Source organism: Candidatus Defluviilinea gracilis (assembly GCF_057138825.1).
Genome location: NZ_DBNHEF010000049.1, coordinates 1 through 57,671 on the forward strand (window position 1 = coordinate 1; position 57,671 = coordinate 57,671).

General features: G+C 54.2%; 54 protein-coding genes and 1 tRNA gene. 30 read left to right on the forward strand and 25 right to left on the reverse strand.

The window, feature by feature from the left end; all coding sequences use genetic code 11:
- Nucleotides 1-153: 153 nt before the first annotated feature.
- The 19 genes from AC16KF_RS06690 (at nucleotide 154) to AC16KF_RS06780 (ending at nucleotide 23,601) form a co-directional block, all read left to right on the forward strand.
- Nucleotides 154-1,482, forward strand: a complete 1,329-nt coding sequence (locus tag AC16KF_RS06690; RefSeq protein ID WP_484036528.1) for an NAD(P)/FAD-dependent oxidoreductase — start codon at nucleotides 154-156, stop codon at nucleotides 1,480-1,482.
- Nucleotides 1,479-2,063 (forward strand): sulfotransferase domain-containing protein, encoded by a 585-nt coding sequence (locus AC16KF_RS06695; RefSeq protein WP_484036529.1) that lies wholly within the window; start codon nucleotides 1,479-1,481, stop codon nucleotides 2,061-2,063. The genes AC16KF_RS06690 and AC16KF_RS06695 overlap by 4 nt, the downstream gene beginning before the upstream one ends.
- A gap of 18 nt (nucleotides 2,064-2,081) precedes the next feature.
- Nucleotides 2,082-2,342 (forward strand): hypothetical protein, encoded by a 261-nt coding sequence (locus AC16KF_RS06700; RefSeq protein WP_484036530.1) that lies wholly within the window; start codon nucleotides 2,082-2,084, stop codon nucleotides 2,340-2,342.
- An 11-nt stretch (nucleotides 2,343-2,353) separates the two neighbouring features.
- Nucleotides 2,354-4,192: an alkaline phosphatase family protein gene (locus AC16KF_RS06705; protein WP_484036531.1), complete on the forward strand. Its 1,839-nt coding sequence runs from the start codon at nucleotides 2,354-2,356 to the stop codon at nucleotides 4,190-4,192.
- Entirely contained in the window at nucleotides 4,189-4,803 is a 615-nt protein-coding gene (locus tag AC16KF_RS06710; protein WP_484036532.1) for a hypothetical protein, read from the forward strand. Before AC16KF_RS06705 ends, AC16KF_RS06710 begins: the two co-directional genes overlap by 4 nt.
- Before the next feature lie 108 nt (nucleotides 4,804-4,911).
- A complete protein-coding gene (locus AC16KF_RS06715; protein WP_484036533.1) occupies nucleotides 4,912-6,762 on the forward strand; it encodes a sulfatase in 1,851 nt (616 codons plus the stop codon).
- 78 nt (nucleotides 6,763-6,840) lie between these two features.
- Nucleotides 6,841-8,652 carry a sulfatase gene (locus AC16KF_RS06720; protein ID WP_484036534.1) on the forward strand — a complete coding sequence of 604 codons (1,812 nt, stop codon included), beginning with the start codon at nucleotides 6,841-6,843 and terminating at the stop codon, nucleotides 8,650-8,652.
- A gap of 95 nt (nucleotides 8,653-8,747) precedes the next feature.
- Nucleotides 8,748-10,760 (forward strand): twin-arginine translocation signal domain-containing protein, encoded by a 2,013-nt coding sequence (locus AC16KF_RS06725; protein WP_484036535.1) that lies wholly within the window; start codon nucleotides 8,748-8,750, stop codon nucleotides 10,758-10,760.
- Between the two features lie 58 nt (nucleotides 10,761-10,818).
- Nucleotides 10,819-12,348 carry an ArnT family glycosyltransferase gene (locus AC16KF_RS06730; RefSeq protein ID WP_484036536.1) on the forward strand — a complete coding sequence of 510 codons (1,530 nt, stop codon included), beginning with the start codon at nucleotides 10,819-10,821 and terminating at the stop codon, nucleotides 12,346-12,348.
- 3 nt (nucleotides 12,349-12,351) lie between these two features.
- On the forward strand, nucleotides 12,352-13,896 hold the full coding sequence (locus AC16KF_RS06735) for a hypothetical protein (RefSeq protein WP_484036537.1): 1,545 nt from the start codon (nucleotides 12,352-12,354) through the stop codon (nucleotides 13,894-13,896).
- Between the two features lie 41 nt (nucleotides 13,897-13,937).
- Entirely contained in the window at nucleotides 13,938-15,446 is a 1,509-nt protein-coding gene (locus tag AC16KF_RS06740; protein WP_484036538.1) for an ArnT family glycosyltransferase, read from the forward strand.
- A gap of 11 nt (nucleotides 15,447-15,457) precedes the next feature.
- Nucleotides 15,458-16,231 carry a glycosyltransferase family 2 protein gene (locus AC16KF_RS06745; RefSeq protein WP_484036539.1) on the forward strand — a complete coding sequence of 258 codons (774 nt, stop codon included), beginning with the start codon at nucleotides 15,458-15,460 and terminating at the stop codon, nucleotides 16,229-16,231.
- The gene (locus AC16KF_RS06750; protein ID WP_484036540.1) at nucleotides 16,228-17,445 is read left to right on the forward strand and encodes a glycosyltransferase; all 1,218 of its coding nucleotides are present in this window, start codon (nucleotides 16,228-16,230) and stop codon (nucleotides 17,443-17,445) included. The genes AC16KF_RS06745 and AC16KF_RS06750 overlap by 4 nt, the downstream gene beginning before the upstream one ends.
- Before the next feature lie 130 nt (nucleotides 17,446-17,575).
- The gene (locus AC16KF_RS06755) at nucleotides 17,576-19,312 is read left to right on the forward strand and encodes a polysaccharide biosynthesis tyrosine autokinase (RefSeq protein ID WP_484036541.1); all 1,737 of its coding nucleotides are present in this window, start codon (nucleotides 17,576-17,578) and stop codon (nucleotides 19,310-19,312) included.
- Nucleotides 19,313-19,455: 143 nt separating this feature from the next.
- Complete coding sequence (locus tag AC16KF_RS06760) at nucleotides 19,456-20,061, forward strand: RNA polymerase sigma factor (RefSeq protein WP_484036542.1); 606 nt, start codon at nucleotides 19,456-19,458, stop codon at nucleotides 20,059-20,061.
- A complete protein-coding gene (locus AC16KF_RS06765) occupies nucleotides 20,042-20,572 on the forward strand; it encodes an anti-sigma factor (protein WP_484036543.1) in 531 nt (176 codons plus the stop codon). The genes AC16KF_RS06760 and AC16KF_RS06765 overlap by 20 nt, the downstream gene beginning before the upstream one ends.
- A 3-nt stretch (nucleotides 20,573-20,575) precedes the next feature.
- Complete coding sequence (locus AC16KF_RS06770; RefSeq protein ID WP_484036544.1) at nucleotides 20,576-21,553, forward strand: bactofilin family protein; 978 nt, start codon at nucleotides 20,576-20,578, stop codon at nucleotides 21,551-21,553.
- A 159-nt stretch (nucleotides 21,554-21,712) separates the two neighbouring features.
- Nucleotides 21,713-22,828, forward strand: coding sequence for a C45 family autoproteolytic acyltransferase/hydrolase (locus tag AC16KF_RS06775; protein ID WP_484036545.1), 1,116 nt, complete (start codon nucleotides 21,713-21,715; stop codon nucleotides 22,826-22,828).
- A gap of 506 nt (nucleotides 22,829-23,334) precedes the next feature.
- Nucleotides 23,335-23,601, forward strand: coding sequence for an RHS repeat-associated core domain-containing protein (locus tag AC16KF_RS06780; protein WP_484036546.1), 267 nt, complete (start codon nucleotides 23,335-23,337; stop codon nucleotides 23,599-23,601).
- 10 nt (nucleotides 23,602-23,611) lie between these two features.
- Here the strand turns inward: AC16KF_RS06780 and AC16KF_RS06785 are convergent.
- The 7 genes from AC16KF_RS06785 to AC16KF_RS06815 form a co-directional block, all read right to left on the reverse strand.
- Nucleotides 23,612-23,684, reverse strand: a tRNA-Glu gene (locus AC16KF_RS06785).
- 361 nt (nucleotides 23,685-24,045) lie between these two features.
- The gene (locus tag AC16KF_RS06790; RefSeq protein WP_484036547.1) at nucleotides 24,046-24,588 is read right to left on the reverse strand and encodes a hypothetical protein; all 543 of its coding nucleotides are present in this window, start codon (nucleotides 24,586-24,588) and stop codon (nucleotides 24,046-24,048) included.
- A 10-nt stretch (nucleotides 24,589-24,598) separates the two neighbouring features.
- On the reverse strand, nucleotides 24,599-24,907 hold the full coding sequence (locus AC16KF_RS06795; RefSeq protein WP_484036548.1) for a YgiT-type zinc finger protein: 309 nt from the start codon (nucleotides 24,905-24,907) through the stop codon (nucleotides 24,599-24,601).
- A 10-nt stretch (nucleotides 24,908-24,917) separates the two neighbouring features.
- On the reverse strand, nucleotides 24,918-25,517 hold the full coding sequence (gene lepB, locus AC16KF_RS06800; protein ID WP_484036549.1) for a signal peptidase I: 600 nt from the start codon (nucleotides 25,515-25,517) through the stop codon (nucleotides 24,918-24,920).
- Between the two features lie 85 nt (nucleotides 25,518-25,602).
- Entirely contained in the window at nucleotides 25,603-26,679 is a 1,077-nt protein-coding gene (locus tag AC16KF_RS06805) for a hypothetical protein (protein WP_484036550.1), read from the reverse strand.
- A complete protein-coding gene (locus tag AC16KF_RS06810) occupies nucleotides 26,676-27,707 on the reverse strand; it encodes a hypothetical protein (protein WP_484036551.1) in 1,032 nt (343 codons plus the stop codon). Before AC16KF_RS06810 ends, AC16KF_RS06805 begins: the two co-directional genes overlap by 4 nt.
- A gap of 3 nt (nucleotides 27,708-27,710) precedes the next feature.
- Complete coding sequence (locus AC16KF_RS06815) at nucleotides 27,711-28,727, reverse strand: hypothetical protein (protein WP_484036552.1); 1,017 nt, start codon at nucleotides 28,725-28,727, stop codon at nucleotides 27,711-27,713.
- 329 nt (nucleotides 28,728-29,056) lie between these two features.
- Between AC16KF_RS06815 and AC16KF_RS06820 the strand changes: the two genes are divergently transcribed.
- Nucleotides 29,057-29,821 carry a ceramidase domain-containing protein gene (locus AC16KF_RS06820; RefSeq protein WP_484036553.1) on the forward strand — a complete coding sequence of 255 codons (765 nt, stop codon included), beginning with the start codon at nucleotides 29,057-29,059 and terminating at the stop codon, nucleotides 29,819-29,821.
- 121 nt (nucleotides 29,822-29,942) lie between these two features.
- On the opposite strand, the gene AC16KF_RS06825 is transcribed toward AC16KF_RS06820, so the two are convergent.
- The 5 genes from AC16KF_RS06825 to AC16KF_RS06845 all read right to left on the reverse strand — a co-directional run bounded on the left by AC16KF_RS06825 (nucleotide 29,943) and on the right by AC16KF_RS06845 (nucleotide 35,812).
- The gene (locus tag AC16KF_RS06825) at nucleotides 29,943-30,677 is read right to left on the reverse strand and encodes a class I SAM-dependent methyltransferase (RefSeq protein ID WP_484036554.1); all 735 of its coding nucleotides are present in this window, start codon (nucleotides 30,675-30,677) and stop codon (nucleotides 29,943-29,945) included.
- On the reverse strand, nucleotides 30,678-31,820 hold the full coding sequence (locus tag AC16KF_RS06830) for a radical SAM/SPASM domain-containing protein (RefSeq protein ID WP_484036555.1): 1,143 nt from the start codon (nucleotides 31,818-31,820) through the stop codon (nucleotides 30,678-30,680).
- A 232-nt stretch (nucleotides 31,821-32,052) separates the two neighbouring features.
- The gene (locus AC16KF_RS06835; RefSeq protein WP_484036556.1) at nucleotides 32,053-33,438 is read right to left on the reverse strand and encodes a radical SAM protein; all 1,386 of its coding nucleotides are present in this window, start codon (nucleotides 33,436-33,438) and stop codon (nucleotides 32,053-32,055) included.
- A gap of 11 nt (nucleotides 33,439-33,449) precedes the next feature.
- Nucleotides 33,450-35,132 carry a hypothetical protein gene (locus tag AC16KF_RS06840; protein WP_484036557.1) on the reverse strand — a complete coding sequence of 561 codons (1,683 nt, stop codon included), beginning with the start codon at nucleotides 35,130-35,132 and terminating at the stop codon, nucleotides 33,450-33,452.
- Between the two features lie 278 nt (nucleotides 35,133-35,410).
- A complete protein-coding gene (locus tag AC16KF_RS06845; protein WP_484036558.1) occupies nucleotides 35,411-35,812 on the reverse strand; it encodes a hypothetical protein in 402 nt (133 codons plus the stop codon).
- A gap of 164 nt (nucleotides 35,813-35,976) precedes the next feature.
- Between AC16KF_RS06845 and AC16KF_RS06850 the strand changes: the two genes are divergently transcribed.
- From AC16KF_RS06850 to rimO, 7 genes are all read left to right on the forward strand, one after another.
- Nucleotides 35,977-37,629 (forward strand): acyl-CoA mutase large subunit family protein, encoded by a 1,653-nt coding sequence (locus tag AC16KF_RS06850; protein ID WP_484036559.1) that lies wholly within the window; start codon nucleotides 35,977-35,979, stop codon nucleotides 37,627-37,629.
- A gap of 49 nt (nucleotides 37,630-37,678) precedes the next feature.
- Nucleotides 37,679-37,897 (forward strand): type II toxin-antitoxin system Phd/YefM family antitoxin, encoded by a 219-nt coding sequence (locus AC16KF_RS06855; protein ID WP_484036560.1) that lies wholly within the window; start codon nucleotides 37,679-37,681, stop codon nucleotides 37,895-37,897.
- Nucleotides 37,894-38,280: a type II toxin-antitoxin system VapC family toxin gene (locus tag AC16KF_RS06860; RefSeq protein ID WP_484036561.1), complete on the forward strand. Its 387-nt coding sequence runs from the start codon at nucleotides 37,894-37,896 to the stop codon at nucleotides 38,278-38,280. The genes AC16KF_RS06855 and AC16KF_RS06860 overlap by 4 nt, the downstream gene beginning before the upstream one ends.
- A gap of 228 nt (nucleotides 38,281-38,508) precedes the next feature.
- Complete coding sequence (locus tag AC16KF_RS06865; protein WP_484036562.1) at nucleotides 38,509-39,000, forward strand: CoA-binding protein; 492 nt, start codon at nucleotides 38,509-38,511, stop codon at nucleotides 38,998-39,000.
- A 207-nt stretch (nucleotides 39,001-39,207) separates the two neighbouring features.
- Complete coding sequence (gene rplI / locus AC16KF_RS06870) at nucleotides 39,208-39,732, forward strand: 50S ribosomal protein L9 (RefSeq protein ID WP_484036563.1); 525 nt, start codon at nucleotides 39,208-39,210, stop codon at nucleotides 39,730-39,732.
- 162 nt (nucleotides 39,733-39,894) lie between these two features.
- Nucleotides 39,895-41,610, forward strand: coding sequence for a helix-turn-helix domain-containing protein (locus AC16KF_RS06875; RefSeq protein ID WP_484036564.1), 1,716 nt, complete (start codon nucleotides 39,895-39,897; stop codon nucleotides 41,608-41,610).
- Between the two features lie 37 nt (nucleotides 41,611-41,647).
- Entirely contained in the window at nucleotides 41,648-42,994 is a 1,347-nt protein-coding gene (gene rimO, locus AC16KF_RS06880; RefSeq protein WP_484036565.1) for a 30S ribosomal protein S12 methylthiotransferase RimO, read from the forward strand.
- Nucleotides 42,995-43,380: 386 nt separating this feature from the next.
- On the opposite strand, the gene AC16KF_RS06885 is transcribed toward rimO, so the two are convergent.
- The 9 genes from AC16KF_RS06885 to AC16KF_RS06925 all read right to left on the reverse strand — a co-directional run bounded on the left by AC16KF_RS06885 (nucleotide 43,381) and on the right by AC16KF_RS06925 (nucleotide 49,262).
- Nucleotides 43,381-43,890 carry a CopD family protein gene (locus AC16KF_RS06885; RefSeq protein WP_484036566.1) on the reverse strand — a complete coding sequence of 170 codons (510 nt, stop codon included), beginning with the start codon at nucleotides 43,888-43,890 and terminating at the stop codon, nucleotides 43,381-43,383.
- Entirely contained in the window at nucleotides 43,887-44,918 is a 1,032-nt protein-coding gene (locus AC16KF_RS06890; RefSeq protein ID WP_484036567.1) for a hypothetical protein, read from the reverse strand. The genes AC16KF_RS06885 and AC16KF_RS06890 overlap by 4 nt, the downstream gene beginning before the upstream one ends.
- A gap of 136 nt (nucleotides 44,919-45,054) precedes the next feature.
- Nucleotides 45,055-46,554: a murein biosynthesis integral membrane protein MurJ gene (gene murJ / locus AC16KF_RS06895; protein WP_484036568.1), complete on the reverse strand. Its 1,500-nt coding sequence runs from the start codon at nucleotides 46,552-46,554 to the stop codon at nucleotides 45,055-45,057.
- Nucleotides 46,547-46,924: a hypothetical protein gene (locus AC16KF_RS06900; RefSeq protein WP_484036569.1), complete on the reverse strand. Its 378-nt coding sequence runs from the start codon at nucleotides 46,922-46,924 to the stop codon at nucleotides 46,547-46,549. The genes murJ and AC16KF_RS06900 overlap by 8 nt, the downstream gene beginning before the upstream one ends.
- Before the next feature lies 1 nt (nucleotide 46,925).
- A complete protein-coding gene (locus AC16KF_RS06905) occupies nucleotides 46,926-47,411 on the reverse strand; it encodes a hypothetical protein (protein ID WP_484036570.1) in 486 nt (161 codons plus the stop codon).
- Nucleotides 47,411-48,190: an SDR family oxidoreductase gene (locus AC16KF_RS06910; RefSeq protein WP_484036571.1), complete on the reverse strand. Its 780-nt coding sequence runs from the start codon at nucleotides 48,188-48,190 to the stop codon at nucleotides 47,411-47,413. Before AC16KF_RS06910 ends, AC16KF_RS06905 begins: the two co-directional genes overlap by 1 nt.
- Before the next feature lie 86 nt (nucleotides 48,191-48,276).
- Entirely contained in the window at nucleotides 48,277-48,558 is a 282-nt protein-coding gene (locus AC16KF_RS06915; protein ID WP_484036572.1) for a DUF503 domain-containing protein, read from the reverse strand.
- Entirely contained in the window at nucleotides 48,555-48,992 is a 438-nt protein-coding gene (locus AC16KF_RS06920; RefSeq protein ID WP_484036573.1) for a putative toxin-antitoxin system toxin component, PIN family, read from the reverse strand. Before AC16KF_RS06920 ends, AC16KF_RS06915 begins: the two co-directional genes overlap by 4 nt.
- Before the next feature lie 3 nt (nucleotides 48,993-48,995).
- Nucleotides 48,996-49,262, reverse strand: coding sequence for a type II toxin-antitoxin system prevent-host-death family antitoxin (locus tag AC16KF_RS06925; RefSeq protein ID WP_484036574.1), 267 nt, complete (start codon nucleotides 49,260-49,262; stop codon nucleotides 48,996-48,998).
- A 252-nt stretch (nucleotides 49,263-49,514) separates the two neighbouring features.
- Between AC16KF_RS06925 and AC16KF_RS06930 the strand changes: the two genes are divergently transcribed.
- Nucleotides 49,515-50,918 carry a bifunctional folylpolyglutamate synthase/dihydrofolate synthase gene (locus tag AC16KF_RS06930; RefSeq protein ID WP_484036575.1) on the forward strand — a complete coding sequence of 468 codons (1,404 nt, stop codon included), beginning with the start codon at nucleotides 49,515-49,517 and terminating at the stop codon, nucleotides 50,916-50,918.
- A gap of 225 nt (nucleotides 50,919-51,143) precedes the next feature.
- On the opposite strand, the gene AC16KF_RS06935 is transcribed toward AC16KF_RS06930, so the two are convergent.
- From AC16KF_RS06935 to AC16KF_RS06950, 4 genes are all read right to left on the reverse strand, one after another.
- A complete protein-coding gene (locus tag AC16KF_RS06935; protein ID WP_484036576.1) occupies nucleotides 51,144-51,806 on the reverse strand; it encodes a hypothetical protein in 663 nt (220 codons plus the stop codon).
- A gap of 95 nt (nucleotides 51,807-51,901) precedes the next feature.
- On the reverse strand, nucleotides 51,902-52,585 hold the full coding sequence (locus AC16KF_RS06940) for a hypothetical protein (protein WP_484036577.1): 684 nt from the start codon (nucleotides 52,583-52,585) through the stop codon (nucleotides 51,902-51,904).
- A 10-nt stretch (nucleotides 52,586-52,595) separates the two neighbouring features.
- Nucleotides 52,596-53,030: a DUF2690 domain-containing protein gene (locus AC16KF_RS06945; protein WP_484036578.1), complete on the reverse strand. Its 435-nt coding sequence runs from the start codon at nucleotides 53,028-53,030 to the stop codon at nucleotides 52,596-52,598.
- Nucleotides 53,031-53,167: 137 nt separating this feature from the next.
- On the reverse strand, nucleotides 53,168-53,818 hold the full coding sequence (locus AC16KF_RS06950; protein WP_484036579.1) for a response regulator: 651 nt from the start codon (nucleotides 53,816-53,818) through the stop codon (nucleotides 53,168-53,170).
- A gap of 399 nt (nucleotides 53,819-54,217) precedes the next feature.
- Here AC16KF_RS06950 and lon point away from each other — a divergent pair, with 399 nt between their 5' ends.
- Both lon and AC16KF_RS06960 read left to right on the forward strand, forming a co-directional pair.
- A complete protein-coding gene (gene lon, locus AC16KF_RS06955; RefSeq protein ID WP_484036580.1) occupies nucleotides 54,218-56,695 on the forward strand; it encodes an endopeptidase La in 2,478 nt (825 codons plus the stop codon).
- Between the two features lie 99 nt (nucleotides 56,696-56,794).
- Entirely contained in the window at nucleotides 56,795-57,607 is an 813-nt protein-coding gene (locus AC16KF_RS06960; RefSeq protein WP_484036581.1) for an SDR family NAD(P)-dependent oxidoreductase, read from the forward strand.
- The last annotated feature ends 64 nt before the right edge of the window (nucleotides 57,608-57,671 follow it).

Consider the following 57,671-nt stretch of genomic DNA (forward strand, 5'->3'; position numbering starts at 1 on the left):
ACTGATGTTACGCAGTTGAAGCCAGTCTGGTCTCCGTAACGCGACATTCATGTCGCTTTTGCACAAGAATAACCTGAAAGGCGAGATAAATCTCGCATTACGAGCCCTACTGCGTAACATCACTTAACCAACTTTTACAGAAGATTTGAGACTATGAATCAAACATCACAGCAACACATCGGCATCATCGGCGGCGGCATTATGGGAATCAGCCTCGGCTACTTCCTCTCGCGCCGCGGACTCAAAGTGACCATCTACGAAGCCTCCCCGGTGTTGGGCGGCTTGGCGGGTCCCATTACGCTTGGCGATGGGACTCAGGTGGATCGCTTCTATCACGCCATCTTGTCCAGCGACCGCTTCCTCAGCGACCTGTGCAAAGAACTGGGCATCGACGACCAACTGCGTTACAAAGAGACCAAGACCAGTTTTTATTACAAGGGTAAACTTCACCCAATGAACAACATCATCGAATTCTTGAAGTTCCCGCCCCTCGGTTGGATCGACCGCTTCCGGCTGGGTCTCACCGTGCTTGCCGCGCAATTCGTCAAAGATTGGAAAACGCTCGAATCGGTCAGCGTTCAAAGTTGGTTGCTGAAGTGGAGCGGCGAAACCACTTTCCAAAACATCTGGCGTCCCATGTTGAAAGCCAAATTCGATGGCGGTTTCGATAATGTGCCAGCCACATGGATCTGGTCTCGGCTGGTGCGCATGAAATCGACCCGCGAGGGCGCGAATCAAAAAGAAATGGCAGGGCATCTGATCGGCGGGTACATCACCCTCATCAAAGCCCTGACAGACAAGATCGTGGAGGCGGGCGGGAACGTGCTTCTCAAAACGCCGGTCAAGGAAATTGTGATCGAAAACGGCAAGGCGGTGGGCATTCGCATGACGAACGACGAGGTGGTGAAGTATGACAAGGTGGTTTGCACCATGCAGACCCCCGTCTTTCAGCGCCTGATTCCCACAGCCGATCAGGCGTATCACGAATATCTCGGCAAGTCGGACTATCTTGGCATCATCGCCCCGTTGCTTGTGCTGGACCGCCCCTTAACCGGGAACTGGACGGTGAATATCACCGACGATCGCTACCCGTTCACCGGCGTGATCGAGACGACCGCTTACATCGATCCCAAATATGCCGGCGGCTATCACCTGGTCTATTTGCCAAAATACACCGCGCCCGGCAGTGAATGGCAGAAGAAGAGCGACGACGAGATCAAGCGCATCTGGCTTGAAAACTTAGAAGCGATGTTCCCAAGTTTTGACGCCGCCTCCGTTCGATATTTCTTGATCCATCGGGAGCGTTATGTCGAACCATTACATGGCTTGAATGAAACGGGCTTAATCCCGCCGGTCAAGACGCCGATCGAGAATCTCTTCCTTGCCACCACGTCGCAGATCTACCCCGCGCTGACCAATGGCGAATCCGTTTCCCGTCACGCGCGCGAGGCGTCTGATCTTATCGCAGGAGCGAATCGATGAACTCTAACACGGTCATAATTGTGTCCGGACTGCCGCGCTCGGGCACGTCCATGATGATGAAGATGCTCGAAGCGGGCGGGTTGCCGATCCTCACCGATAACCTGCGCGAAGCAGACGCGAACAACCCGAAAGGGTATTACGAATTCGAGCGCGTCAAAAACATGAAAGACGGCGACCTCGCCTGGATGCCGGAGGCGGTCGGCAAAGTCGTAAAGATCGTCACCGGGCTGATCACCTTCCTGCCGCCTGAATTCAATTACAAGATTGTCTTCATGCGCCGCGATCTCAAGGAAATCCTGTCCTCCCAGAAGAAAATGCTGGGGCGGCTCGGCAAAGGCGACGATAACATCCCCGACGACAAGATGGCAAAGACCTACGAAGAACACCTCAAACAGGTAAAAGGCTGGCTCGTGCGGCAGGCAAATATCGAAACGCTCTACGTCGATTACAACGTGATGGTCAACGACCCGACCGAATCGTTGCAAAAGGTCAGCGCGTTTCTTGGCGGCATGGATGTGCAAACGATGGCATCTGTCGTGGACCAGGAACTCTATCGCGAACGCAAAAAAGCGCTTGCATAAAAAGAAAGGAATACAACAATGAATCCAATTTTCCGATTGACCCGACTGCTCACCCTCATGGGGCTTTCCGACCCGGCGCAAGGGCGCGGCTACTTGGGACCTGAGACCCTCATGCCCATCGCCTCTGTTCTGGCGGCAATTGCGGGCTTCTTCCTTATGTTCTGGCGAATCATCGTCAAATTCGTGAAGAAAGCGTATCGCAAAGCGCGCGGCATCCCCGAAGAACTTCCCCCGGATGTCGAAATCGAAGAAGCCGTGGAAGAAAAACAAGAGCAATAATTCTTTCGCCGATGAAAAAGGTCATTGTCATCGGGCTGGATGGATTCGAGCCGAAGATCGTCGAATCCATGATGGCTCGTGGTGAACTCCCCAACTTGATGCGACTGCGCGAACAGGGCGGATATTCGCGACTCAAAACCACCGCCTCCGCCCAGACGCCTGTGGCTTGGTCCACCTTCTCAACCGGTACCAACCCCGGCGGGCACGGCATTTTCGATTTCCTCACCCGCGACGCGAAAACCTACCTGCCGCTGATGGCATTGAGTCGGTACGAGCAGAAGAACGCGTTCGTCCTGCCCAAGGTGGTGAACATGCGGCGCGGGACTCCATTCTGGGATTTGCTCTCGGCAAAGGATGTGGAATCGACCATCCTGCGCATCCCATGCGCCTACCCGCCGGATAAAGTGAAGGGACGCATGCTCTCGGGCGTCGGCGTCCCCGACCTGCGCGGCGGATTCGGCACGCCCACGTTCTACTCCACGCGCAAAGAGTTGCGCGCCGAGCAAAGTGAAAAGGTGGTCAACGTTGGCGTGACGAACGGTAAAGTGACGACGCACATCATTGGTCCGCGCGACCCGAAGACCAAGTCCGATCACAAGTTCGATATCCATATCGAAATACAGAAGTCCGAAAATAAGATCGTCATCGCCTCGCAGGGACAACCCGACAAGCTCGAAGTGACTTTGGGCAAATGGAGCAAGTGGCTGAAGGTCAAGTTCAAAGTTGGGATGATGCAAACCGTATCGGGCATTGTGCGCTTCAACCTGCGCCAACTCGAACCCGAGTTTGAGTTATACGCTTCCCCCGTCAATTTCGAAACCGAGGAACCGCTGTTCCCGATCAGCTCGCCGCAGGAATATGCCCACGACCTGGCAATGAAGATCGGGCGCTATTACACCGCCGGCATGGCGGAAGACCACGACGGCTTGAACAACGAACGATTCGACGAAGCCTCGTACCTCGACCAGTGTCGCACCGTGTTACGCGAACGCCGCAAGATGATGGAATTTGAATTAGGCAGATTCCAAAAAGGATTCTTCTTCTGCCTGTTCGACACTCCCGATCGGCTGGCGCACATGTTCTGGCGCTTTACCGAGCCGAACCATCCCGCCAATCAAGGCGAGGATGTTTCGCGCTACGCCAAAGTGATCGAAGAACATTACCGCGAATGCGACGAGATCGTCGGCGAGGCAATGAAGCGCGCCGACCCCGACACGCTCTTCATCGTGTTGAGCGACCATGGCATGAACTCGTTCCAACGCGGATTAAATCTCAACACATGGTTGCACGATAACGGTTTCCTCGCTCTCAAGCCCGGTTTCACGCCGGGCGAAAGCGGCGACTTTTTCCAAAACGTGGATTGGGATAAGACCAAAGCCTTTTCGCTGGGGTTGGGTTGCATCTTCCTCAACCGCAAAGGACGCGAAGCCAACGGCATCGTCACGGATGGGGATGCGGAGTCTGTGCGGGATGGCATCGTGAAGGGGCTGACCGGGCTGGCGGACCCCGACCGGGGAGCCGTGGCAGTTCGCGCGGTGGCGCGAAGCGAAGAAGTCTATCGCGGTCCGTATGCGAACGAAGCGCCCGACCTGATCGTCAATTTTTCCGAGGGCTATCGCGTCTCGTGGGATACGCCGCTGGGCGGAGTTCCGCGCGGGTTGTTCGCCGATAACACCAAAAAGTGGGGCGGCGATCATGTGATCGACCCCGCGCTGGCTTCGGGGGTTTTGTTCATGAATAAAAAATTCAGCGCAGAGTCGCCGAGCCTGATGGACCTTGCGCCGACCATTCTCAACGCGCTCGGCGTCGCGAAAGGCGATGCCATGGAAGGAAGCGATTTAATATCATGAAAATTTTAGCGTTCAACTTGCAGGGAGCAAAGCGCGCCATGTTGCTCGCCGATGAACGGCTCGAAAATCTGCGCCGCCTGATGGACATGGGTTGTTTTGGAGAACTCGAAGGCAACCCGCGCGAATGGAATGTGCTGGCGCGTCACGAAGCGCACACCTTGACGCTGGCTGAATTTCTCGCGCAAGCGGAGAAAGACGTTGCCGTGTTCGATGATGTTTCCGCGCTGGAAGCGAAACTTGCCTCCGGCGCATGGGATTGCTGTCAACTCAACGCCTCTTTCCCCAGTGACGGCGGGTCCGCCGACCTCTATCTGGACTTCGACCGCGGCTTGGGCAACGCGCTACAACATTTAAGCGATGACACCCTTATCCTGGTGGTGGGGGAGTTGTGTTTTGTGCTCGTCGCGTCGAGCAACCCGATTTCGGGTTATCAGGATGGCTCCTCGCTCGATCTCACTCCAACCGTGTTGGAATTGGCGGGCTACCCGTTGCCTGCGAGCATCGAAGGGAAATCGTGGGTGGCAGGCATGGAACTGAACCGCTCCTCCGGCTTGTCGGATGACGAACAGGCGATGCTCCGCGAACGGTTGAGCGGGTTGGGGTATATCTAATCGATTGTCATTCTGAAGCGAAGAATCTCTGAAACGATCGCGGAGACCCTTTGCGGAGTTTCTCCTGAGCCTGTCGAAGGGTTCAGGGTGACATGGCGAGAAAACTTCATGAAAAAATTCGACACACAATTTGCGATTGAAATCCTCAAATACGCGCTGTGGTTTGGCATGATCACCGGCTTGGTGGAAGGCATGTTGCTGTACGCATTGCAACGCTACGAACTCCTGCGCGGGCAGATCACCTATCTCGGCTCCGGACCGCAAGTGTTGTGGGTCGCGCCAGTCTTCGACGCGTTGTTCTTTCTGCTGGTTGGCGTTGGCGCGGCGGTCGTTGCCCAGTTTCTGCCGCGCAAGTTTGCCAGGCCAGCGGTCTTCTTTGTTTTTTGTTTTCTTGCCTCTTTCGGTTGGTTACTGGTCTACCTTTCCGGCAGGTTGAACCCCGCCGCCACTGCGATCCTTGGCGCCGGCATCGGGTATCAAGTGTCAACGGTCATTGTTGCGCGTGAAAATCGATTTGCCCGGTTCGCGCAACGAACGTTCAAAATTCTTGCCGGGGTTACGCTGGCATTGTTCGTCCTCGTTCAAGGCGGTTTGTGGGTTCGAGAGCGCGTTGCCGCAAGCAACCTGCCGCAGACGCAGGGGAGCGAACCAACCCCGAATATCTTGTTGATCGTGATGGACACCGTCCGCGCCGACCATTTGTCGCTTCAAGGATACGAGCGCGAAACCGACCCGACCCTCAAGCGCATCGCCTCTGAAGGCGTGATGTTCGAAAACGCCTACGCCGCCTCGTCATGGACTCTCACCTCGCACGCCTCGCTCTTCACCGGTCGCTGGCCCTACGAACATAAAGCGGACGGCGGGCGTTATCTCGATGAAACCTACCCCACCATTGCCGAAGCGCTGACCGAACGCGGTTACCGCACCGGCGCATTCAACGGCAATTTTGAAACTGTCACCAGCCATTGGGGGTTTGCGCGCGGCTTCCTCCATTTTGAAGATTACTACCAGACCCTGCCACAGTTGGCGGTCAGTTCTGTGTATGGGCGCTTCATGGAATATTACGTTTTCCATAAAGTGTTCAACATGGAATTTTCGATTGACCGCCGTTGGGGTCCGAGCGTCAACCAGTCCGCATTGGATTGGATCGACCAGGACGACGACACGCCGTTCTTTGCCTTTGTCAATTATTACGACGCTCACGCGCCGTACATTTCACCGGAGCGCGCGAAATTTTCGAACCTCCCCAACCCCGGCGGACTCGTCAACACCGATTGGACTACCGCCGATATTTACAACTCCAAAACGCCCGAGCAAGCGCAAGGCGAGATCGACGCGTACGACGGCGGCATTTACTATACCGACCAGCAGATCGACGTTCTGTTGAAAGAATTGGAGTCGCGCGGCAAACTCGATAACACCATCGTTGTCATCACTTCCGATCATGGCGAGTTGTTCGGCGAGCATGGGCTGTGGGAGCATCACAACTCGTTGTATAAGCCGGTCATCTATGTGCCGCTGATCGTATGGTATCCGAAATCGGCGCCGCAAAATATGCGGATCGATACGCCCGTGTCGAACACTTTTATCCCCGCCATGCTGTTGGATATGCTCGGCGAACCGGAGCAGACCGCCTTCCGCGGACCGCCTCTTTCTCAATTGTGGGCTGACCCGGCCGCGGCGGCGGATTTCCCCGACCCCATCGCGGAGATGGCAGAGTCGAGTTGGGTGAACCCGCATCACTTGTCGATTCGAGGCGACATGGTCACCGTGCTGTCTCCCGAATGGCAGTTCATCGCCCATGAGTTCAATGGCATCGAGTTGTACAATTTGAATGACGACCCAGATCAGGAAAATAATCTTGCCGGCGAGAATCCCGCCGAAGTGGATTCACTCACCAAGTACTACCTTGATCTCCTCGCCCAACTCGGTATGACGTGGCCCTACGATAATAAATAACCACCCATAACGCGAGAATGATCTTGCCGGTTGCAAGAGCGGCAACCCTGTCGCGTTCCCTTGCCCCTGAGATAAAACTTGAAAGATAACTTCAAAGATTTCGCGCAGAAAACGCTACTGCTGGCTGTCAACTTCGGTCTGATCACCGGGTTGGTGGAGGGCATCCTACTCTTCGGCTTGCATCAGCTCGAACTGCTGACGTGGCGACTGCAAAACCGCGCCTACTGGTATGAAACGCTGTGGATCGCGCCCTTGGTGGATGTGATCCTGTTTGCGCTGGCGGGATTCGCGCTGACCCTGATCGGCTTTCCGTTGCGGAAGAAAATCCCCGTCCATAAGATCAGCCTGTTTCTTTTTTCGTTTCTCGCCGTGTTCGATTGGGTTTTCATCGTCCTCTTCGGGCGCATTTCACTCGCGCCGATTTTGATTTTGTCGGCAGGAGCAAGCGTTCAGGTTTTCAATGTGTTGCTCAAACGGGAACAGGCTGGACAGAGTTCTCTACGCGGTTTGAAATGGCTGGCGGTCATGGCAATTGCGGTCTTTGTGATCGTCCAAGGCGGGGGGTGGGCGAACGAAAGATTAAAGACATCCCAGCTGAGGGATCATGCCGACGCGCCGAACGTCATTGTGATCGTGGTGGACACATTGCGCGCCGATCATCTTTCCTCGTACGGGTATGAGCGCGAGACGAGTCCGTTCATCGACGGTCTCGCCGCGGAGGGTGTCCGCTTTGAGAACGCCATCTCGCCTTCTTCATGGACGCAACCATCACACGCCTCCATGTTGACCGGCCGCTACACCTACGAACACCAAGCCGAAACGCAACCGCTCGACGACACCTACCCGACGATCGGCGAAGTGTTGCAAGCGCAGGGCTATCGCACCGGCGCGTTTTCGGCGAACACACTATTCTTCACCCGCCGCCAGGGTTTTGGTCGCGGCTTCCTGCATTTTGAAGACAATGATCAGTCTGCGCCTGACGCGTTTCTCAATTCATCGTTATACGGCTATCTCTTCGATTATTATGGTTTGCGCAAAGCCTTGAAGTATGAAGGCGTTCCCACGCGCCGGCTTGCGCCGGAGATCAATCAGTCGGCATTGCAGTGGATCGATCGCGGCGATCAGCCATTCTTTGTTTTCATCAATTACTTCGATGCGCACGACCCCTACACGCCGCCCGAACCTTATCTGAGTAAATACGGTCAGACGCGGGGCGGGTTGATCAACGGCTTCATCGAGCGCTACCACCCTGAATTGACGCCCGCACAACTGCAAAGCGAGATCGACGCATACGACGGCTCGATCAATTATGTGGACGATCAGATCAAAGCGTTGTTTGCCGAGCTTGAGTCGCGCGGCGAGTTGGAGAATACAATTGTTATCATCACCGCCGATCATGGCGAGTCGTTGGGCGAGCATGGATTGCTCCAGCACAGCGCGTCGCTGTACCGGCAGGAGATCCACGTGCCGCTCATCGTGTGGGGGGCGGGAGTTCCCTCGGGCATTGTCGTGGATACGCCTGTCTCGACGACCAGCCTGCCTGCGACCATCCTGCAATTGTTGAACGCCAACGACGGCGCATTCCCATCCCAACCGCTGACGAAATTATTCGGCGGGAGCGCGCCGCCGGGGTGGGCGAACCCCATTTCGGAGGTGGCGCAATTTGACGGCGCGGCGGAACAAAACCCCACCACCTACGGCGAGATGAAATCGGTGGTCGGCGATCGATTGCAGTATATCGTCCATGAAGAATTCGGCGAGGTGTTATATAACTGGAGAGACGATCCGCTAGAATTATCGGACCTTGCGAAGGAACCAGACTCGGCAACCGCGCTCGAGTCCTTGCGCTCCTACCTCGATGAGTTGATCGGCTCGCCGATTTTCAAGTAAGCCTCTATCTTGTCGCGCTGAATAAACGCGAAGCCTCTCTGTCCTTGTGGTAGAGACCCTTCGCCCCGTTCAGGGCGGCATCTCCTTCGAACACTATGAAACGAAAAATTACCCGCAGAGATTTTCTCAAATTGGCTGGCGCAGGCGCGGCGGTAACTGCCGCCTTGGGCTATGGCGTGTTGCGCGAATCGAACGGCGATCCCATCGTGGAGCGGAATCCGTATGTGAACCCGAATAGTTTGTTCACAGCAGAGTTGGACGGCTCGGTCCCCATCCTTGTTGTCGTGAACCCCGAAGCGGAAAATAAGTTCGGCATCTTCCTCACCGAGATTCTGCGGGCAGAGGGAGTCAATTGTTTTCACGTGGCGGCATTGTCGTCGCTTTCCGCAGATGTGATCGGCGCATACGATGTGATTCTGCTGGCTGAGACCCCGCTGACAACCTCGCAGATCGAACTGTTCGAAGGCTACGTGTTCAACGGCGGGGGACTCGTCAGTTTGAAACCGGCCGCGGGGTTTGAATCAATGTTCGGCTGGGAGAGAAGCGCAGGCTCGTTATCCGACGAATATCTTTTGTATGACTCCGCCCAGCCTGTCAATGGCGGCAGTAATCCCATGTCGCTTCAATATCATGGAACGGCAGATTTGTACGAACTCACCAGCGGCGAGGGGGTGGCGTGGCTGTTTACCAAGAATGCCCCGTATGGAAAACCCGCGATTGTGATGAATCGATTCGGCAAAGGCGAAGCGGCGGCGTTCGCGTTCGATCTCGCCAAGAGCATCGCGTATATGCGGCAGGGAAACCCCGAACTTGTGAACCAGGATTTGGACGGTTTGAACGGCGCGCGCACGGTGGATATGTTCGTGGGTTGGATCGACCTCGAGCGTATCCATATCCCGCAAGCCGACGAACAACAACGCCTGCTCGTGAATATGCTGGCGCGCTTGAGCAAACGACCTTTGCCGCGTTTGTGGTATTTCCCCGAAGATAAAAAATCGGTATTAATCGCCACCGGCGATTCGCACAGCAACCCCGTTCCGTTCATCGAAGAAGTGTTGAAGATCGTGGACGATCGCGGAGGGCACATGACCGTGTATTACGCCCCGCAGATCGTGGGCGATATCGGTCGCGCCGCCCGCTGGACTCGTTTCTGGCTGACCGATCACGTGCCCGTGATCTCCAACGCGCTCGGCGAAGAATTTGGGTCGCCCACGCCAGACCTGATTAAATCCTGGCGCGCGCGCGGGCATGAGATCGCTTTGCATCCGTATGTTGAAACCGGGCTCGACGAATGGCAGGTCTATTGGAAGGAATTTACCGGGCGAGGCTACGGGCCCGTATCGCAAACCGTGCGCACGCATCGCGTCTTATGGTCAGGTTGGATGGAAACCGCCCGCGCGCAAGCCATGCACGGGATGCGCATGAATTTTGATTATTATCATGTCGGTCCATCCCTGCAAATGCCGAACGGCGCGTGGGTGAATGGTCACCTCACCGGTAGCGGTCGCCCGATGAAATTCATCGACGAGCAGGGTCATATCATCGACCTGTATCAGCAACTCACGCAAGTCACCGATGAACACAACATCCCCATGAACGTGCCGGAGTGGGGCGGCTATGCCAGCTTGAGCGCGCAAGAGACGGTAGACATTTCAAAGTATCTGCTCGATCGCTCGGTCAAGTACGGCGATTACTGCGCCATCACCGGGCAATTCCATGTCGATCCCTTCCAACTCGGCGGCGACCCGGCGAAATCGGGGCGCATCTTTTTGGAGGGCACGCTGGATTACGCCAACGAACTCGGCGTGCCGATACTTTCGGCGCAAGAGTGGCTGTGGTTTTCGGATGCCCGGCACGACTCTAACTTTGAGAATGTGACCTGGGATGCCGCCGCTTCTTCCCTGACGTGCGAACTGCTCCCGCCCGCCCAGCCTTTATCCACGCTGACGGTTCTCCTCCCCGCGCTCCATGCCGGAAAGAAACTTTCCGCTGTCACCGTAGACGGTGTACCCACTCCCGCCAAAACCCGTCTAGTACTTGGCGGCGTGGAATACGCGCAGTTGATCCTCCCCGCCAGACGGCAATCGATACAATCCGCCTATTCATAACAACCCCAGGCGATGGGGAAATCTACCACAGTTGCTTGTTTCAGCCTTCGGAGAGACTATGTCGCAATTCCTATCTACGAATCGAAAGACGCTTCTTACGGCGCTTGGAATCCTGCTTATTTATTTCTTTGCGTTCCATAACCTGACGCGCTACCCCGCCCCGTGGTTCGATGAGGGCTCACATTTGCATGTGCCGAAGACGCTGGCGCGATACGGCGAGTATGCGGATATCAGCAGTGACGGGTTCCGTTATTACGGTCCCACCATTGGTGTTGGTCCCACGGTGATGCTTCCCATCGCGGCGGCGTTCAAACTCTTTGGCATCGGCTTAATCCAGGCGCGGTTCGTGATGGCGCTGTATCTGCTGGCGGCATGCTACATCTTTTTCAAACTGGCGGAGCATCTCTCCGGCAAGGCGGTTGCGTGGATCGCCCTGGCGTTAATCTTATCCTCGCGCAGTGTTTTGTTTTTGGAGTATGGGCGTCAACTGCTGGGGGAGGTGCCGGGCTTTTTCTTCCTGGCGCTCGCGCTCTATCTCTGGTTCTCCAAATGGAATGAAAACGATGTAAAACGGCTGGCGACCATCGGCTTATTCTTCGGGCTGGCGATGATCACCAAATACCAATACCTGCTCTTCCTCGCCCCGACCCTGATCCTTTCGTGGGGGCTGGATATTTTCTATTACAAGACCTCTTCTCACAAGAATTTTCTCATCCCCGGCATTGTTGCGGCGGGCAGTTTCGGCATCTGGCAAGTCTTCACATTGATGTATCTCGGTCCCGCTACAATGACCGAAAACCTGGCGCTCTTGCGAGCCTCTGCCGAAGGCGCGGCATTCAATTTCAACCTTGCGCAACTCGCCGCCAATGTGGGTGCGCTCAGTTCGCGGGCGGTCTACCTCGAAGCCTTGTTACCCGCTTTGATCTATGCTTTCTTCGTGTCGGCGCCTCGCGCGCGCGAGGGACAAAAATTCAGCGTGCTGTTCCTCATGATCGCGCTCAACCTTGTGTGGTTTATCGTCGCCTCCATCGGCTGGATCCGCTACGCCTTCCTCGGGCTTACCCTCTCCAGCATTTTCATCGCCCGCTTCTTCCACAGCCTGACGGAGGGTTTCAACTTCGACTGGAGAGGCGGATTTTTCCGTTCGCTGTTCGAGGTGAAGAACGCCGCCCGCCTCGCCCTGACCTTATGGCTGGTTGCCATCGTCGCAATTCCGCTGGCAAAGACGGTCTCAGAGATCGCGTTTCCCGGCCCGAACAATGCTCAACTGATGGCAGACTATCTCAACGCGAATGTTCCCGAGTCGGCGGTGATCGAAACCTGGGAGCCTGAAATCGGCTTCCTGACAAACCATAACTATCACTACCCGCAAAATGAGTTGCTCGCGGTGGCTGTGAACCAGGTGTACTATGGCGGCGAACCGGTCAGGGACCGCTACTCTTTCGTGGAAACTGAGAACCCCGAGTATCTCCTTGTCGGCGAGTTCTCCAAATGGACGTTGATCTACCCGGTGGAATATGTTTTCGAAAACTACCAATGGGTGCAGACCTTCGGCGATTACGATCTGTATCAACGGATCGAGAAATAAACCATGCTGGTTAAACTTTTCATTTTGCTTGTCTTCGCCGGCGGAATACTTCTCGGGTTTCGGCGCGAGTCGAATCTTTCGCGCGTTTTTCTGAACCTGGTCGCCCTCTACGCGGGGGCTTGGATTCTTTTCATGGCGTATCTGTGGGTCAACCACGTCAACTTCCCGTTGAACCTTGAAGCCATGGAGTTGACGGTCGTCCAGCATTTCCAGCGCGCGGTTGCCGGTCAGCCGATATACGTCGAGCCGTCGCCGGGCTTTGTGCCGCTGGCATATGCCCCGTTTTATTACTATTTCTCGATTCCGTTTGCGTGGTTATTCGGAGCGAACTTGTTCACCCTGAGGCTGGTAGCCATCCTCGGAATGCTCGGCGCGGAGATCGTCATCTTCCTCGCTGTCAAAAAAGAAACGCGCTCTGCGTGGTGGGGGATCGTTGCGGTGGGTTTGTTCACTGCCGCGTATCGCGTGATGGATACCTACCTTGATAACGCCCATTCTGACTCTTGGCTATTATTCTGCGCATTACTGGGATGTTACATGATCTCGTTGAACAAATCCCGTTCGGTCAATGTGCTGGGCGTGTTGGTGTTGGTCGCTTCGTTCTGGTTCAAGCAACACGGCGCTTTATTCGCCATGGGGGGCGTGCTGTATCTCACATGGCGCGAGGGCTGGAAGAATTCCCTGCCCTATTGGGTTGTTGCCGGGGCGCTCGGTCCCGTCCTGTACCTGCTTGCGCCAACGCTCTTCTTTGGTTCACTGTTTCACTACTACACGTTGACGGTGCCCGGCAGTTGGAGCCATCTCAATGTGGATGCCGTTGTACGCTATGTTGTGTTCATCGTAACAAATTACCCTGCCCTGGCCGGTGTCGGCGTAGTTGCCTCGTTGATGTATGGGCTCAAACAGAAAAGCAAGGCGAGTATTTGGTATTTCACCCTGCCCTTTGCTTTGCTGAGCGGTTTTATGGGCGCACTCGATCCCGGTTCGAATAACAATGTTTTTATCCCGATGGGCGCATGGTTCATCTTAACCGGTGTGATCGGCATGGCGGCATTCCTTGACGAATATCAAGTTGCGCGCAAATGGTCGCTCCATCTTGCGGCGTTGGGTTTATCTTTTGCCTTATTCTTTTATAACCCGGCAACTGTGATTGTTTCTTCGCATGCCGAGGAGACCTATCAGGATTTTATCGGATATTTAAATTCTCTCGATGGACCCGTCTATGCTCCGTGGGTTGGGCAGTTGGAGGATGGGTATGCGTTTGCTCCCGCTGTCCATTGGGTGCCGATGGAGGATCTGATTCGCGGTCCCGGCGCGGAGGATGAGGATGTGAGAATCGTTCAGGGATTACTGGACCCAGTCATACGTCCGGAGGGAACCGCCTACATCCTGACGAATTATCCGCTGGAGAACGATCCGCTTCTTTTCTTCCTTCTGGATGATTACCAACTTGCATCAGATTTGGGTGACAGGTTCGCCGCGCTCTCCACATTGCCCAAGCGATATAACCTTGAGTATCCGCGATATTTGTATCAGTACGCGCCGTAGTATTTGCCTCGGACCTCTTCATGGATTGGAAAGCGATTAATATGAGGCGGCTTCTTGTCGCCTTGGCGTTTGTTTCTCTGTTGGTGTTAGGTGTCTATCATCAACCCTATTACCCGGTTACCTGGTTTGACGAGGGGCTGGCGTTGCAGGGCGCGTTGAATTTGGTCAACCATGGGCAGTATGCCATGCGGTCTGTGGAAGGGTTTCGGATGCTTGATCAGCCGTTGATCGCGAATGGACCAGGCTTGATCGTTCCGATTGCAGTACTATTCAAGATCTTTGGCGTAGGGTTGTTGCAAGCGCGGATCCTTGCCGCCGTATTTTTTCTTGCGGCGGTTTGGTTGTTTTTTCGCATCTCATCCGTGTTGTATAGCGCGCCTTCCGCGTTGATCTCGGTATTCCTGTTGTTGTCGATCCCAGACGAAGGGTTCTTGTTTTATGGCAGGCAGGCTTTGGGCAACGTTCCCGCGCTGATGTATTTTTTTATCGGGTTTCTCTGCTTCTTTGCGCTTGGGAAAAAGAAACAGACGCGTTACGCAATTCTCTCAGGGTTGTTTTTCGGGCTGGCGCTGGTGACGAAGGGTCAGTATTGGATCTTTGTCCCCGCGTTGGGCTTGGCGGTCGTTGCAGATTATTTTTATTACAAGCAAATCCGACCTCTCAACAGCATGATCGTTTTGGTTGTGATGCTCACCTGTGCCGCCTTATGGTTCGGCGTTCAGTACAAATTGGTAGGCGCGGAAAATTTTGCCGCTCATCTTGCGGCGCTCGACTCGAGCGCAGAAGTGACCATCCTGGCGTTTCGGGCGAGTCGTATACCGGGAAATATATGGTACCTACTACGTTCCGGTTTTTTGCTTTTTGCGGGTCCTGGCTTGCTTCTGTCGTTTCTGGAAAGCCGTCAACGGACCTTATTTGGGTTAGGGAAATTCATGCTGGCTGTGTTCGTCACAGTCTGGGTCCTTTGGTTTTGCTTTATATCAGTCGGGTGGCCCCGTTATATGTTCGAGGCTTTCTCCATCGGGCTGGTTTTCTCTGGAGAGGTTTTTTATCGAATTTATTTATATATTCGCAAGACCTGGAACGAGTGGCAAAAAAGTTCGAGGTTGCGACAAAGCTCCTTGTATGCAGGGTCCGTTTTTCTGTTGGCGGGTTTGGTTTGGGCGGGAAACGGTTTGTTCCAGCAGATACGGGATATTGATGTCAGGCACGATGCAACGCCCGAGAAATTTGCCGATTATATTATTCAAAACCTTCCCGCGGACGCGGTGATCGAATCGTGGGAATGGGAGCTCGACCTGTTGACGCCGGATCACACGTACCATCATCCTGCCAATCGCTGGGTCGACCTCAAGACCGCGGAAACGCAGTTTGGCGAGATGACAGACGAGATCTATGATCCAACGGCGTATGATCCAGATTACCTGATCGAAGGTCCCTTTTCGAAGTGGACTGGCATGTATACCGAGTTTTTGGCGGGAGGCTGTTGCGTCCCTGTGGTTACTGTTGAGAATTACACATTGTATAAAATCAACCATCGCGAGGAGTGAAAAGATTGCATATGAAAATATCCATTGTTATTCCCTGTTTTAATGAAGAGGATAACATCGAAAAACTGGGAACAGACTTCTTCCCCGTTGCCGATAGCTTGATCGGAAGTAAATTGCCGGACGGCGGCGCTGTGACCTCTGTAGAAGTCGTTTTTGTCGACGATGGGAGCAAGGATGCTACGTATCACGCGCTCAAAACCGCTTTTGCTTCCCGTTCCAGCCAGACAATACCGATTAAGTTTGAGAAGCATGAAGTAAATCGCGGGCTTGGCGCGGCAATCCGCACAGGGTTACAGGCTTCGACCGGCGACATCATTCTCACAACCGACAGCGATGGAACCTATAAATTTGGGACCATCCCAGCCTTGTTGGCTTGCCTTCAGAAGAATGTGGATGTGGTGACCGCCTCGCCGTACCATCCGGACGGGGAAGTGGTTGGAGTGCCCGGGTATAGGATATTCCTTAGCAAAGGCTCGTCTCTTCTTTATCGAATTTTGTTGAACTGGAACATCTACACGTATACAGCGCTGTTTCGAGGCTATCGCCGCAGAGTGGTCGAACAAGTGCAATTCGAGGCGGATGATTACCTTGCCGGCACCGAGTTCATGGTCAAAGCCATGCTCAAGGGATTCAAGGTCGTCGAGTTTCCCGCCGCGTTGCATAGCCGTATGTTCGGGGTTTCCAAGGCGAAGTTGTGGCGCACGATCAAATCTCATTTGCGTTTTCAATACAGACTTCTGTTGCATCGGCTTCGCCTGCGTTCGATGTTTTCCAGCCCGGCATGAAAATCGCATATTTTGTTCCGTATGTGCCTAATCTGATTCGGGTCAGGCCCTATCAGTTGATCTCGCATCTTTCCGCCCTTGGCGCGGAGGTGACCGTCTTTACGGTGACGACAAACCAAGGAGATGTTGAGGATGCGCGCGCGTTGAAGAGCCTGTGCCATGATGTTGTATACGAACATCAACCCGCGTTGCGTTCGTATTGGCAGAGTCTGATTGCTTTGCCAACCCGGCAACCTTTGCAGTCTGTATATAGTTGGACCCCAGCGTTGGTTGAACGTTTTTTCCAATCCTACAGCGTTTCTTCAAGGTTTGACGTTGTGCATGTGGAGCATTTGCGCGGCTCAATGTTTGGAACAACGATCCGTTCACGCCTGCCCAGCCTGCCGGTCGTGTGGGACAGCGTGGACTGTATCAGCCACCTCTTTGAGTTGACCTCCGCGAAGAGCCGCAGCGCATTCGGCAGGCTGATCTCCACGCTAGACTTGCGTCGGACCCAGGCGTGGGAAGGTGAGCTGGTTTCCGCGTTTCATCATGTGACGATCACATCACAGGCTGATAGAGAGGCGCTCCTACGATTATCTTCAAAGACACCATCGCCCGTGACCGTGTTGCCCAATGGCGTGGATATGCAATATTTCCGCCCGGATGTTGCGATTCAACGCGATCCAGAAACGATCGTCTTTAGCGGTAAGATGAGTTATCACGCCAATATTTCGATGGCAGATTTTCTGGTTCGGGAAATCATGCCTACCATTTGGGAGAAACGCCCAGGCGTGAAATTGCTGATCGTCGGAAAGGATCCGCCGGCGCATATTACATCCTTGCAGGCAGACCCTCGTATTATCGTCACAGGCACTGTTGCGGATATGCGTCCATATCTTCAAAAAGCAACGGTTGCGGCGGTTCCGCTTGTGTATGGCGCGGGAATCCAAAATAAAGCGCTTGAGGCGATGGCGTGTAAAACACCTGTGGTAACAAACATGAAGGCGATGATAGCTTTACAAGCGAAGCCCGGAGAAGATGTTTTGGTGGCTGACACCGCTGAGGAGTTTTCACGGGAACTTCTACGCCTGATCGAAGACCCATCATTACAACAACAAGTGGGGCAGGCTGGATTGGACTATGTTCGGAAGCATCACGATTGGACCGTTTTGGCTGGGAAATTGATTCATATTTACGAGGAAGCCATTCACCATGCGAAAATACTTACCTGACCTTGCGTATAGCGACCACGTTGGCTGTTCCTATGGTAACTTTTCTAATGTTGCAACGTCATGAAGTTCGAGGAGAACGTTAGGTTATTTAATTTCTCCTGCTATAATTCTGTTTATAAAATTGGTTCCCATGGATATTAATCCCTATCTCAAACCTTTAATCAAATGGTGGCGGTTGATAGCAGTGACCACTGTGCTGGCTCTGATTTCCAGCTCGATCTCGACGCTGTTTCAGCCGGCGCAATACATTTCCCGCACCACTCTGGTGACGGGAAGCACCATTTCCAATCCCAACCCGGAACCGGGTCAGATCTCAATTTCGCAACAGTTGGCGACGATCTACTCAGATATGGCGCGGCGTGAACCGGTGCAGGAAGCCACGAAACAGGCGTTGGGCATTGACTGGCTTCCGCAATACAATTCGCGCATCATTCCGAACACCCAGTTGGTCGAGATCGCTGTCACCGACACAGACCCTCGTCGCGCGCAGATCATTGCCAATGAATTGGCGCAACAGTTGATCAAATTAAGCCCGGCGGTCAGCGGCACGGGCGGGGAACAGCAGGAATTCATCGACCAGCAACTTGCCAGCCTCCAGGAACAGATCGAACAGACCGACAAGGAAATTAAAGACCTTCAGGCAAGTTTGAAGGTTCAGACCAGCACGAGTCAGATCGCGGAGACCGAAAAAGAAATTCAGACTCTGACGCTTAAGTTGACCAGCCTGCGGGATAACTACGCAACGTTCCTTTCCAATTCTCAGCAGGGCGCATTGAACACCTTGACGGTTGTGGAGCCGGCGAACCTGCCCACAAAATCGGAGGGTACCAGCAAACTGCTGATCATTGGCTTGGCAGGGTTGGTTGGGCTGTTGCTTTCGGCAGGCGCCGCGTATGGGTTGGAATATCTCGACCGCACCATCAAGACAACTTCCGATGTGGAGCGTATCTTTAATCTGCCGGTCATCGGTTACCTTTCGCAGATCTCTGAAAATGGCAATAACGCCACGTATGTGTTGAGCCATCCGAACTCGATCGTTGCCGAGAACTTTCGCTTGTTGCAATCGAACCTTGAGTTTTTCCAAACCTATAATTCCGCCAAGACGATCCTGGTGACCAGCCCGGTGCAGGGAAACGGCAAGACGACGGTTGCGGCGAACCTCGCGCTTTCGTTCGCCATGAGCGACCAAAAGGTGATCCTGGTCGATTCCGATCTCCGGCGTCCTTCTGTTCACAAAGCCTTGAAGATCTCGCAGAACCCGGGGCTGGCAGATATCATCCATGCGCGGATTGCCGCAAAAGAAGTTGTGAGACCCGTGAAAGGGAAGCGCATCGACGTGATCACAGCGGGGCACATCCCGCCGAGTATCACCGAGGTGGTTAATTCAAAACGTGTCGGCGCGATTTTGAACGAATTGCGAGACGAATACGAGACGATTATCGTGGATGCGCCGCCGTTGATCATTGCCGATTCGTACAACCTCGCCTCGAAAGTGGATGGTGTGGTATTGGTGATCGAACCCGGCTTGACGAAGGACGATCAGGCAAAGGTCATTAAAGAGCAGTTGAATCGCGCCGGGGCGCGGGTGATCGGCATTGTGTTCAATAAGGTTTCGGAAACCAACGCGAAAACGTATGGCGATTATCAGTACATGTCCATGTACTCGCCCCAGCATTACAGCGATTATGTGTCCAGTAGCGCGCCCAAGGTGGATGAACCGGAATCGAACTCGAAGAAACTGCTGGCGTTCTTCGAGCGCGGCGAAGTTCCGCCCGATGTCAAATCATCGTTGGAGAGCGCGTTCGACCGCTTCCAGAACCAGCGGAAAACACTGTTCAGCCGGTTCAAAAATAAATCATCCAAGTAAACGATGGCAAGCCTCCGCAAGGGGGCTTGTTTTTTTGAGGGTTAGAATCAGCCGCACTGGTAGAATGAAGCGACGGTCGTCCTCCGTGAAATGTCGCGCAACTATTTTTCCCGCAAGGCGTATAAGGAGTACGAGGAGCGCAGGTGAACGATGAACTCGCCTGGGTAGCCCAGGCTCAACAAGGCAGTGACGAAGCATTTACCCGGCTCGTCGAATCGCATCAGACACATGTGTATAACTTGTGTTATCGAATGCTGGGCGAACCTGAAGCGGCGGAGGATGCCGCGCAGGAGACTTTCTTGCGCGCCTACCAAAACCTGCATCGTTACGACTCGAGTCGTTCGTTCGTCACCTGGCTGCTTTCGATCGCCGCGCATTATTGCATCGACCGCCTGCGCCGAAAGAGACTCTCGGTCTTTTCGATGGATGAGGAGCGCGAGGATGGGACGGTGTTTGAGATCGCCGACCCCGCTTCGCCCGACCCTGAGGTCGAATCGACCAAGCGGGAGGAGCGCGACCGCCTGCACCGGCTTTTGGGCGACCTCGATGAAACGGATCGCGCGGCGGTGATTATGAGGTATTGGTACGACTATTCTGAAATTGAGATCGCTGAGTCGTTGCAGTTGACGGTCAGCGCTGTGAAGAGCCGCCTGCATCGCTCGCGACGGGCGTTGGCAGGCATGTGGCAGGAGGAGGAAACTCTGCCTGCCCAAACGGAAAGGAGACGCCATGAATCACCAGCCTTTTGAAACCTGGCTTTTGCATGAGGTTGCGCTCGATGCGCAACAACAGCGCGAATTGGATTCGCACCTGCGTTCGTGCGCGTATTGCGCCGCGCTGGTAAAGACCGCCAGGGTTTTGCGCTCTGCGAAACTGGCTGTGCCCGCTCCGGGATTTGCAACCCGGTTTCAGGCGCGGCTGGCGGCTGAGAAAACCGCCGAGCGCCGCCGCCGAATCCTCGGTTCCGTCTTTTTTGCTTTTGGCGGGATGTTGTTGTTAGGATGGCTGGTGTCGCCTTATCTGGCTGGCTTTTTGCAATCGCCTGCCAGTTGGATCGCCGCATTGGTGGAGACGGCTGTGTTCATTCTGACCACGCTTCAGGCAAGCGCGGAGGCTGGCAAGGTCATCCTCGATGTGCTGGGCAGGTTGCTTCCGCCGTTTGGGTGGATGGTGATCGTTTCAGGCGTTGCCGGCGTCAGCTTGTTGTGGTCGGTATCCATTTGGCGGTTCGCGTTTCGAAGCGCGCCGCAAGGAGTGTAGTGTATGAAGACAAAATTTAGGATCGTTACTCTGATTTCCCTGATTATGCTTGCGCTTGTTCCGACCAGCGCAGCGCTTGCTCAGGGGCCGGGACCCAATGGCGGTCAGGTGATCTTTGGGAGTAACTTCACGCTGGAATCCGGCGATACGTTCGACGGCGACCTGGTGGTCTTTGGCGGAAACGTGTCTATTGAAGAAGATGCCGAGTTCAACGGAGACCTGATTGTGGTGGGCGGCACTGTGAAAAGCGACGGGGCGATCCATGGCGATGTTGTCGCTATTGGCGGGCAGATTTATTTGAACGAGACCGCGTCGACGCTGGGTGATGTGGTCACCATTGGCGGGCAGGCAGTGGTGGCGGAGGGAGCCGTGGTCGAAGGGGAGATCGTCAATAACGTTCAGCCGGAGATCAATCTTCCGGATGGGCAAGTTCCGCCTTTCCAAGACCCGTCCAGAATCGATGTGAAGTACGATTTTGGGTTCAGATTCTTTGGGCAAATATTCCAGTTGTTCTTTTGGGCAACGCTGGCGGCGGGATTCGCCATGTTACTGTCGTTGTTCTGGAAGCCGCAAATGGAGCGCGCAGGCAATGCCATTGCCGCGCAACCGCTGATGGTCGGCGCGATGGGTTTGCTGGCGGTGGTAGTGAGCGCGTTGTTGTTCCTTACGATCATCCCGCCCATTGTGCTGGGTTTTGCCTGGTTGTTTGGGATCGTTGCCTTTGGGGCGGAGGTGGGCGAGCGCTTCGCCAAGGCAATGAGCCAGACGTGGTCGCCGGTGGCGACGGTGGGCGTTGGCACCTTCTTGCTTGTGCTGGTCAGTGGCGCGCTTGGTTTTCTCCCTTGTATCGGCGGGCTGGCGCAATTCTTGCTTGGGTTGCTGGCGATCGGCTCGGTGGTGATCACCCGCTTCGGGTCGCGGACCATTCATACGTCTGGTGTGATCGTGGATCCGCCGCCTCCGCCTGTCGCGCAGGCGTAAAAGTCCGCATGATGTAATTCGCGCATGTAAAACGTCCCGCAGGTTCGGTTGAATCAACGGAGCGCTGCGAGAAAACCTGCGGGAGGGTGGGAGCATCGCTGTTATAATTTGTCTGCCCCGGGTATTCGCCCGGGGCAGATTGATTTTATTGGAGGTCTCATGGCATTACAACAAAACCCCATCCCGAACACGATACTTCATCAATCCGCGCCGCCGCTGGTGGAGGTTTCGGGCACACACCGCGACATGGGCAGGCAGATCGGCGAGGCGAGGCGCGAGCAGGTTCAACATAGCATCGAGAATGCCCGCGTGTTGATCGACCAATCGTACAATACTCTGGAACTCACGTGGGGAGGCGCGCAGATCCAGTCGCGTAAGTATTTGCCGTTCGCCGAGGAGCGTTATCCCCAATACGTGGATGAAATGCGCGGCATTGCCGAGGGGGCGAATGTGTCGTTCGATGATGTGGTGGCACTCAATACCATGGAAGCCATGACGATGGACGCCTTGCATCTTACGCGCTGCACCAGTTTTGCGGTGAACGAACAGCGCGCGGCGGATGGTCATGTGCTGGCGGCGCACAACGAGGATTGGGTGCCGGAAGACGAGAATGATGTGTATGTGGTTTTGGCGAAGCCGAAGGAGGAACCTCCGTTTCTTGCCATGACGTACGGCGGATTGCTCCCTAACGTGGGATTCAACGCCTACGGCATCGCCCAGTTGATCGATTCGGTCTACCCGAACGATTCCCGCATCGGCATTCCCCGCCTGGTTGTCGCGCGCGCCGTTCTTTCCTCGCGTCGTATTTCAGGCGCCATCGGGCGGATGCTCATCTCGCATCGCGCCGCGGGGTACAACCACCTGCTCGTTCATGAAAGCGGGGAGATGTATTCGGTGGAGGTCTCGGCGAAGCGTTTCGACATCTTGCACGGCACTGACGGATATATGGTTCACACGAACCATTATCTTTCGCCGACCATGAAGGAGATCGAGAAGGACCCCGAGGAGTTGATCTCTTCTCGCGTGCGCTACTTCCGCGCGAACCGCTTACTGCGCGAGAACTCGACCCATACGATCAAAACCCTGCAGACGATCCAGAAGGATCATGTGAACCTGCCGAACTCCATTTGCAATCACAACATCGCCGGTATCGACCCGATGGACCGCGAGAGCACCATTTCGGCGCTGGTCATCGACCTGACCGCCCGCGAAATGCACATCGCCTGGGGCAACCCGTGCCAGAACGCGTATCACACGTATCACTTGGATGCGTGATGAGAGACTGGAGAGTGGAGAGTAGAGAATAGAGAATAGAGAATAGAGAGTAGAGAGTAGAGAATAGAGAAATGAGAGTGGAGATTGTCTTTAGAGAGTGTTTCTGAAGTCTTTTTTGGACACGGATCACACGGATTTCACGGAGAAAACTATTTGATAACCCTTGTTTGACCGTGTAATCCGTCGAATCTGTGTACTTACGAAACAGTGTCTTCCATGAGAAGTCTGAGTACCTTACACAAAGGTTTTGGGGTCGCAGACCGCGAAGTGCGCTGATTTTCGCTGATTCAGAATGAAAAATCTGCGTTTTCAGCGTGTATCAGCATGCCGATTTTGAAAGTGTAAGGTAATCAAATGGGTAGTCTCTTCTTGTTGCTAATTTCGGTAATCGGCACAACAACCTACTATCCCGCTGGCGGAGCCATCCCAAAGAGCATCGGGACGATGTGCGAGTCAATGGTACACTCTACTTCACCTTGAAAGATCACCTTGGCTCGGCGTCCGTCGTGACCGATTCAGCAGGCAACATCGTGGGTGAAAACCGCTATTACTCCTTCGGCGAGACGCGCCTCGCCACAGGAAGCATGTATACGGACAAACTCTTCACAGGGCAACGGAATATCGCTGGTTTGGGAATCTACCATTACCAGTCGAGATTCTACTCCCCCAAGCTGGGACGCTTCCTCAGCGCGGACAGCCTTGTGCCGAATCCATTCAACCCGCAGGAGTACACTCAGTGTTCCAAAACAAAAACGCGCCTCACGGCGCGTTAGGTTTTGTTAGTGCCCCCACGGGGATTCGAACCCCGGTCGTAGCCTTGAAAGGGCTGCGTCCTAGTCCACTAGACGATGGGGGCAAACGTTCTTTCGTAAAGCGGGCGGATTTTATCATCCCGCCTTGCAATGGTCAAGCAATTGGCTACATGCTACATGAGAGCGGTTATTTGGGTCTGCGAAGCCACACCGTTCGTGTCGCGACACGGCAGAGTCCACAGAGAATTTGAGATTTTTTTCTCTACCGTACATGAAAGATATTTACCGCAAAGCGCGCCAAGGTCGCCAAGATAAAAAAGTTTTCTTTATGTTCTTTGCGGGTGTCGCATGGCGCCATGGCGACACTTAGCGGTGCAAATGTACCGGTAGAGAGAGATTTTTCTCTGCGGTCTCGGTGTTCCCTGTGGCAAAGAAGGTTATGACACGCCTGTTTCGCCACGCCCGCTACTTATCCTCTTTCGCCCGCTGGTTGAGGAGCGCCATCATATCGATGAACACGCGGTTGAACAACATCGCGGGACTTTCCACCCTGAGGTTGGGGATGAGGATGGCTCCCAGCACGGCGTCGAAGACCGGAATGAAATTGCGCGTGGTATCTGAAATCAGCACCGAAAAATCGAACCGACCCGAAATCTCCAATTTCCCTTCCACTTCGTACACCTGCGAAGTCACCCGGGCAAGCACAGGCGCGGCATTCGAATACCCGCCGCGCACCACCGCCGCAGGACCCAGGTCTTCGCGGCGCGCGGCGCACAACGCGAAAATATTTGTCTTCACCAGCCTCACTACCTCAAAATGATCCACTAACTTTGTGGGCATATGGATGCGCGCCAGCCGCGCATCATGCACTTCAAGATGCGACTTGGTGTGGTCGTTCATCGTCCCCATGATGCCGCTCGTGCCAGCCATCACCTTGCCGACGATACGATAGCCGGCGGTGTATAAATCTGCGGGAAGGAAACGATACGTTCGAGAGGAAGAGTCCATGGTGTGTGAGTCAGTCCAGCGGGGGGGTGGGATGATTCAACGCGGGCGGGGCAGGCTTGGGCGTCCGATGGACGCGGCGCGTGGGCTTTCCCGTTTCCGGGCTGAGGAGCATCGCCAGCCACGAGACGGCGCGCTCATCGTATTCGCGTCTGCCGCACAGGTCGCAGATCCAGGCGGGGAAGTTCGGCACAGTGACGAGTTCCTCGCTGAGCCAGGTGAAATAGGTGATGTGGCGCAAGTGCATAATGCCCGCCGAACATTCACTGCACGGAACGCGGTCTGCATGGGGTTGGAGGGGAGCGGCATGGGTATCGTTCATAAAGGTAACTTCATTGCGCGGCAAAAGCCACGTCGATGTGGTTGATGATCTCCCATTTGGGAGGGGGCCAATAAATGACCACGGCTTTACCGATCACATTGTCCATGGGGAGCAAACCCCACTCGTGCGAATCTTTCGACTCGTTGCGGTTATCGCCCAGCACGAACAGGCTTCCCTCGTCCACCTGCCATGTGCCGTTATAAAACGGCGCCGAAGCAATGTACGGCTCCTCCAACTGCAACCCGTTGACCAGCACCCGACCGTTTTCGACCACGACCGTATCGCCGGGCAAACCGATCACGCGCTTGATCAGGTCCTGGCTGGGGTCGCGCGGATAACTGAAAACAATGATATCGCCTCGCGAAGGCGCGCCGAGTTTATACGCCAGTTTATTCACCAGGATGTATTCGCCGTTCTCAAGCGACGGGTTCATGCTGTACCCATCCACGCGCACGCGGGCAGAGACGGCGTTGATCCCAAAATACAGGAAGACGGCAAGAAGAAGCGTTTCGAGGATATCGCGCAGCGGACGCTTCCATTCGACGGGTTGGTCTGCTTCGCCCGTAGGCGGGGAATTCTGTTCTGTGAGAGGGGGTTGAAGCGAATCCATGTGGCGGCATTATACTGCCATTTACTGGCGGGCGTTTCCCCTTAAGGTGGGGTTAACTTGTATTGTTAGGGTGTCCACCATGGTCTTACTTTTGCTCTAACGCCTGCTGACATACCGCTTGTAGGATCTCGGTTCGCGTTTGCACCAGTTCCGGGTATTCATAAAAGAAGAGCACCTTTTGCTCGGCAATCGAGTTACCCGCAGGTTTGAGACGCACGATGAATTCCGTCCATGATTCGGCGATATCTTCATCCGGGTTGGTGGCGGCATAGGCTCTTACAAACTGGTCCGGGTATTTCAAATAGAATTCGTTCAGGATGGGGCTATTCTCCTCCGTCTCGCTCGCTTGCAGGAAGGCGGTTACCCAATCCTCGAATAACTGACCATGCCAGAAACGCTTTCCGAATTCGTTGATGTAGGAATCGGCGCGCGCGCATTCCGCGCCCGTGAAGAATTGGTCGCCGCATAGTCGAGACTTTGCATCGAAGTCCTTCCTGTTGATCGTTTCATCATACCAGGGTCCAATTCCTGTGACCTGCGTATCATCCAACGTCAGGATGTGGCCATGCTCGTGAACTAAGATTTCCGTGGTGTCTCTGGCGCTATCGAATTCCGCCAGGTTTATTTCCAAGCTCCATTTCCCCTTGGAGGTCTTCCACACACTGGCCGCATAGCCGTCTACATTTGTGTCCACATAAAACGTGATATAGGAAATATACACTTGATCCGTGACGCCGAAGAGGCGTCTTGCATAATTCCAAATGCGAGCATGTAATTCGGTATCGTCCTGGTAGGGTTGTAGATAAGAAGGAACCTGCGGTTTGGACAACCGTTGCAGGGACCCGTCAGTTTGTTTGATCCAGTAGCCTACCAGTTTATATCCTCCTACTTTTTCATCCAATTCATTTCTATATTCAGAAAGATTCACGCCGGCGAAGTCGGGCAGAACCCGCAGGCAGGCATTGAGACAAGCCGTTTCTTTGCAATTGGGGTCGAGCGTGGGCGAAGGAATCAGGGAAACATCGTTCGCCACGATATAAAATAATAATCCAGAATACCCCAACACTCCGAAACAACACAGGAGGATGATTCCGCCAACCAGTACAGTGGCTTTGCGCCACGTTGAATCGGATCGTTTGAACGAAATTTTGTGATCGCTCATTGCGGGAATTCGGCGCACAGTTGATTCAGGATCTGCCCGCGCAATTGCATCAATTCAGGAAACCCGTGAAAGAACAGGATTTTTTCATTGGCGATCGAATCCGCTGGCGGCTTGGGCGAAAGGATGAAAAATGCGAACGCCTCCGCAATATCCTCCGCCGGGCTGGTGACGGAATAATCGCTGAGGAATTGGTCTTGATATGTGTTATAAAAATCATCGAGCTGGTCGTAGTATTCGTCTTCATCCTCGATCGTATCGATCTCCTGCCATTCCGCGTACAAGTTGAACCAGAACCGATCGAAGAACTGGTTGACGTACGAATCCGCGTTACTGCATCCCTCGCCCGGGAAGTAATTCGGGCAGGCGGCAAGCTCGCGCTGGTAGATTTCATCGTTAGACGGATTGTCAAATACCGATAGGTTGGGCGGCACCTGCGAGGAATTCAGAGTCATCAAATGGGCGAATTCGTGGAGCAAGGTAAAGACCAGGGCGCGCCGGTCATCCGCGTCGAGGATGTCTACCTCGAGCACCCACTCCTCGGCGTTATTTTGCGATTGCCCAACAGAGGCAAGCACATCACTGCCGCCATCGGTGACAATGGCAAAACTCACCACAAAGTCTCGTTCGTCGGGGGGGATGAGGTTGGCGAATAAATTCCAAATCTCTTCGTGCGTGGCGCGGTCATCCTGCTCGTCGCGGAATTTGCTCGGCACCGAGTCGAAATAGGGATTGCCGAGATCGTCTCCATCCACACGATAGGTGACGAGATAGATCTCCTCCTCCAGCGATTCCTCCGAACTGCTTTCAAAATTGAGAGAAGCCTCCAGAATATCCGCAACCTGGACCGGGCAACTGGCTTCGGGGATGGGCGTCGGCGTCGATGTGGGCGGGACCAGCGTTGGGGTTGGCGTGAGAGTCGGCGGGAGCGGAGTCGGCGTGTCGGGGATGATCAGCCTCGTGGCGGCGCGGCAGGCTAACGTCGAGGAAAGAAGCGCGAGGGTGATGAGGAGGAGTTTTCGTCTGAGCATGTTTTATCGAGGCGGGATGATGATCCAGCCGGCATCCAGAAAGTATAAATACAGGTAACCGACGAGCATGACGATCCACAAAGCGAGTTGGATACGGTCGAGCAGATTTTCCCACGAGACGGCAAGGTTGTCTTTGATGGTTTGAACGATGTTCTCGAGACTATCGAGTTTGCCGCGCACGGTTTGCTTCCAGTCGTTGAGGTAGAGCTCGTTGTGAATGATCTCGTAGAGTTTGGCGGTGTACCAATCGCCGATGAGCAACAGGCTTTGTTCGGCGCGTTCGAAATCGAGCATCACCTCGAGGCGGTGTTCCGTCAGTTGGCGGATCAGCCCGCGTGTGGCGCGGGGACGGCGCGGTTTCTCAAAGAACGATTCGTTGATCTTGTCGAGCAGGTCTTCGATGGATTGGTCCAACATGCGGTAACGCAATAATTGATAATTGCCGATCTTGAGCAGGGCGATATCGGAGCGGAAATCGGCTTTCGGCGCGATGATGATGGCGCCCTCCCAATCCACCAGCGTGAGTTCGTCGGCGGAGTAACGCGCGCGCGAGCCGAGGATCTCGCGCATCTCTTCGGCGTCGAACACATCGCGCTGTGAGCGGATAAAGTTTGAAAGCCCCAGCGCGTTCTTTTCGATCCATTGGTCGGGAGTGGGGGTCGCGTCTTTGACCAACAGGATCCAATACTCCTCGAACAATCCGCTGCGACGGTGCTTTTCAGGAATATAGCGCGATTGCAACACGTTTTGTAAATTCGTGCGCGTGAGCAACACCGGCGCGGCGAACGGGTCGCTGATCTGATACCGGCATTCGATCATCTGCGCGCAGTCGTCGTAGAGATGCCGCACGACATTGACGGCGTACCCCTCGAACAAAAATGTCTCTTCGCCCAGCGTCACGAGGTCGATGTCCACCGGTTGAAAATACGGCGCGTCTTTGATCAGCCCTTTGAATTGTTCGGTCGGTCGCGTTTTGCCGTCGTCTGAATCGGGGAAGGCGAGCAAATAACAGATTTCCATGGGTTAAGTTTAACACAGCAGGACTTACGCAGTTGAACCTGTTGCGCTAGGCAATCGCATTTGGATTTTTTGTCCGCTAATCCTCACGAATTCACGCTAATCTTTCTCGGAAAAATTCGCGCAGATTGGCGAAGACTTGTCCTGAGCCTGTCGAAGGATTAGCGGATTCGAAGGCAAAACACCGTGTTTTGAGCCTCGAGATTTTCTAATGCGAATACCCTACCTGTTGCGCCGTAGTTGCACTGCGGCGGCAATACAACTGCCCGCCAACTGCGTGACGCCTACACAGGAAGAAATTGAAGGCGTTTGCGCATGTATACTCAGGCGTAGTGAAACACGCGCTGCCTCTTCTGATCGCCCTGCTCATCTCCGCCATAACGCTTGGTGTGTTGATGAGCCTGCCCGCCTCCACGTGGGCAGATTGGCGCCCCGCCACCTGCCTGCAACATGGTTGCTTCTGCGAAAGACCGAATCAAAACAGCCCGATCCGCCAGACGGCGAACACGATCTCCTCATTGGGATATATCTTCAGCGGAGCGTTGGCGTTAACATCGTCGAAAAACGCGCGGCGCTTCTCGCGCGGTCATGCCGTTATCTTCGGCGCGTCGAGTCTCGTCATCGGCATTGGCAGCGCGTTCTATCACGCCTCGCTCACCTTCACCGGTCAATTCTTCGACGTGCTGGGAATGTTCATGCTCGCAACGCTCATGCTCGTCTACGCCTTCGAGCGGATTTGGGGTTTGCGCTTCGCCGCGACTGTTGGGCTGTATCTTACCATCGTCCTTTTTCTCAGCCTGTTACAAATTTCCCTGCCCGATACGAGACGGTTCGTCTTTGCCCTCGCGCTCATCATCGCCTTGTTCTTTGAAGCGCGGTACCTGAAACAACAAACGCCGATCATCGCTACAAAAAAATTACGCCTCGGAATCACCCTGCTCGCCGTTGCCTACGTGATTTGGATTCTCGATAACACCCGCATCGTTTGCTTCGAGACCAGCCTCATGCAAGGACACGCCCTTTGGCATTTGCTCGGCGCGGCGTCGGTATGGTTGCTCTATCAATATTATGCGAGCGAAGTTAAACAAAGATCATGATGCAGTTGTTGCAGGTTAACAATTAAACCTAGCAATTCCCCCACTTCATTTTTAACCACGGAGACACTGAGTCACGGAGTTTTTTAATTGCTCTTCTCTGCGTCTCCGTGTCTCAGCGGCATCAATGCGTAACCCGCCCCCACGCAAAATACGTAGGCACTCGCAAAACGCGCTCGCCGCTTTTCCGCGCCTGCGTATCCAACAATCTCATTTTTTGGATTTCCTCCTCCTCGACCATCCCCGCCAAATCGGATTCGATCACCGCCCATTCCATTTCCAACGCCTCAACATCCGCTTCTTTTTCGACGGGTTGAATGGGTCCCGTTTCTTCGAGTTTTATCCCCGCCTCGAAAAACGTCTCTGCCAGCCGCGCGCCGAAGCCGGGATCGGCTCCCTGCCGTTTCAGCGATTCGACCTGCCACGCGCCGAGAGGCTTCAACTCGTCCGGCGCATCCACCCGGGAAAAATAATCCGGTTCCGCCAGCGCAAGGACGTGTCCGCCGGGGCGCGTCACGCGCTTCATTTCGCGGACGGCTTGCAATGGATCATTCACCCACAATAAAAAATAATGGCAAAAGACAAGATCGAACGATCCGTTTGAATAGGGGAGGGCAAGCCCGTCGCCGCGCGTGAGAATCGCGTTCGCGGCATTCACCCGGCATTGCGCGAGCGCGTGAGGATCGATGTCTACGCCGTGAAGAGTCGCCGAAGAGGCAATCGTCGCGAGGAGCGCCCCGGTGCCGCATCCCACTTCCAAGATTCGACGCGCGGACTGTGCCTCCGCCTTTGCGAACAGATAGACGCGCAGGTCGCGCGTCCAGCCCGCTTGTTGCAGATAGCGTGTGTGCCAGTCCATTTACGCGCGGCGGATCGTTTCCCACTCATCGTTGAGGAAGTTGCCGAGGACGCGGTCTTTCATCCCTTGCGCCGGTAACACGTCGCCGTCAGGCTCCACGTACATCCATGCCCTGCCCGCGCCGTCGGGCGTTTCGTCTTCGGCGGTTTCGTATGCCACCGGGTTCTCCGCCGAATACGGCACCGGCAGATCGAACCTCATCGTCATCCCCAATTCGGCGGCGCGGTTATGGATCGCCGGCAGAGACGAGGTGAATGATTTGTCCGCGGTGGTGACGGAAAGGTTCTTAACGCCGAGGTTTGCGAGCCGTTCGAGGATGCCGTCGGCTTGACCGGCGTTCTCCGCGTTCACCGTGAGATGCGCCGTGACGAAGATATCTTCGCGCAGGAGCGAGCCTAACGCCTCCCATGATGTTGCGTTGCCGGGTTGCAAGAGGAATAGAATGTGATCGAGCCCGGTCTGCAACAGACTCGCGCGGTAGGTTTCATCGGCGAGTTTCAAGCCGTCGGTGAGCAAGCCGCAGATCTGACCGTTCGCTTCGGCGCGCGCGATCAATTGCGGAAGGTCGTCGCGCAGGGTCGCTTCGCCGCCGGTGAAGGTGACGTGCGGAATCCCCGCGCTCCAGGCTTTATCCAAAATAGTCTGCCATTCCTCGGTGGTCAGTTCGCGCCGGACGCGCTGGGCGGGCGCGGCGTCGCTGTGGTCGGAGAGTCTGTAGGTGAGGGCGCAGTCGAGGCGCAGTGGAGCAGGCAGACTGGCGGAGTGAGGCGCGACCCGCTCGAAGTCGAGGTATGAAACGGGGTCGAGGTCGGGAGTCTCGACGAGGGTTTGAATCCGATCGGCAAAGTCGGTGAAGTCTTTGAGCGCCGCATCCTTGCTCACGCGATACCGCGCCGCGATCTGCTTCGCCGCCTCGTCGGGCGATGAGCCTTTGATGAAGTGGTACGCGCATTCGGCCGCGTTCGGGTTGAGGTGCAACACCGTGGACGCATTGACGATGAGGATCCCCGTCCCATCTTTGAGCAGGCGCAAGTGCAGGCGATACGGCTTTTCGCGCTCTGGCGCGGCTTGCAGATGATGCGTGCCCTCGGGCAGGGGCTGGACTTTGGTGAAGAGTTCGGAAATGCGATTAAGAATGTTCATGGCTTTTCCTTTTGGCAATGTAATTGATGGCTTTCCCGTTATCAACGGTAAAGAGCCTTAACACGAAGGACACCAAGTCTTGCGCTGAGTTCGTCGAAGCGACACAAAGGGGAAAGAGCCAGTGATTTCATGGGTAATTCCTTTGTGACCGTTGTGTCATTTCGACAAGCTCAATGCAAGCTTTTGTGTTTGAAAAGAGTTGTCGCGTTAAAAACGGTAGAACCTCATTGACCTACGCCAACACGGGCAACGGGACGATCTCCTCGTTCACTTCATATTGTTTGCGATGACCTTCAAAGCGCAAGGGACAGCCGCCGCCGCATTCGGACACGATGGAACAATCGTTGCACATGTCGGGCAGTCCGCGCCGTTCGCGCAAACGGATGGATAACTCGTGGTTCCAGATCGAATCCCACGAGTCGGTGAGGATGTTTCCAAGCGGATGGTAATACGATTGACATGGCAGGACGTTGCCATTCGATTCGATGCACATGCTGTACAGCGAGGCGGTGCATCCCTTCACGCCGAGGTTGAGTTGCGTCGGGTCGAAGTGACAATACTGCGTGGGCGTGTACCAGATCAGGCGTTGTCCGCGCACCGAGGTTTTCTCGACCGCCATCTCAAGGATGGGTTGCAGTTCGCTTTCCCGCAGACCCGTGCCAACCGTGAGACCATGCCCGGAGTAGATGAGCGCGTTCATGCCGATGGTCGGCACGCCGAGTTCGCCGAGGAAGTCCAACGTCTCCGGCATGGTGTGGACGTTGGTTCTCAGCATGGTGGTGTTGGTCATCACGTAGAGGTTGGTGTTCAGCGCGTTCTTGAGTCCTTGAATGGTCTGTTTGAAGGCGCCTTTGGCGCGCATCATCACATCGTGGATGTGTTCGTCGCTCGACTCAACCGTAATTTGGATGTGATCGAGCCCGGCGTCCAGCAATTTTTGCAGAAAGCGCTCGTCAATGAGGCGGCGGGCGTTGGTGTTCAGCCCGGTGATCTGCCCTTTCGATTCGGCGTACGCGATCAGTTCCGGCAGGTCGTCGCGCAGGGTGGCTTCGCCGCCGGTGAAAACGATGTGCGGAACGCCAAGGTCGAAACACTTGTCAATGACGGCGAACCACTGTTCTGTGCCGATCTCAGGGAATGTGCGTTCGCGCGCGTTATAGCAGTGGGCGCAATCGTTGTTACAGCGATAGGTCAGCGCCATGTCCATGCGATAGGGCGCGGCGGGGCGCGCGCTGAACGGCATCATCGTTTCCAGGTCCATGTCGTGAACCGCGCATGCGCCGTCTGGGCGGAGCAGTTCCTTGATCTGCCATTGGAACTCCTCAAAATCCGTCCGCGCTTGTTCGGGGTGAACCTTGAACTGTTTCGTCATCATGCGGATGACCGCCTCGTTTGGGATTTGCTCCATGATGAAATACGCCATCAATGCGGCGGTGGGATTGAGATGCATTACGCGGTTGGCGTTGACGATCAGCGTGGCGTTCCCGTCGCCTTCGATCCGCAAATGCGCGCGGCTTTTCTCGTTCTCTTTTTCCAATTGATAATGGTACAAGCCGGGCTGTGGGTTCTTCACACCCGGTCCGACGATTCTCTCTTTGATCGATTCGAAAAGCGCCATGACGGTTCTCCTTATCGTCCGCCGCCGGCGCAGGCGCAGGCGCAACCCGCGCAGGCGCACGCGCAACCGCCGCTTCGTCCGCCCCCGCTGCGGGAACTGGAAGGCGGCGGAGGCGGGTTCGTGACGTTGGTGACTTTGCTGGTGAACTCTGTGACGTTTCCGATCACGTTGGAGGCAAACGATTGCGCGCCCGTGACGACCGACGCGGCGAAGTCGGCCCCCGGTAGGGCGGATGAACCGCTTCGTCCCCCGCTTGAAACTGGCGCGCCCGTCGAGATCGTTCTCCCTCCGCCCGCATAGACCGGGTCGTAGCGAGACCACCACGCAGGCATGATGATGGGTCGAGTGAACGTTCGCCGCGCCCGGTCATCGTAGTCTCTATCGAGCATCGTCCATTCGGCGTTCTCGTCGTAGAGTTGCCCCTGCACTTCGGGCGTTTGCGCTTGCTCCACCTGCCGCCAGGCTTTTTCGGTGATGTTTTTATAGTAAGCGATCGTCTCCTGGCGGCTGAAACCCTTGATCTTTTCGGAGACCGATTTAACGAGTTTCACCATCGTCCCTTGCAGGAGATTTTGGCGCGTGGTTTTATTTTGTTCTTTGAACGCGCCGAGGAAGCCCGTCTCGTACTCGTATAAGCCGTCGGGCATGGGCGAGGCGATATCGAGGTCGAGCGGAGTCCGCGATGTGACCGTTGCCGCGTTCTTCTTCACCAGCCCAAACAGGATCATCGTCATCACTTGATCGAGCGAGGTTTCCATGAGGATCGCCGCCTCGACCGCCGTCAGTCCGCGCTTGATGCCATGTCCCTCGATGGAAATCTTCGGCGACATGTATTGCAGTTTTCGCCGTCGGTTTTGTATGAAACCCAGAACGGGAGCGCCGATGAAAAACAGTGGGAAGAGCAAGCAAGGCAGAAAGCCTGCCACCATGCTCACCAAACCAATGAAGAGTGAGACGATGCCCGTGATGAAACTCTCAAGAGCGCTGGTGCGCACGATCGCCGACTCGGGAACATAACTGGCGGGGAACGACGCGCCAAATGTATATTGCGTGGACGCCGTTCCCGTTTCATTCCGCCATGTGTAGGTAACTCGCCCGCTTTCATCCGCGCCCACCTGCGGCTCGGAGGCGAACCCGCTCGGCGCGGAATGCCAGCGCGGCTCGCTGTTCGTCATGCCGGGCGGGAAGTGAAAGACCATGGTCACATCGGTATTGCCCGTCACGTATTGCGAGCCGAACCAGGTCGTGCCGAACACGCCGCTGGCGTACTTGTCGTCCTCGGTGTCGGGGTACAACGCCTCGGTGATTTCTCCCACAAACACATGCACGCGTCCGCGTCCGCCGGCAGGGATGGTCTGAGGTCCCATCACCACCGCGAATCCCGACCCGCTCCCTTGATATTCGCTCGTTGAAGTCGTCACGGGAGTCCCGTTCACATCCGCTTGCACGGTGGACATGTTGAAGTGATCGCTGGGCATGCCCACGTCCACAAAGTCGATGGGATGCGCGCCGGGCTGGTTGGCGAAGTCCCACACGTAATCGAGGCTCAGCGTGCCGTCCGCGTTCCAATACACGTTCACGGTTTCGCGCTCCACCCCAAAGTAATAATCCGACTGGGCGGAAACGACCAGCGAACTCGTCAGCAACAATACGAGCGCGAGGAAATAGGCGATCTTTAATTTCATGGATTTCATGGCACCTCTTTAATTTAATCTCTCGCTCAGCCACAGAGTCCACAGAGACCTTTGAGAAGTTTTTTCTCTGTGTTCTCAGTGGCGAAAATAACTTTGCAAGAAACAGATTAGAAGATTCGGGCTCTACCGTTATTAACGGGAAAGCCCAAGAACCTTAGCCACGGATTTCACAAATTCACACGGATTGTTTAAAACATTCGTGAAAATCCGTGTAAATTCGTGGCAAAGAATCTTCCTGCGAGTCGTACTCCCGTCAGAAACGGTAGAGCCAAGATTCGTTACCACTTCGGTTCTTCGGTCAATTGATACGTCGTCCCGCAAAACGGGCAGGAAACCGTCGGCGCGCCGGCGACCATCTTGACATTGTCCGCGCTCAGGCTTCCGCCGCATGAACGGCATTTCATCTGCTCGATCTTCGTTTCCCCCGGCAGGTCCACTTTCATCGTCACTTGTTGGATCACTTCGGTCTTCGCCCCCCGCTGGGCGGCATAGATCAACCCCGCGCCCGCCGCTAAAAAGAACACACCCACACAGCCGAACCCGATCCCGAACGACAACCAGTTCGAACTGCCCTGCGCAGACGTGGAACCGATCACGTTCAAGAGCCCGTAGCCGAATAGACACACGCCGATCAAAAATAAAATGCCCGCGCCGATATAGAGAAGCGTTTTGCTCGCCATACAGGAACTCCGTTTTCAATGATGATGGATGACGCTGTGTAAGTTTACGAGTAGTGTAGTCCAAAGGTTTCAGAAAATCAAATAATATAAATCAAAGTTCTGATATTAATTCAACCGCCTTTGTTTGCTGTATACTAGCCGTAGAATACTGTTACGGAGGCGCGATGACACTTCAGGATCAATACAAAAAATGGCAGGAAAACATCCTGAAAAAATCGTTGGATAAATTCAAGGAACGGCGCGAACGCTTCGAAACCTCCTCTGGGATTGAAGTGCCGCGCCTCTCTCTTCCGGGTGGGGCTGATTCAGTTTACCTCGACCGACTCGGCTTCCCCGGCGAATATCCCTTCACGCGCGGCGTCCAACCGACGATGTATCGCTCCCGCTTCTGGACGATGCGCCAGTATGCGGGCTTCTCCACTGCGGAAGAATCCAACAAGCGCTATCGCTATTTGCTCCAACAAGGACAAACAGGGTTATCCGTCGCCTTCGACCTTCCCACTCAAATCGGCTACGACGCGGACGACCCCATCGCGCAAGGCGAGGTCGGCAAAGTGGGAGTCTCGATCTCATCCATCCACGACATGCAACAGTTGTTCGACCAAATCCCGCTCGATCAAGTTTCCACGTCCATGACCATCAACGCGCCTGCGGGAGTTTTGCTGGCGATGTATATCGCCGTCGCCAAACGCCAAGGCGTGGACGTAAGCAAATTGCGCGGCACAATTCAAAATGACATCTTGAAAGAATACGTCGCGCGAGGCACATACATCTTTCCGCCCGCGCCTTCGATGCGGCTCATCACCGATATATTTTCATTCTGCGAGAAAGAAGTCCCGAATTGGAATACGATCTCGATCTCAGGCTATCACATCCGCGAGGCAGGCTCGACCGCTGTGCAAGAGGTCGCGTTCACGCTGGCGAACGGGATCGCCTACGTCGAATCCGCGCTGAAGGCTGGCTTGAACGTGGACGAGTTCGCCGGTCAACTCTCGTTCTTCTTCAACGCGCACAATAATTTTTTGGAAGAGGTCGCCAAGTTCCGCGCCGCGCGCAGGCTGTGGGCAAACATCATGCGCGAACGATTCAAAGCGCAGAAACCATCCTCGTGGCAGTTACGGTTCCACACCCAGACCGCAGGCTCGACCCTCACCGCCCAACAGCCTGAAAATAATGTCGTGCGTGTGACGGTGCAAGCGTTATCCGCTGTCCTCGGCGGGACACAATCCCTGCACACCAACTCCATGGACGAGGCATTGTGGCTTCCCACCGAAAAAGCCGTGCGCGTCGCGCTCCGCACGCAACAGATTCTTGCGTATGAATCAGGCGTTGCTGATTCGGTTGATCCGCTGGCGGGATCGTATCTCATCGAATATCTTACCGACGAGATCGAAAAAGGCGCGCAGGAATACATCTCCAAAATTGACGATATGGGCGGCGCGTTGCAAGCCATCGAAAAGGGATTCATGCAAAGCGAAATTCAAAATGCCGCCTACGCCGCGCAGCAAGCCATCGAAAGAGGGGAGCAGGTGGTGGTGGGAGTCAATCAATTTGCCGTTGACGAGGAAGTGACTTTGGAACGCTTGCGTGTTGATCCCGCCATTGAATTGGGTCAGCGCGAAAGGTTGAAGAAATTGCGAGAGGTTAGAGACCAGAGACTGGCGGATGAGTTGCTCGGCAAGTTGAAGTCTGCGGCGAGCGGAACGGAGAATCTGATGCCGCTTTTCATTGAATGTGTGGAAAATGACATCACCCTTGGCGAAATTTGCAATGCGTTGCGAGTTGTGTGGGGGGAATATGTGGCGGAGGGGTTTTAGAACTTGACTTAGTCCACTGCTTAGTCTACAATGCCTTTTGAGGTGTGCCATGACCATCTACAATATTCATGAGGCGAAGACCCACTTTTCCAAATTGCTGGAAAAGGTTTTGAAAGGCGAAGAAGTAGTAATTGCCAAAGCAGGCAAGCCTGTGGCGCGCATTTTGCCTGTGGTGAACGAATCGCCTCGACGCGTACCGGGCATCGACAAGGGCAAAGTAATCATCATGCCCGATTTCGATGACCCTTTACCTGAGTTCGATGAATGAAACTATTATTCGACACTCATACGTTCCTTTGGTGGAACACGGAAGATCCGCGGTTGTCGGCGCGCGCCGCGGATCTAATCGCCGACGGGAAGAATGAAATTTTTCTTTCCGTCGCAAGCGTTTGGGAAATATCCATAAAAGCCGCTAAGGGCAAATTGGTTTTGCCAGAACCGCCGGAACAATATATTTCAAACCGCATGAATTTGTATCAGATTCAGTCTCTGCCTGTGTTGATCCGTCATGCAGTGAAAGTGTACGAATTACCCGCCCACCACCGCGACCCGTTCGACCGATTGCTTATCGCGCAAAGTCAGGCGGAGTCCATGCCGTTGATTTCCGTTGACAGTGATATTCAGAAGTATGATGTTGAGGTGGTGTGGTAGCGGGGAAAATCTAATACGCCTCTTCATCAGTGTGTGGAAAATGACATCACGCTCGGTGAAATTTGTAATGCCTTGAGAGCGGTGTGGGGTGAATATGTGGCGGAAGGATTCTAGGGTTTGAAAAATAGCCGAAAATGATGACGAATGTACCGTAAACTTAATCCGAAAATACATGGATAGATTTTTCGCCTGCGAATAAAATCCTCCTCGCGCCAAAAGGAGTCTCCCATGTCGAAAATCGATTCCCTTGTACAGGACTTTCTCGCCCAGAAGAGCATTGCCATTGTCGGCGTTTCAGATCGGCGCGAAACGGGGTGCAACCTCGCGTATGAAAAATTCAAAACGAGCGGATATCGCGTCTACGCGGTCAACCCGCGCCTCGCATCTTTTCAAGGCGACGCCTGCTACCCCAACCTAAAATCCATCCCTGAAAAACCAGACGCCGTTTTCATCCTTGCCAGCCCCAAAGTGACCCATCAGATCGTCGATCAATGCGTGGACCTGGGGATCAAACACGTGTGGATGCACTGCATGATGGGGACCAAACCCGGTCTGGCGGCAGGCATCACCAGCGTCTCGCAAGAAGCGGTGAAGATGTGCAAAGCCAACGGCATCGCGGTCATACCGGGGACGTGCCCGAATCAGTTCTTGAAACCCGATTTTAGTCACAAAATGATGCGCGGTATGTGGCGCGCGCTGGGGTTCATGAATTCGGCGTAGCGACCGACAATCCTCCATCGTGTTGATACCATTCACTTAGCCGCAGAAATTGCTGAGAAAAAACTCTGCCGTCTCTGCGGTTACTCGTATTCGGAAATCAGCCTCATTTCAAATATCCCGCGAACCTATGATAAAATACCCCGCCGAGCGACGTACCCTTCGCTCGAAAATCCAATTTTGAAAGAAAGGGCTTAAACAATGAAAGTAATGCTGGTTAAAGACGTATACAAATTGGGGCGCGCGGGGGACGTGAAAAAAGTCGCCGACGGTTATGGACGTAACTTTCTATTGCCGCAGGGGCTGGCTGTCCTTGCCACGGCGGGAGCGCTCAAACAAGTCGAAAAGATTCGCTCGCAGGCTGAGATCCGACGAACCGAACTCAATAGCGAACTTAAAGACCTGGCAACCCAGATCGGCGCCGTTGTGCTGAGCTTCCCCGCCAAAGCGGGCGAGACCGGAAAACTCTACGGCTCGATCACCACGCAAGATGTGGCAACCGCCATCTCCGAACAGACCCGCTATGAAGTCAAGAAACAACAAGTCGACATGCAACCGATCCGCAACCTCGGCGAATTCAAAGCGCGTGTCCGCCTGACGATGGACCTCGTCCCCGAAGTGAAAGTCATCGTCTACCGCGAGGGCGAAGCGCATGAGGATGGCGCGGCAGAAGCAACAGAAGCGGAAGCGCCTGTTGAAACACCCGCCGAATCCGCTGAAACATCCGCATCGTAAGGAAAACCTCTCCATTCATACATCACCAGCAAGTTCCCGTTGGATGGGGCGCTGGTGATGTTTGCTTTATTCATGAGATGGCAGTATCTTAGCCGCAGAGTTCACTGAGACCATTGAGAGAACTCTTGTTTTCTCCGCGATCTCTGTGGCAGATGTATCCCAATGCAAACCATCGGTCAGAAACTCAAACAAGCCCGCGAAGCCAAACACCTCACGCTCGAAAAAGTTTTCGAAGCCACACGCATTCGCGTCCCCTATGTGCAAGCGCTCGAAGCGGACGATCTGTCCTCCATGCCCTCGCCTGTGCAGGCGCGCGGCTATCTCCGCAATTACGCGGAATTTCTTGGTTTGAATTTTGACCAACTGCTGGAGGAGATGCGCGTCGCGAGCAAGCCGTCGGATGAAATGATCACGCCGATGGATTCGACTCCTGTGATGGCGGATTCAACGCCTCAACTTGATTCGCCTCAGCAAACGACGCCTCTTTCCACGGGTCAGCCTGTTCGCCGCAAAAAAGCGGACTCGAAGCCTGCGACCGACTCTTCCCCCTCCAAGCCGACACGCCGCAAGAAAGCGGAGCCTAAACCTGCGACAAATTCCTCGCCTTCCAAACCCCGGCGCGAGCGTAAAAAAGCCGAACCCGAGGCAGAGCCTGCCATCGCGCCTCAGCCTGAAAGTGTCGAAGAACCGGTTACGTTAATCGAGCCTGAGCCTGTCATCGAACCAGTTGACGCGGCTCAAGCGGCAGAAGCTCCTGCTCCCGATGTGAGCGATAATATCTGGCAATCGTGGCTGGATCGACTAAATTCCGCTGTTTCAATGCGAGTGAAACGAAAAGAAGACGCGCAGCCTTCAACCGATCTTCCGCAAGTTGAATCTTCTCAAACTCTCGACACAACTCAGGATCAATCGTCAACGAGCCTGCCGGAAGACTCCCAGTCATCCTCTTTGATCTTCAAAGAGATCGGCAACGAACTACGCAATCGACGCGAGACCCTTAGCCTGCACCTCGGCGAAGTGGAAAGGAATACGCGCGTCAAAGCGCATTACCTTGAAGCGCTCGAACTGGGCGACATGGATAAACTTCCCTCCACTGTGCAGACGCGTGGCATGTTGTCCAACTATGCGTCCTTCCTCGACCTCGACGTGGATGCCATCCTCCTGCGGTTTGCCGATGCATTACAGACCCGGCATCGCGAACAAAACCCGCAACGGCCTGCGCGGAAACCGGGCGAACCGATTGTCTCTACTATTCCGCCGTTACGCACCTTCATCGCGGGCGATATGATCTTCGGCATTGGAAGCGCCATTCTTCTGGTCGGGTTTCTGATCTGGGGCATCACCTGGATCGTGAACCGGCAAAACGAGCAGGAGATTCAACCCACCGCGCCATCCATTTCCGATGTGTTGCTTGCCACCGTCGATCCATCCTTGTTCACGCCGACAGCCACGCTGGCGTTGATCGAGGAGAGCGAGCCTACGGTCACCATCGTGATCCCGACCCAGAACCTGAACGTGAATGTGCAGGTGAACTTGATCGCCGTCGAACGGACGTATATGCGCGTGATCGTGGATGGGGAGGAAGTGTTCAACGGGCGCGTGATCCCCGGCACGGCGTATCCGTTTGAGGCGGAGGAGCAAGTTGAAGTGTTGGCGGGAAGCGGCGCCGCGCTCCGCATTGTGTACAACGGGCGCGACCTTGGATTGCTGGGCGGGTTTGGTCAGGTCGTGAGCAACATCTACCGCGAGGAGGAGATCGTCACTCCCACGGCTTTACCCACGCAACCGCCGACGATCACACCTACGCCGACAGCCACTGTGCCGCCCTCAAGAACGCCGATCCCATCCGCCACGCCTGGAATAACAGCAACACCGTAGAGCGAGGTTTATCTCGTTTTGCATAAGGAAAATTGTCTTGTCTAAAAACACCTTTCACCTCGTTTCACTTGGTTGCGCCAAAAATACCGTCGACTCGGATTCGATGGCGCAACTTCTCGTCCGCGATGGCTATCATGCGGTGGACAATCCTTCTCACGCCCATGTGTTGATCGTGAATACATGCGGCTTCATCGGGCCCGCAAAGCAGGAGTCGCTGGATGTCTTGCGCGAACTTGCCGACGGCAAGAAAAAGAATCAAATCCTTATCGCGGCGGGATGTCTCACTCAACGGTACGGCTCTGAAGTTGCCGAAAAAGTCCCCGGCATTGATGGTGTTCTCGGCACGCGCCGTTGGATGGATATTGTTCAAGTGGTGCGCGAACTCCGCAAGACTCCTCACCCCGAACCGATCTATCATTTGCCCGAAGCCAAAACCGTTGGCACAGATGAACAGGATGCGTTACGCGCCTCGGTGGCAGGCGCGAGCGCGTACGTGAAAGTTGCGGATGGATGCCGCCGCCCGTGCGCGTTCTGCGCGATTCCGCTCATCAAAGGGACGGCTGTCTCGCGCCCTGTGAATTTGATCGTCGATGAAGCGAGGCGTCTGCGGGATGCCGGTGTGCGCGAGTTGATCCTGATCGCGCAAGATACTACAGATTACGGTCACGACTTGGGGATGAAAGATGGCTTGGCGGTTTTGCTGGAGGAACTCACAACGAAAGTTCCCGACATGGATTGGCTCCGCATCATGTATGCGTATCCCGGCTATGTAACGGATCGCTTGATCGACGTGATGGCTTCTAGCAAACAAGTCCTTCCGTACCTCGATATGCCGCTTCAACACGCGCATCCGAAGACGTTATACCGAATGCGAAGACCCTCGAACATTGACTGGGTGCATCGCACGCTTGACAAGATGCGTTCTCGCATTTCAAACCTCGCCATTCGCACGACGTTTATCGTTGGGTATCCCGGCGAAACCGACGAGGAATATCAGGCGTTGGTTGATTTCGTGAAAGAGATCCGCTTCGACCGCGTGGGAACGTTCCAATTCTCGTTCGAGCCCGGGACCACGAGTGAGCCGCTTGGCGACCCAATTCCCGCCGAAGTGAAGCAAGCGCGCTATGAACAGTTGATGGAACTGCAACAGGGCATTTCGATGCAGGTCAACCAATCGTATGTTGGCAAAACGTTGGATGTGTTGGTGGAGGGGCGCGATAAAGGAATTACCATTGGGCGCTCGTACCGCGACGCGCCGGAGATCGACGGGTTGGTGTTCATCGAAGGCGAGGCGAAGATCGGCGAGATCGTGCCGGTCAAGATTACCGGCGCGATGGCGTATGACTTGACCGGAGTCCCTGCGCAGGAGTTGATTCGGTTGTAAGCCGTACCGCAAGATTGATCTTGCCTGTTTGCTTTCTTTCGATGCGCGATCGCAAAGTGAACTTTGCGGCACGAAATGTCCACGAGTGGATTTGGTTGTAAACCGTACCGCAAGATTGATCTTGCGTGTTTGCTTTCTTTCGATGCGCGATCGCAAAGTGAACTTTGCGGTACGAAATGTCCACGAGTGGATTCGAGGGTAAGCCGTACCGCAAGATTGATCTTGCGTGTTTGCTTTCTTTCGATGCGCAATCGCAAAGTGAACTTTGCGGTACGAATTGCCCCACGAGTGAATCAAATTGCAGAATAACAGAAACAGCCCGCCCCTGAGAGAGGGGCGGGCTGTTTTGCGTGTTGAAAAAATGCTTTCTCAGGACATCCCAACCACTATGCAGCTCTTGCGACAGCCGTCGCGGCGAGGAGGAGTATCCCCAAAACGAGGTTGATTTGAATGAGCCTCGTCTCGCGGCGGCGCAGGGATTCCAGTTCTTGTGAATTGTCTGTTTTTTTCGATTTGACGAGGGCGCGGTGCAGGGCGGGGGTAACGTCCCAGGTTTGGATGGCGGTGGCGACGATCACGAACATGCCAAGAAGATGTTTGGCGAGGATTGCCAGCGACCATTGCGTGCTGGTGGATAGAAAGCCATCGTAGTGCGGGTTGACGCTCATTTGGAATAAGCCGGTGAGAACCAGCAAACTGAGGCTGAACCATGCGAGGGGTTCGAATCGTTTTTGAATGGCTTCGATCAACGCGAGTTGCGCGTTCGTTTCAAGCGCGCGCTTCATGGCGGGCAGGAGGAGGAACGCGATGGCTGAAAGGTTGCCCACCCACATGACCGTGGCAATAAAATGAAGCCAATAGGTGATTACGATCGCCCAGTTGGGGGGAGGCGTCATGGTGATGGGATTGGCGTTTCAGTCGGCGTTTCGGTTGGCGTATCGGCGGGCGGCGGTCCGCCGGTGGTTGGGGTTTCGGTGGGTATCAAAGGCTCGGGTGTGGCGGTGGCAGGGTAGCAGGCTTCTGTGGCTTCGTTAAGTCCTTTTTGAGCGGCGCTATCGAGCGCGCCGACTCCCTGCGCGTTGGTGTATTGGGTATACGCGCCGCAGTAATCGCCTTTGGCAAGCAGTTCGTCTCCGTAGCGCATGGAGGCAAATTGATAGCGGGTGGTGGCGTACATGGTGCCATCCCACAGACCCGCCCAGCCGCGATACACCTGGTCGAAGTAAAAGACGGCTTGTTGCCAATCCAATTCCCAGAACGACGCGCCGATGAGGTAGATGCGCGCGCCTTCGCGCAATCCGCTGGCGTCGCGGTCGATGGTTCCGAATCGTTCCGCCAGCGCGATCTGATAAATGCCGCCTTCGAGATTCCCCGAATTGATGAGGTTCACGCCGTAGTTGCGCAGGGCGAAGTAGTACATGCCGTCTACGAGGGAGGTTTGATAGGTTGGATCGAGTTTGCGCATTTCATCGAGCGCACCGATGGCGCTGGGCCAATCTTGCGCCGCGATGAGTTGTTGCGCGCGCGCGTAGGCTTCCTCCGCGCCGCTGAAATCTGGCGTGGGCGTGAGCGAGGGGGTCGGCGTGGGCGTTGGCTGGTTCATCAACACCAACACGTTGGTCAATTGCTGTTGCGCGTCGGGAAAGGATGGGTCGTGCTGGATGATCCACTCGAGGCGCTGTTTGGCGTTTTCGTATCGTCCGAATTGAATGTCCACCAGCGCAAAGGTGAATTGCTCGCTGAGTTGTTCGCTCATCACCGAGGCTTGATACCCCTGGCGTGTGCCGATGCCGGAACGAAACCCGCTAAATATGGCAATGGCAAGGAGAACGATCACGCCCAGCGCGTTGAACAGGAATCGTTTGCCGCGACCGGGTTTTGTAACTTTGATGTTTGGTTGTGTGCTTCCAAGATCTTCAGACATTTGAAATTTTTTCTCTTTTCATTTTTGGGGGTGTAGTTGGCGTTCTCTCACGCCAACGGGACGTTACACCTGCCCTGGCGGGCGGTGCCAGGGGAGAACGTCCCCTACACGACAGAAGATTATATCAGCCTTGATTTTAGAGTTTTAACAACAATTTAATTTCCGACCAGATGATGGGCAGGCAGACGAGTCCGCCGATGGTCATACCAAGCAGCGCGGTCAGTACCGCCGAGCCGGGGATGTAAACCGCCAGCAGGTAGGCTGTCGTCCCGCCGATGACCGCCGCGACCAAACCTTTGATGACCGCGCTCCACACCACGATGGGTTCATGCATCCGCTTGCTGAGCCAGATGAAGAGGAAGATGGATTCGATGAGCAGGGCGATCTCCGCAAAGGCAATGACCGGGGCTCCGATAGGTTTGAACATCGTGATGCCAAGAGAACCGATGCCGATGAATAGCCCGAGCCTCAAAACGACCGCGTATAGCGGGAAGATCGGCTCCTTGCGCGCATAGAACGAACGCGCCGCGATCTCGTGGATCGAATAGCCTGTCAACGTGATGAGGTAGGCGCGCGTCGTCCACGTGATCAGCGCGGACATTTCCGCTTCGAAGCCGAATGCGGCGCGGACAAGCGGATTGATCCCCGCCGCCATCACCGCCGCAATGGGGATGGTGAGGGCGATCAAAACTCGAAGGGCGCGTTCGATCGCCAGGCGGAACTCATGCCACTTGTCGCGTGAAGCGAATTCTGAAAGTGTGGGGAGCATGGCGGTGGCGATCGCCGTCCCCAGCAGAGTCTCCGGCACTTGCATGATCATCCAACCGAAGGCGAGCGAGGTGACCGCGCCCTCCTGCCCGGTCAACGAGGCGAGATAGTCTCGGGCGATGACGATGAGTTGAATGCCTCCCATGGTGAGCAAACGCGGACCGAGCAGTTTGAGCGCTTCGAGCAAGCCGGTGTGACGCAGGTCAAGCACAGGAGTCCATTTGAAACCAAATTTGTGCAACGCGGGGACTTGCACTGCGAGGTGCAACGCCGCGCCGAGGATGACTCCGTACACGAGACCTTGAATGCCGAAGCGCGGCACAAACATGATCGCCCCGAAAATTTGACCGATGTTGTACATGGTGGGCGCGAGCGCGGGCAGGAGGAAATGCTGGTTGGCTTGCAGGCTTGCCATCACCAACCCGCTGATCGAAAAGATGATCGTGCTGACGAGGTTCAAGCGCATGATGTCTGCCACGAGCAGGCGCTGCTCTGCGGTGAATCCCGGTACGATCACGTGATCCACAAGTTGTTGCGCGAAAATAAAGACCAACGCCGCCACCGCGCCTGTGACAAGAAACGCGAGATTGGCAACGCGCGAGAACAGGTCCCATGCGGCTTCGCGTCCTTTCGTGGTGAGATAGTCGCTCATCAAGGGGATGAACGCCATCGAAAGCGCGCCGCCCGAGATGAGCGCAAATAACACATCGGGCACGTTGTTGGCGGAGTTGAATACGTCCAGCATGCCGACTTCGTCTGTGTAAATGCGTGAGATGATGCCCACGCGCGCGAAGGCGAGGATTTTATCCACGCCGAAGAAGGTGGCGATCAAAATGGAGGTGCGCGCTAAAAAGGAAAATTTATTCATTCGGCTTCTCGGGTTTCCACACGTTCAACGCATACGGCAGGGTATGCAAAAAGAGAAATGTCCGCCACGCCAGCCCGGGGAGCAGGATGTTGAAATCAAGCGAGTCGCGATAGACCCACATCCCCAGGAATATCAACGGCACGATGTTGAGCGCGGCGAGATAGGCTGGTAGAAATCGAGGATTATCTTTGCCTTTCCAGAAGATCGTAAAACTGAGAAATAGGATGAGCAACACAACGCCTACGTCGAGATACCCAACCCACCGTGGAACGGGAACGTCGGATGCGCTGGCGTATAACACCAGGTAGGTCGAAACGAGATAGGCGACGCACGCCATGAAAAGCAGGAAGCGGTTGGGTAAACGGATCATGTTATGGAACGTAGGGAGGCAACTCCATCACGCGGAATTGCCCGTCGCTTCCGCGCGATACGCGATATTCGAATTGCGAAACGGGCGGCATCTCGGTTTCCTCCGCGCCGCAACACGGACCCAACACGAACAGCGTTCCGTCTGGGTTGTTGAATTCCACCAGAAAGGTGAAAGCGCCGCCATCAGAGTTCTGTAGCGTGGCTGTGCGAACGGTTAGGCATTGTAATCCCGCGTTCTCACAAGCCCAACTCCACAGCGCGGCATGATCTTCGGGGTCTGCCGACGCATTGAAAACCTGCAATTGCTCATACTCGCCGCCGAAGAAAAGATCGGCTTTGGCATATTGCTTTGCGTTCAACAGGTCGAAGAACTGGGTCAGCAATACCTGCGCATCGCTGGCTGTGAATGGCGGCGATGTCGGCGCGGGAGTCGCTTGAGGCGCGCAACTGGCAAGGAAGAGTACGATGATCAATAAATATCTTTTCATCAAAACGTGCCCTGGATGATGCCGCCGTCCACGTTCAGCAAAACACCCGTGATGTATGACGCGGCGGGCGAGACGAGGAAGACGGCGGCGTTGGCAAACTCTTCGGGACGCGCCATCCTGCCGAGCGCGGTGGATTCAACTTGCATACGCTTCTCATCCGACGGGGAGGTCTGGTTCTTCTCTCCTCGAGCCTTCATCAACTCTTCGACTCGTTCCGTCTCCGTCCAGCCTGGCAGAATGGAGTTTAAACGGATTCCCTCCTTGCCCAGTTCCAACGCCAGCGACTTGGTCAGTCCCGCCGTCGCCGCGCGGACGCTGTTCGAGATGAGCAAATTCGGGATCGGTTGTTTGACCGAATACGAAGTGACCGTCAACACGCTCGCCGAATCGGATTTTCGCAAATGCGGCAACGCGGCTTTGATCAATCTCACATGACTCATTAGGCACAGGTCAATCCCTTTTTGCCACGCGGCATCATCGAGCGAATCGATCGAACCCGATTTCGGTCCGCCCGCGTTGGTGATGAGGATGTCGAGTCCGCCAAAGGCATCCACGGTTTGCTGGATCAACTTCTCAGGCACAGCGGGCAGACTCACATCGCCAGTCAAACCGATCACTTGCGCGCCCGTTTCTTTGCTAATCGTTTCCGCCGCGCGTTTTGCATTTGCCTCCTCGCGGCTGTTTACCGCCACGCGGCAACCTTCTTTCGCGAGGAGTAACGCGGTGGCATACCCAAGTCCGCGTGAGGAACTTGCCACGAATGCGCGTTTGTTTTTCAAGCCTAAATCCATAAGACTCCTTTTCTAAACACAAAGGATACGACGGTCATAAAGGAAAACCTTAGTGTACTTTGTGTCCTTTGTGTTTAAAGCATTTCGATCTTCGCGTCCCACACATCCCCATCCGTCCAATTCGCTTCCACCCATTTTGCCACATTCCCCAACGCGGACTGTAAAAATGCAACATCATTCCCCACCATCGCGCAGACGATGACCGCCTCATCCCATTTATCCTGCAAGTCCATTTCCGCGACGGAAACATTGAACTCGCGGTGCAAGCGCGAGATGAGCGGCTTGATCCATCCGCGCTTTTGTTTGAGGGAGGCGCAGGCGGGGAGGTGGAGGTGAATCGTGAGGGTGGCGATCATGCCGAAGTTTCGGAGTGAAGCGAGTCAAGAAATTGACGAGCCGTTTGAATTGAAATATTTTCGTGCATGCCCAAATCCAATAAATGATGGTCGCCGCTGACGATGACAGTTGCTTCGCCTTCCAAGGCAATGGCGATAAATTTTTCATCGTCGGGGTCTTGGGGAACGGTGCCTTGCGCATCTGCTTGACCAGAAACCAAAAGCGCGTCTTCGCGAAGCAGATTCGACATGGATTGTATGTCTTCGTTTGAGATGGAATACTTATCTGAAGAGGCAAGCTCCGCCATCACTCGTTCCGCTTTATAAATTGCCGATTCGCTGGTGATAACGATGAATTTCCTCTCCCGCCAGGCATCCATGATCTTTGCTGGAGCGGCTTTCTTTGAAAGCAACGCGCTAATGAGGATGTTGGTATCTATAACCACCCGCAGCATAGGTTACTCCCTGGCGCGTTTGATTGCCGCGGCAACATCCTCTTCGATTTCGCTCACAGGGCGCTCTGCCTGTTGATTGCGAATCTTATCCACGATCTGGAAGCGCGCTTCGCGTTCTGCCACCAGTTTCTGGTACATCTCGATGGGGATGATCGCCGCCATAGGTTTGCCCGACTTTTCCACAACAGCCACATCGCCTCCAAAACCAACTTTGCCGAGAATTTCAGCAAACTTCTGCCGAAGGTCTCTTGCGCCGATAAAAATGGTCATTTCAGCCTCCAAATCGCATAATCTCATTGTGTACACAATGAGCATTATCGTCTTTTATGTCGTTGCTGTCAAGCGCGCTTTTGTTTGGGGGAGGCGCAGGCGGGGAGATGGAGGTGAATGGCGAGGGTGGCGAGCATGGGTAAAGTATACAGGTCCACACGTAAACAGGTAAACACGCCATCTTTTTTCTTGTGTATGTGTCTACCTGTGTACTTATTTACGATTTACTAATTACACCTTACAATCCCTCGCATGGACATCGAAGCCGAATACAACAAAGCCCTCGACTATCTCTACTCGTTCGTGGATTATAGCCTGAAACATTCCTCTGAACTTGCCAAGGCGGAGTTTAACCTTGACCGCATGTACGCGTTGATGGAAGAACTCGGCAACCCGCAGAACATGTATCCCATCATTCACGTGGCAGGGACGAAGGGGAAGGGATCGGTGTGCGCGTTGTGCGCGTCGGCGTTGAAGGCGGCGGGATATAAAGTTGGGTTGTACACATCTCCGCATTTGTTGGATTTCTGCGAGCGGATTCAAGCGGATGGCGAGCCAATCTCACGCGAGTTGTTGGTTGAGTTGGTGGAGGAGATCAAGCCAGCCGTTGCGAAAATTCCGAAGTTGACGACTTTTGAAATTACAACTGCGCTTGGTTTTCTCGCGTTCGCAAAGCAGGGATGCAACGCGGCGGTGATCGAGGTCGGCTTGGGCGGGCGGCTCGACGCGACGAATATCGTCATGCCGAAAGTTTCGGTCATCACGTCGCTGTCGTATGATCATATGGCTGTGCTTGGAGATACGCTGGCAAAAATCGCGGGGGAGAAGGCGGGCATCATCAAGCGCGGCGTGCCTGTGGTTTCCTCCTCTCAAAAGGATGAAGCCCTCGAGATTTTGGAGCGCGTAGCCAGACTGGAGGATTCGAGTTTCACTTTGGTTGGGAAAGATATAAAAGTCTATCCGAATATCGGAGCGCGGACTTTTAGTCCGCCTAATGAGCGGACTTTCAGTTCTTCTAATAAGCGGACTGAAGTCCGCGTTCCGGAGTTTGAATCCATTGCTTCCTCATTGGATGGACAATCACTACGCATCGTTGACGACCTTCGACTTTCAACCTTCGACCTTCAACTGCCTTTACTCGGAAGCCATCAACTCGAAAACGCCGCCACCGCGTACGCCGCGCTCAAGGTCAGCGGGCTGGATGTTTCAGACGAGGCGATTCAAAAAGGATTTGCGCAAGTTAAGTGGAGAGCGCGGTTTGAAATTGCAAGAAGAGAGCCGCCTGTGATCTTTGATTCGGCGCACAACGAAGATTCGTTTGTGAAATTGCGCGAGACGCTTGACACTTACTTTCCAGACAAGAAAGCCTATCTCATCTTCGGCGCGTCGGAGGATAAAAATATCCCTGGGATGTTCGCCGCGATGAAACCGAAGATTCAGCGACTCATCGTCACGCGCGCCGACCATCCGCGGGCGCTGGAGGAGGAGAGAATCGTCGAGTTGGCGAGGCAGGCTGAGGTCCCATATGAAGCGGTGAGTCCCGTTGAGTCTGCGTTGAGGCGGGCGTTGGAGTTATCCGCAAAAGATGGCAGCATTGTGTTGTCCGCTGGAAGCATGTTTGTTACGGCGGAAGTGATGAGAGCATGGAAGAAATAAAACACAAGATGGTATGATTTCTACGCTGGGATTGCATTTACTCCACCTGTGTATGAACGGCGTCAATAACCATATGAGGCGCTTCAGGATCGCTCATGTTGCAGTTGTTGTTTATGTCGCTAGTATTACAACGCAAAGCGGCTCCCTACGCCGTCCCCGGCGCAGGGAGCCGGCGCAAAACGCCGCTGGGGACGGCGGCTTTGAGCGTGACCTCGCGCTGTAATACTAGGGAGAGTCAATTAAAAACGTGAAACTCCAAGGCCCATTATGTTGCCTGGTCATCAAATCTCTGAAAGTATTTCTCAAGGTTCTATCGCCAAAGTATTCTATCGGCGTCCGAACCAGGGCTATATTTTTTATTCCTGTTACTTCCATGCACTCGAACCCAATAAATTGGTGTTTTTCAGCCATTTGGAGGCGCAATATTTCACAATCAGAATAATCTATTTCGTACAAGAATATACTGTTTATTACTAACGTGATCTCCCGAAATGTAGGATCGGGACGCACAAAAATTAGATACTGGCAACGACCGGTTACCTCACCTTCGCTGGAATATAACCATCTTATGGTTCCTTCTTCGATTGGGGAAATCTGATACTCGTCGAATTGTATATAGGTAGATTCGGGGTTATTAGGGCTGGTCAACATCCAATCGCTTGCATCTGGAAGATCATAACAAATTTCAAGGCGATAATTTATCCCCTCGGGTTGAGACCTCGTTAGTTCCATATTGAGCCCGTTAGCATGAATGCTTGGATATGCATTGGATGGAGTTTCTTGCAATGAGTAGGTACTCAACGTAGAGCCGATTAAGAGACCGATAAGAAAAGGCAGTAGAAGTCCGAATAAACGACTAATTCGAATCTTAGATAAGTTTTTTTGCATTGCTATTCCTAATGGCTACGGCACGCAAGGGAAGCGCACAATTTCCTTGCGTGCCGTATATTATTGATATCTGTAGTAGCAGTAGCCAGGCGACTCTATGGTGTGGAGCCTTTGATTTCAAATTCCCAAGGTCCAAGACGCGCATCTGCGATAACCTCGTACGCTATATTTCGCGCGGCCAGTTCCGTCATGCTAGAAGGTTTTGCAAGAATATCAATGCCTGACTGCCCATTGCCGACATTACACCTAATCTTTATACCGCTATTTGCTTCGTCCAGTTTGTTTTGAATTGCTGGACAATCCAGCATCTCGGGCGGGGATACTGAGATTTGCCGAAGGGTCAATTTAACATCTTGCGCATCTTTGTCAACGACAACGGGGAAAAGTAAGTATTCACAACGCTCTATCTTCCTGCCATCAGGTGATGGTATCCAATTAATCGTTCCCTCCTCAACAGGAAAGAAGATCTCGTCAGTTATGCTGAGTATTACTTCGTCGCCACGATTTGCAATGAGCCAGTCTCGGCTATCTGGCAAAGTAAAGCATAGATCCACTTGATAATTTTCGCCGCTCTGATGAGCCGCAATCAGTCGGAATGTTATGTCGCTTACCGTTACCTGATTCGCTTGGTTTGCAAGATTTAATGTCTCAAAGTCTGGCTGGGTGAAGTACCTCATATTCTCTCGCGCCGATGCTTCTGTGATTTGGAAAATCAGTCCAGCAATTGCAACCAATGCAATTAACCATATAGTTGTGGTAGTTTTTTGTTGCTTAAACATGCTAACTCCTTTAATAAGTAGATGTGCATTTCCAGCTAGGGCTGTTGACAGGCCAGGTTATGGGTGATGTAGAATAATCGCCGCACGCTTGAAAGCCGCTATTTCCAGATTGTTGATCTGAATACGTGGAGTCGTTGGGTGGAGACCATCTTTGCTCCCAATAGTAATTTTTCAAAGTCGCATTATTGTAGTAGTAAAAAGCTGAATAGTTCCACGTGCGTGCCCAGAAAGTAACACAAGTATCTGATCTTCTTAGTTCAACTTTGATAGGGCCTGGATTCCCATAGGGCCATTTTTGCCGAACCGTTACTCCATCAGCTGAACAACCTGTAGTTGCTGGGTCAGTACCGTTGCAACCGCTTCCGCTACAAAGGGCTAGCGCGTTCCGCGTGGGGTGCGCTAACAGTGCGAGAACGATCATCACAAAAAGAATCTTTCGATACATTATGATCTCCTTCAAGTTGGATACTGAGTTTTGGCGATTAGATCATGCTTCTGTCGGATGTTGATTATGCTACAAGACGATTTTATACCCCTCTTCTTATTTGTCACTGGGAATATTTCGAGGTCTGACCTTGGGAATTATTCGAGGTTGTCAGACAAATGTTGCAACGCCCAAACCGTGGCTTCTTGTCTCGATTTCACTTGTAATTTTGCTATGATACGAGTGATATGATACGCGACCGTTTTTGCGCTGATCTCAAGAGATTTCCCGATTTCTTTGTTATCCATGCCTTTTGCGAGAAATTGGAGAACTTCAAATTCGCGAGGAGTCAATTGATCAATTTTACTTCCTACATCATTGCGCCATCGTTTTGCCCTATCGCGTTGCGCCTTATCAAAAATTATTTCTCCGTTTACGGCGCGGCGGATTGCGCCAATTAATCGTTCTTCGGATTCTTCCTTGCTTAAGTACCCGGCGGCGCCTGCGTCCATCATCGCGGCTAGGTAGGAATCTCGGTCGTGTGCTGTTAAAACCAGGGTAATGATTTCGGGGTATTTTTCCCGCACCCACTTTTCAAGTTCTGAAGCGCGCAACCCGGGCATTTTCAAATCAAGGATTAAGACTTGCGGGCGGAGTTTTGTTACAAGTATCTGCGCTTCATATCCGTCCTGTGCTTCCCCAATGATTTCCATATCCTTTGCTTGTGAAAGCAAAGTTCGAATGCCGGCGCGCGCCAAGGGGTGATCATCCGCGATAAGTATGGTTATTTGTGTGTTATGGGATTTCACGCTGTTACTCCTCCATATGTATTTGTGCGACTGAATTGTATCCGATGTTTTTTTTTTTCGCCAAGACTGATATAAGATGTAAATTCAGGCTCTACCGTTTTAAACGGGAAACCATTTTTCAAACACAAAGGACACGACGGTCACAAAGGAAAAACACAAGGAATCTAGGCTCTTTTCCCCCCTTTGTGTCGCTTCGACGAACTCAACGCAAGACTTTGTGTCCTTCGTGGTGAGGCTCTTTCCCGTTGATTACGGGACACCCTAAATTCATAAACAGATTTTTGTGATACAGGATAAAATACCTTGTAATTACGAATTGTTCTTAAAGTTAGCCAACGAAACTCATTACCCCTTTGTTCCTCATTCGTCAGGGATTTAGGGATGTGATGAAGAGGACGAATGAGTCACCCAAAAGATTGGACCGAAGAAGAAAATTTTGATCTGACCCTCTCTCAACGCACGGAGGAGTTGTATCGCATTGCGAATCGCGAGGCGGATGCCGATGGCATGATCGAAGCCGCGGTGTTGCCGTTGCGCGATCTGGTCGTGTTCCCGCGCATGGTCTCGCCGATTTTTATCGGGCGCGAATCGTCGTTGCTCGCGGTGGAGGAGGCGCAGCGCAAAGGGCAGACCGTGATCGGGCTGACGCAACGCGACGCGGACATTGACAACCCCAGCGTCGAAGATTTTCTGCCCGTTGGCGTGGAGATGGCAGTGGGGCGTTTGCTCGCCATGCCAGACGGCTCGCACTCCGCGCTTGTGCAGGGACGCCGCCGCGTGGAAGTTGTGGAGTTCGTGCGCAGTGTGCCCTATTTGAAAGTGCGAGCCCGCGTCATTGCGGAACCTCAAACTGCCGACCGCCAAACGAGCGCGCTCATGCGTTCGGCTTTGGACCTCTTCGATCGTTGTGTGCAGTTGGATCGTTCGATTCCCGAAGAAGCGCATTTGTTCGCGATGAATATTTCCGAACCTGGCTGGCTTGCGGACATGCTCGCCACGTCGCTGTCGTTGAATTACGAAGCGAAGCAAAGCCTGTTGATGTTGCTCGATGTGCGTGGACGATTGCAAGCACTGAATAAAATTTTGGCGCAAGAAGTGGACGTGTTGGAGCTCGAAGACGAAATCCACTCGAAGGTGCAAAGCGAAGTGGATAAAAGTCAGCGCGAGTTTTATCTGCGCGAGCAGATGCGTCAGATTCAAAACGAGTTGGGCGAAGGCGACATCTTCACGCGCGACGCGAACGACTTGAAGAAGCGACTTGATGTGGCGAATCTTCCCGATGAGGCGAAGTTGGTCGCAATGAAGGAACTCGAACGCCTGAACCAAATGCCGCCGATGGCGCCCGAAGTGGGAATCATCCGCACGTACATTGATTGGATTCTCGAACTGCCGTGGTCGAATTTCTCGCCCGATAATCTCGACGTGAAGAACGCGGGCAAAACGTTGGAGCGCGATCACTACGGACTCAAGAAAGCCAAAGAACGGATTCTGGAATACATCGCCGTCCGTTCGTTGAAGCCGAAGAAAGAACGCCAGCCGATCCTGTGTTTCGTTGGTCCGCCTGGAGTTGGAAAAACATCACTCGGACGTTCGATTGCCGAAGCGCTTGGAAGAAAATTTGCGCGCGTATCGCTTGGCGGCGTGCGCGATGAAGCCGAGATTCGCGGACATCGCCGCACTTACATCGGCGCGTTGCCTGGGCGAATCATCCAAACCATGAAACGGGCGGGGACGTCGAATCCGCTGTTCATGCTGGATGAGATTGACAAGTTGTACTCCGATTTCCGCGGCGACCCCGCTTCGGCGATGCTCGAAGTGCTCGACCCCGAACAGAACAACACGTTCAGCGATCATTATTTGGAATTGCCGTTTGATCTTTCGAAGGTCATGTTTGTCACAACGGCGAATTCGCTGGGAAGTATTCCGTCTCCGTTGTTGGATCGCATGGAAGTGATCGAGTTCCCTGGCTACATCGAAGAAGAGAAACTTGAAATTGCGAACCGCTACTTGATCCCTCGTCAGGTGGAAGAGAATGGCGTGGAGGAACTCAGCCTCACGTTTGAAGCCGACGCAGTGCGGAAGATTATCCGCGAGTACACGTATGAAGCGGGCGTCCGCAATTTGGAACGCGAACTTGGCAAGATTTGTCGCAAGGTGGCGCGTATGAAAGCGGAGGGGAAGAAGTTCGAGTCAACCGTCAAAGCCGATTCGATAGAAAAGTATCTCGGTCCGCAACAAGTCTTCCAGCCCGAAGCCGAACGCACGGATGAAGTGGGCGTGGTCACATCCCTCGCGTGGACGGAAAACGGCGGCGAGATCATGCCCGTCGAGGTCGCGGTTCTCGAGGGCAAAGGCGGATTGCAAATGACGGGTCAGATGGGCGACGTGATGCAAGAGTCGGGTCAAGCCGCGCTGACGTACATCAAATCACGCGCCGCAGAATTGAAAATTGATCTCGAAGTCTTCGAGCGCATGGATATTCACGTCCACATGCCCGAAGGCGCAATTCCGAAAGACGGACCGTCTGCTGGAATTACGATGGCGACCGCGATCATCTCCGCGCTCACGGGTCGTCCCGTGTTCAAACACGTCGGCATGACGGGCGAGATCACTTTACGCGGACGAATCCTTCCCATCGGTGGCGTGCGCGAAAAAGTGCTTGCCGCGCATCGCGCGGGATTGAAGACCGTTATTCTACCTGAAAAGAATCTCAAAGACCTAACCGAACTTCCGAAGACCGCGAAATCAGAATTGAAGATCATCCCAGTCAAGCACATGGATGATGTCTTGCAGATCGCGCTCGGCAAAGATGCGGTCATCGAACCGCCGCGACCGAAGAAGCAGAATAAGGAAGAAACGCAAGAAGAGAGCGAGTAAATTTAACACAAAGGACACTAAGGTTGGACACGTGACGAGCGAATAGCCTTTCCGTAGTTTTTCTTCGTGTACTTTGTGTCCTTTGTGTTTAAAAAAATTATGTCAAATTCACTCAAAAACAAAGTCGTCCTCATCACGGGCGCATCCTCTGGATTCGGCGAAGACGCCGCGAAACTTTTTGCCGCAGAAGGATGCAAAGTCATCCTCACCGCGCGCAGGCTCGATAGATTGCAAACGCTCGCGGCTGAGATTCAAAGCAAAGGCGGCGAAGCGCTTGCCATTCCTGTAGATGTTTCAGAACGCGCCGAGATCGAAGTGATGGTGCAGACCGCGCTCGATCTCTATCGCAACATTGACATCCTTTTCAACAACGCGGGCTATGGCGCGGTCAACTGGTTCGAGAATCTCAAACCCGAACGCGACATCGAAACGCTGATCCGCGTCAACCTCATCGGCACGATGCTCGTCACGCGCGCCGTCCTTCCGCACATGCTCGAACGCGGCGAAGGTCACGTCATCAACATGGTGTCTGTCGCTGGTCTTATTGCCGCGCCCACGATCACATCGTATGCCGCCAGCAAATTCGGCGCGCGCGCGTTCACCGACGCGCTTCGCCGCGAAGTGAGTCACCTCGGCATCAAAGTTTCGGGCATTTATCCCGGTCCCGCCGTCACTGAGTTCGGCGATAAACTCGAACGCACGCAAGCGCGCAAAACGATCAGGCACATCAAGTATCCGCATCTCACTTCTGAATATGTCGCTCGGCGCGTTGTCGAAGTTGCCAAACGTCCGCGCCGCACGCTGGTTATCCCGTGGTGGTTTCGCATCATCACCACGTTCGACACGCTCTTCCCCGTCGCAGTGGATTGGATCACGTATTTCTTCTCGAAGAAGAATCATAATTTGGATTAACTTTTCATCCTGAGCGGAGGGACTGAGTGTACGTCGAAGTCCCGCAGTCGAAGGACACACGTAC

Bases quoted from the DNA above. Each gene is read 5' to 3' on its own strand.
- AC16KF_RS06690 (WP_484036528.1), top strand. From the start codon at position 154: ATGAATCAAACATCACAGCAACACATCGGCATCATCGGCGGCGGCATT.
- AC16KF_RS06695 (WP_484036529.1), top strand. From the start codon at position 1,479: ATGAACTCTAACACGGTCATAATTGTGTCCGGACTGCCGCGCTCGGGC.
- AC16KF_RS06700 (WP_484036530.1), top strand. From the start codon at position 2,082: ATGAATCCAATTTTCCGATTGACCCGACTGCTCACCCTCATGGGGCTT.
- AC16KF_RS06705 (WP_484036531.1), top strand. From the start codon at position 2,354: ATGAAAAAGGTCATTGTCATCGGGCTGGATGGATTCGAGCCGAAGATC.
- AC16KF_RS06710 (WP_484036532.1), top strand. From the start codon at position 4,189: ATGAAAATTTTAGCGTTCAACTTGCAGGGAGCAAAGCGCGCCATGTTG.
- AC16KF_RS06715 (WP_484036533.1), top strand. From the start codon at position 4,912: ATGAAAAAATTCGACACACAATTTGCGATTGAAATCCTCAAATACGCG.
- AC16KF_RS06725 (WP_484036535.1), top strand. From the start codon at position 8,748: ATGAAACGAAAAATTACCCGCAGAGATTTTCTCAAATTGGCTGGCGCA.
- AC16KF_RS06730 (WP_484036536.1), top strand. From the start codon at position 10,819: ATGTCGCAATTCCTATCTACGAATCGAAAGACGCTTCTTACGGCGCTT.
- AC16KF_RS06735 (WP_484036537.1), top strand. From the start codon at position 12,352: ATGCTGGTTAAACTTTTCATTTTGCTTGTCTTCGCCGGCGGAATACTT.
- AC16KF_RS06740 (WP_484036538.1), top strand. From the start codon at position 13,938: ATGAGGCGGCTTCTTGTCGCCTTGGCGTTTGTTTCTCTGTTGGTGTTA.
- AC16KF_RS06745 (WP_484036539.1), top strand. From the start codon at position 15,458: ATGAAAATATCCATTGTTATTCCCTGTTTTAATGAAGAGGATAACATC.
- AC16KF_RS06750 (WP_484036540.1), top strand. From the start codon at position 16,228: ATGAAAATCGCATATTTTGTTCCGTATGTGCCTAATCTGATTCGGGTC.
- AC16KF_RS06755 (WP_484036541.1), top strand. From the start codon at position 17,576: ATGGATATTAATCCCTATCTCAAACCTTTAATCAAATGGTGGCGGTTG.
- AC16KF_RS06765 (WP_484036543.1), top strand. From the start codon at position 20,042: ATGAATCACCAGCCTTTTGAAACCTGGCTTTTGCATGAGGTTGCGCTC.
- AC16KF_RS06770 (WP_484036544.1), top strand. From the start codon at position 20,576: ATGAAGACAAAATTTAGGATCGTTACTCTGATTTCCCTGATTATGCTT.
- AC16KF_RS06775 (WP_484036545.1), top strand. From the start codon at position 21,713: ATGGCATTACAACAAAACCCCATCCCGAACACGATACTTCATCAATCC.
- AC16KF_RS06790 (WP_484036547.1), bottom strand. From the start codon at position 24,588: ATGGACTCTTCCTCTCGAACGTATCGTTTCCTTCCCGCAGATTTATAC.
- AC16KF_RS06795 (WP_484036548.1), bottom strand. From the start codon at position 24,907: ATGAACGATACCCATGCCGCTCCCCTCCAACCCCATGCAGACCGCGTT.
- lepB (WP_484036549.1), bottom strand. From the start codon at position 25,517: ATGGATTCGCTTCAACCCCCTCTCACAGAACAGAATTCCCCGCCTACG.
- AC16KF_RS06805 (WP_484036550.1), bottom strand. From the start codon at position 26,679: ATGAGCGATCACAAAATTTCGTTCAAACGATCCGATTCAACGTGGCGC.
- AC16KF_RS06810 (WP_484036551.1), bottom strand. From the start codon at position 27,707: ATGCTCAGACGAAAACTCCTCCTCATCACCCTCGCGCTTCTTTCCTCG.
- AC16KF_RS06815 (WP_484036552.1), bottom strand. From the start codon at position 28,727: ATGGAAATCTGTTATTTGCTCGCCTTCCCCGATTCAGACGACGGCAAA.
- AC16KF_RS06825 (WP_484036554.1), bottom strand. From the start codon at position 30,677: ATGGACTGGCACACACGCTATCTGCAACAAGCGGGCTGGACGCGCGAC.
- AC16KF_RS06830 (WP_484036555.1), bottom strand. From the start codon at position 31,820: ATGAACATTCTTAATCGCATTTCCGAACTCTTCACCAAAGTCCAGCCC.
- AC16KF_RS06835 (WP_484036556.1), bottom strand. From the start codon at position 33,438: ATGGCGCTTTTCGAATCGATCAAAGAGAGAATCGTCGGACCGGGTGTG.
- AC16KF_RS06840 (WP_484036557.1), bottom strand. From the start codon at position 35,132: ATGAAATCCATGAAATTAAAGATCGCCTATTTCCTCGCGCTCGTATTG.
- AC16KF_RS06845 (WP_484036558.1), bottom strand. From the start codon at position 35,812: ATGGCGAGCAAAACGCTTCTCTATATCGGCGCGGGCATTTTATTTTTG.
- AC16KF_RS06850 (WP_484036559.1), top strand. From the start codon at position 35,977: ATGACACTTCAGGATCAATACAAAAAATGGCAGGAAAACATCCTGAAA.
- AC16KF_RS06855 (WP_484036560.1), top strand. From the start codon at position 37,679: ATGACCATCTACAATATTCATGAGGCGAAGACCCACTTTTCCAAATTG.
- AC16KF_RS06860 (WP_484036561.1), top strand. From the start codon at position 37,894: ATGAAACTATTATTCGACACTCATACGTTCCTTTGGTGGAACACGGAA.
- AC16KF_RS06865 (WP_484036562.1), top strand. From the start codon at position 38,509: ATGTCGAAAATCGATTCCCTTGTACAGGACTTTCTCGCCCAGAAGAGC.
- rplI (WP_484036563.1), top strand. From the start codon at position 39,208: ATGCTGGTTAAAGACGTATACAAATTGGGGCGCGCGGGGGACGTGAAA.
- AC16KF_RS06875 (WP_484036564.1), top strand. From the start codon at position 39,895: ATGCAAACCATCGGTCAGAAACTCAAACAAGCCCGCGAAGCCAAACAC.
- AC16KF_RS06885 (WP_484036566.1), bottom strand. From the start codon at position 43,890: ATGACGCCTCCCCCCAACTGGGCGATCGTAATCACCTATTGGCTTCAT.
- AC16KF_RS06890 (WP_484036567.1), bottom strand. From the start codon at position 44,918: ATGTCTGAAGATCTTGGAAGCACACAACCAAACATCAAAGTTACAAAA.
- murJ (WP_484036568.1), bottom strand. From the start codon at position 46,554: ATGAATAAATTTTCCTTTTTAGCGCGCACCTCCATTTTGATCGCCACC.
- AC16KF_RS06900 (WP_484036569.1), bottom strand. From the start codon at position 46,924: ATGATCCGTTTACCCAACCGCTTCCTGCTTTTCATGGCGTGCGTCGCC.
- AC16KF_RS06905 (WP_484036570.1), bottom strand. From the start codon at position 47,411: ATGAAAAGATATTTATTGATCATCGTACTCTTCCTTGCCAGTTGCGCG.
- AC16KF_RS06915 (WP_484036572.1), bottom strand. From the start codon at position 48,558: ATGATCGCCACCCTCACGATTCACCTCCACCTCCCCGCCTGCGCCTCC.
- AC16KF_RS06920 (WP_484036573.1), bottom strand. From the start codon at position 48,992: ATGCTGCGGGTGGTTATAGATACCAACATCCTCATTAGCGCGTTGCTT.
- AC16KF_RS06925 (WP_484036574.1), bottom strand. From the start codon at position 49,262: ATGACCATTTTTATCGGCGCAAGAGACCTTCGGCAGAAGTTTGCTGAA.
- AC16KF_RS06930 (WP_484036575.1), top strand. From the start codon at position 49,515: ATGGACATCGAAGCCGAATACAACAAAGCCCTCGACTATCTCTACTCG.
- AC16KF_RS06935 (WP_484036576.1), bottom strand. From the start codon at position 51,806: ATGCAAAAAAACTTATCTAAGATTCGAATTAGTCGTTTATTCGGACTT.
- AC16KF_RS06940 (WP_484036577.1), bottom strand. From the start codon at position 52,585: ATGTTTAAGCAACAAAAAACTACCACAACTATATGGTTAATTGCATTG.
- AC16KF_RS06945 (WP_484036578.1), bottom strand. From the start codon at position 53,030: ATGTATCGAAAGATTCTTTTTGTGATGATCGTTCTCGCACTGTTAGCG.
- lon (WP_484036580.1), top strand. From the start codon at position 54,218: ATGAGTCACCCAAAAGATTGGACCGAAGAAGAAAATTTTGATCTGACC.
- AC16KF_RS06960 (WP_484036581.1), top strand. From the start codon at position 56,795: ATGTCAAATTCACTCAAAAACAAAGTCGTCCTCATCACGGGCGCATCC.